The sequence below is a fragment of the Chitinophaga sp. CCNWYY40 genome (assembly GCF_037483205.1).
In the GTDB taxonomy this organism is placed as follows: domain Bacteria; phylum Bacteroidota; class Bacteroidia; order Chitinophagales; family Chitinophagaceae; genus Chitinophaga; species Chitinophaga ginsengisegetis.
The window spans coordinates 288,358-346,028 of record NZ_JBBHLF010000003.1; the positions used below are offsets into that span (position 1 = coordinate 288,358).

Sequence of the window (57,671 nt, forward strand, 5' to 3'; positions counted from 1 at the left end):
TATACTTTTGCCAGCAAAGATTTTACGGCGCCCAGGCTTACATGCCCGCTCTGATCCGTCCAGGAGAGGCCGGCATTTTCTGCTGCTGTAAGGTCTTTCACAATCTGTTCATACACGGCTTCTTTCGGCGAGCGGCGAATCTTCACGTCATTAATATCTTTTGTAGTGGTCAGCTTCAGGGGGATATCACCAAAAAGCCGTACTGCCTGGAAGTAATACCATGCCCGCAGGAAATGCGCTTCACCGAGATAGCGCTGCTTTGTTAATTCATCTACTACCAATGTTACGCTCACGTTTTCAATAACGCTGTTGCAGTTTTCCACCGGGTAATAGGTAGCGTTCCACCATGCCTGTAATTTTGAATTGGCATTATCGAGCCTGTCTAACCGCAGGAACTGGTCGTCCTCAAAACCTGAGGGCCGTGGCCGGCGGCTGTAGCCGGTGATATATTCCAGTGAATACACAGGGCTTACGGCTACGCCGATGTTTGCTACGAAAGGAGTAGCAAGACCGTCGTATGTACCGTTTACCGCGGCGCTCACCTGCTCCCGTGTTTTGTAGTAATGTGTGAGGCTGAGAGAACCCGAGGGTTCTTCTTCCAGGAATTTGTTGCAGGAAGTAATCAATATGATCATCCCCAACAGGACCAGTTGTTTCATATTTCAATTCCTTTATTCAGAATGTAACATTTAATGTGAACGCCAGTGTTTTCGCTTTCGGGTACTGATACATATCCACTCCCTGGTTAAAGTCGCCATCGAATGAGGAGGCTTCAGGATCATATCCTTTGTACTTTGTAAACAGAAAATAATTTTCTGCGCTGACACTGATGGCGGCGGACTTTATATGATACCTTGCGAGCCAGTCTTCCTTCAGCCGGTACGCCAGCGCGATATTGCGTATACGCAGGAACGTGCCTTTCTCTATGTAGTAACTGTCCATCTCATTATCCAGTCCGTCCTGTGGCAGCCGCAGCGCCGGGTTCATGCCTCCCTGCTGTTGCGGCCTCCAGGCGTTGAGGAGGTTGCGGTAGCTGTTGGTGGTGGGCGCTGCATTTTCCATGAGCATCCTGGTAAAATTTGCCAGGCTGTGTCCATAAATCGTTTGCACATCTACCAACAGCGAAAAATTTTTATAGGTAAATGTATTACTCAGGCTTGCTTCAAAACCGGGCATGCCGTTGCCCAGTACCGTACGGTCGTTGGCATCTTTCACTTTATTATTGTTTCCATCTTCATATTTCACATCGCCTGGCTTTTTACCATAGGCAGCCGCTTCGGACGCTTCAGCTGTTCCCCAGGTGCCCAGCCGGCGGTAGCCATAAAATTCGTTTAACGGGCGTCCTTCCATGATGCGGCCGCCCCAGGGATACATAATATCGCCATTCAGTTCCAGCACGCGGGAGCGGTTCATGGAATAGATCAGGGAGGTGTTCCACGAAAACTGTTTGCGCCGGATGTTGTTGGTGACCAGCGACAGTTCAACGCCTCTGTTGCGGATAGAACCGATATTGTCAAACACGCCCTCGTAGCCGGTAGTAGCAGGCATCAACCTGTAATACAACAGGTCTTTTGTTACGCGGTTATAAACGTCGCCGGTAAATTGTATCCTGTTATCCAGCAGTGAAACATCGACGCCGATATTCAGCTGATGGGCTTTTTCCCATTTAAGATTTTTGTTGCCCAATGCTTCCAGCATCACGGCCGGCGCAGCCTGACCATTGAATGCTACCTGGCCGCTCCTCAGCCGGTCCTGTGTTACATAATCGCCGATATCCGCATTGCCTACAATGCCGTAGCTGCCGCGTATCTTCAGGTCGTTGATGCTGCGCACATGCCGGAGGAAAGGCTCCGACGACAACCGCCACGCGCCTGAGAAACTGGGGAAATAGCCGTACACGTTATTGGCGCCGAAGCGCGAAGACCCATCTGCGCGGAAAGAAAACCCGAACAGGTAGCGGCTGTCGTAGTCATAATTAAACCGCATATAATAGGAGTTCATCGCTGTATTGCTTGTTCCCGACTGTGGCCGTTGCGGCACCAGCCCTGTTTGCAGGCTGTTGTAGGAAAAGAAATCATCGAAGAAGCCTTCGCTTCCTGCCTGGGTGCTCATGTTCCCGAAATAGTACCAGCTGGCGCCTGCCACGGCGGTGACTTTATGTTTGCCAAACTGGTTGTTCCAGGTCAGGTAATCTTCCGAAGTCCAGGAGCCGGAGTTTCCATTTGCCCTTGTGGCTACACCCTGTTGTGTATCAGAATATCCACGGATATCCCGGCCGGAATAATACAGGTTGTAGGTGGCGCCTGTTTGTCCGCTCAAACCTGCTGTGATATGCAGTTTGCTGTTCAGGCGGATGGTAGTGATCAGGTTGCCCATTGTGTACGTGCGGCCGGCCACCGACTTCACTTCCCGCATGAGTCTTACCGGGTTTTCAGAATCCTCTGCACCCGGGTAATCCCCTTTGCGCGAATACGTGCCATCGGCATAACGTACCGGCAGGAAAGGCAGAAACTCATAGATCTGGCGCACAGCATTCAGTCCGAATGTATTGATGTCGACATTATTTTGTTTAGCCGCGCCGCTGTTGATCACCGCCTGTACGTGCAGCCATTTTGTGACATCCCAGCCGAGATTGATAAAGCCGTTGATTTGCCGGGAGTAGCTGTTGATCAGGATTCCCTGCTGGTCGTTGTAAGAAAGATTGACGAGGGCAGAGAAGCCATCCTTTCCCGCAGACAGCGACAACGAATGTTCGTGGGACACTGCGAGGCGACTTGCTTCCTTTTGCCAGTCCGTATGATATTTAGGCGCACCATCCGCATTGAAAAGTTCTTCCTTCCGCGGAAACTGCCAGGAGGCATCGAGATGCGGTGCAGTGCGGCCGGGAAGATATTCATACTCCCGTTTAAACATCTCCAGTGCTTCTTCTGCATTCATCAGCTTTACTTTGCGGGCCAGTGAGCCAAAGCTGAGGGTGTTGCGGAATGAAATAGCCGGGCTGCTTTTGGTTCCTTTCCTGGTGGTGATCACGATCACGCCATTGGATCCCCTTGCGCCATAAATTGCCGAAGCAGCAGCATCTTTCAGCACATCTACCGAAGCCACAATATTCGGATCAAGGATCAGCGGATCGGCGCCCACAATCCCGTCTACCACATACAGCGGGCCGTTGTAGGCGTTGATGGAACCGGTGCCCCTGATTTTTACGATCGGGTTACCGCCGGGTTTTCCGGAGTTCATCATCACGCTTACGCCGGCTACTTTTCCGGCCAGTCCCTGCATGAGGTTCATGGTAGTAGCGCGTTCCTTTAATACATCGCCGCTTACGGTGCCCACGGCCGTGGTGAGCATTTCCTTGCTGGAAGTGCCGTAGCCGATCACCACTACTTCTTTGAGAGAAGCATATTTTGCCAGCAGGGACACGTACAGCATATTCACTCTTTCCACCGGCACTTCCTGTTCGCCAAAGCCCGGAAGACTGAAGCGCAGGGTATCGCCCGGATCGGCATGGATGCTGAAGGAGCCGTCCGGATCTGTTACGATACGGGGTGGCAACCCTTTCTTCATCACATACACACCCGGCAGTGGGTTACCGTTGGTATCCGTTACCTTTCCTGTTAATACCGAAGCCTGGTTCAAAGGCGGCGGTTCCTTCCGGGTGATGAGGAGGTTCCTGCCACGCAGTTCATATTGTAATACAGCTGGCAATAATTTCAGCACCTGTTCCACCGGAATATTCTTTTTATTGATCGTTACTTTTCCGCTTTTTGCTATTTCCGACGGGTTATATACAAACCGGAATGTGGTGGCTGCTTCCACCTGTTCAAACACTTTATCGAGTGTTTCATTCACAACGTATATATCTACCATAGTCCGTTTCAGTTCTGTTGTTCCCGATTGGGCCGTGATCCGCGGCGGGTACAGGCAACACAATGCCAGCACCAGGCAGGCAAGCCACCTGGGCGTCATGTGCACGCACTCCGCTGTTTTCACTTTCATAACTTGAAATTATCACGCCTCATGGCTGATCCTTCCGGATTATTTATTTGGTTGACTTTTTTTGTAAACCAGGTATTCGTTTTTGCCCGGCGTTTGCCGGTAGCTAAACCCATAGATATCACACAGCATACCCAGTACGTTTTTAAACGGTACGTTGGCATCGAACCGGGCGGTGAGCAATGAGCTGGCAATTTGTTCGCTGGCAAACAGGATACGTACATCGTACCTGCGTTCCAGTTTTTGTGCAATATCACGGAACAAAGCTTTCTTAAAGATCAGCTGGCCCTGTGTCCAGGCGCTGATATCGGCGGCAGCGATGTTGTTTGTTTCCAGCTGATCTTTTGCAGCGTGGTAAATGGCCTGCTGATTGGCCACCAATGTAGTGTGGCTACGTTGATCATTACCAATGGCTACTTTTCCGCTGGCTACCGTTACCGTTACTTTTGCCTCCGGCGTATAGGCGTCGATGTTAAAGCTGGTTCCGAGTACGTTAATATTGAGTGTACCGGCATGTACCAAAAAGGGAGCGCCTTGTTTGGGCGTTACTTCAAAGTAGGCTTCTCCATCCAGCCAGATCTCCCGGCCTTTAGTTTCTTCATACCGGATCTTACTGTCTATATTCAACCACACGATACTGCTATCCGGCAGGCTGATCTTTTTTATACCTTTTTTAGTTGTTTGTTCTGTTACGCTTGCTATCGTTTTTCCCGGTTGAACCGGTTGTTTACGGGTCAGGAAGAATGCGCCTGCGGTAATGAGCAAAGCCACTGCAGCAGCGGCAGCCCACCAACGAACAGACCGGTAGCTTACCCGTGGCTCCGCTGCGTCTACCTGGCGACTGATACGCAGGAAGATCAGCTGTTCCAACGCAGCGCGTTGCTCCGGGCTGAATTGCGCGGTGAAGGCCGGATCATTTTCGAAAGACCTGTACCAATTGTCCACCTCACTGATTTCAACTTCAGTGGCTGTACCGTCCAGGTATTTATCCAATAATTCTTTTAACCGGGTGTTGTTCATATCCATAGTCTCTCTAACATTAGACACCTGAAAAATGGCTTACCGCCATCACGATTCAAAATAGTTTGACATTTGCCCCCACAGCAGCAACAGGGATACCACGCACCAGAACACGATGTAGTGGTATTGTTTCAGGTGTGAGCGCAGTATTTTCAGGGCTTTCACCATATGTTTCTCTACGGTGTTCACCGAAATATTCAGTTGCCGCGCGATGTGCTGGTACGACAACTGCTCTCTCCTGCTCAAGTAAAATACTTCCCTACATTTTTCGGGCATGCTGGCGCAGGACTCCTCTATATGCCGCTGCAATTCCTTTAATTGCAGGGTGCTGGCGGCATCGGACGCATAGTGGCTGCTGTCGCTCAATACATGTTGCTGATAGGTGTTACGCACCAATTGTGAACGGATGGTATTCAGTACCCTGTTTTTCAGTGACGTGTGCAGGTAATTGCGGAGCGAGGTGTTCAGAGAAATGGTTTCCCTTTTCAGGTACAGGTCTACCAGCAGGCTTTGCACCAGCTCCATGGCGGATTCCTGCACTTTTACGCGCCGGTAAGCGGCATCCAGTAACTCCTGCCAGAAGCGCCTGTAGATATCCTCAAACGCATCCTTATGCCCCTGCTTTACAAACAGGAACAACTCTTCATCTGTATACGTGGAAAAATCTTTTCGCATCGACATGAATTCGAACTACGGGCTAATTTAATCGTTTCAGTACGAAATTCTTAATGTCGGTACGAAATTACCTGCAGCCGTGTTATTACCGGCTGCTTAACGAAAAAGGTTTATCCTCGTTTGTGATGCCCCGGCCGGTAGCAGGTTTGTTGCCCATTTCCAGCAGCAACACGCCGCCATTAACGATATCAGCATGCCGGAGCCAGTTATGCGGCCAGGGTTTGCCGTTGAGCACCGCCGACTGGATATATACATTTTCCGGGCTGTTGTTGCGGGCTTCCACAACAAACCGCTTCCCGTTTTCCAGTGTTACCGTCATTTTCGGAAACAGCGGGCTGCCGATCACGTATTGATCCGTGCCGGGGCACACACTGTAAAAACCCATAGCGCTCATCACGTACCAGGACGACATCTGCCCCTGGTCCTCATCACCGGGATATCCATTTTCACCCGCATTGTAAAGTCTGGTCATTACATTCCGTACGTGCGCCTGTGTTTTCCAGGGTTGACCGGCATAATTATAAAGATAGATCATGTGTTGCACGGGCTGGTTGCCGTGTGCATATTGTCCCATGTTGGCGTTTACCATTTCCGTCATTTCGTGGATCGTTTGTTTGTAAGCGCCGACATTTACTTTATTGGGGGCGCTGAAAACCGAATCCAGTTTTGTGATGAAGGGCGTATTTCCACCCATCAGGTTAATCAGTCCCTGTACATCGTGGAATACCGACCATTGCCAGTGCCAGGCATTTCCTTCTGTGTAGGGGCCGCCCCATTCATACGGATCAAAGTTTTCCAGCCAGGCGCCATCCAGCTTACGGCCACGCATAAACCCGGTGAGACTGTCGTACTGGTTTTTATAATTATACATGGTGCGACCAAAAACGTACTGATAGAAATCGTTGCCGGTGAGCTTTGCCAGTTGATAGCCACAAAAATCATCGTATGCGTATTCCAATGTTTGCGAGGTGCTGCCGTGCGATTCCGGGAAACTTACGTAGCCCAGCTGATAATATTCCTTCCAGCCTGCACGGCCATTGGCGCCGCCCCAGGGGCCTTTGTTCATGGCTTCGTGGAAATAGGCGTCCAGCGCCTGTTTGGGGTTGAAGGTGCGGATACCTTTCACCCAGGCATCGGCCAGCAGGGAAATGGCGTGATTGCCGAGCATACCGCCTGTTTCGCCGGGGAAGGACCAGGCAGGGAGCCAGCCGCATTGTTGCTGCGCATCCAGCAGCGCCTGCATATAGCGCCCTTCCATAGTGGGGTGCAGGATGGTGTTTAGCGGGAACTGTGCGCGAAAAGTGTCCCAGAAGCCGTTGTCGGTGTACATGTACCCGTTATGTATCTTTCCGTCGTATGGACTGAAGTAATAAGGTTCTCCTTTGCTGTTGTATTCAAAGAATGTATGTGAGAAAAGATTGGCGCGAAAAAGACAGGAATAAAAAGTGGCTTTATCTTTTTCTGTTCCACCTTCCACCAGCACCCTGCCAAAGAGGGTGTTCCAGATTCTGGCGGCAGCCGCCCTTGTTTGTTCCAGCCTGGCGAAGGGTTTGAGTTCCTGTTGCCAGGTAAGTTCCGCCTGTTGGGTACTGATATAGGAAGAAGCAACCCTGGCCTGTACCACAGCGCCGTTTTTAAAACGGACAAATGCGCCTACCCCTTTTCCTTCGGCGGATAGCGTATCTGCAAAGATCCGGTTGTTTGTATTTTCCCAGGCGCCGCTGGCTTCAAAGGGCTGGTCGAACACGATCACGAAATAGTTCCTGAAGCCTTTGGGAATAAAGCGGCCATTGGTGACGTAGCCGGTAATTTTTCTTTCTGACGGAAATATTTGTACGCCACTCAGGGCATCATAGCCGTCCAGCACGATGTAGGCTGGTTGCTTTGCCGGGAAAGAAAAACGCAGGTGTGCACCTCTTTCTGTAGGCGATAATTCGGTAGTGATTTTATTGGCGAAAGTTACCTTGTAGTAGTCCGGGCGGGCTATTTCATCCGCATGACTGAAAGCCGTAGCGCGCTCCTCTTCTCCAACGGTGAGCTTTCCCGTTACCGGCATCAGGCTGAATACGGCATAGTCGCCCACCCAGGGGCTGCACTGGTGCGTTTGCTGGAAGCCGCGGATGGTAGTGGCTTTATATTGATATTTCCAGCCGTCGCCGTTTTTGCCTGTTTGTGCAGACCAGGCATGCATGCCAAAAGGCAGTGCTGTAGAAGGATGCGTATTGCCATTGCTAAGTGAAAATTCGGAATTGGTGCCCTGTAATGTATTGGCATAGGCGACCAGTTCTTTTTGTTGCGCAGCTGTGGCGAGGGAGAAGCTGCAAAGTAAGCCGGTGAAAAACCGGCGGGCGTTTCTTATACGTGGTATCTGCATTGCGTGATGACGGCTTTTAGAGTAGACACCCTGCAAGATAGTTACCGCCATTTGCCGCTTGTTTTTTTTGATGACTGCTGCTTCAGATACGCCAATGCTGACATTCAGGAGCCATTTCCGGCGATTGGGCAATAAAGTGGACACTTTCAGCGGGTAAAATGCAACATTTGCCGGATTGAACAGGGACTCCTGCCGGCCGGAGATGAGCCGTCAGGAATTTATTCGATGTACCTTTACCGCGTTTAACTTTTGATAAAGGACCACATCTTTCTACAAAATTTAAAGAACATATGACTAAGAGGGAAACATTTTTAAGTAACAAAGGGAAGCGGATTTTATTCGTTTTTTTTGCTTTCATATTAATGTACCTCGTTTCCTATGTGATAGATCCTTATGCATCTTTCTGGAAGAGTTACTTCGACAGAAATATTTTCACGCTGTTGGCAGAGTGGCTGGTTTCTCTCATTTCCTGCCTGCTGATTTCTGAGTCAGGTATTGCTATTCATGCCAAACTCAATAAACTCCTGCCGTGGCCCGAACATCCCGGAAAGCGGCTGGCAATAGAAACCAGTCTTAATATGGTGAGTGTACTGTTGATCATCATGGCGAATTTACTCTGCTATAGCCTGGTAAACGGCGAGTCTGTTACAAGATATGTTGACTGGCCTATTGAAGAAATCAGGGGGCTTATTCAATGGGTTGTCACCAGCGTTATTATTTCATTTGTGATCATTGCCATCCATACGGGCGATTTCTTAATTTTAAACTGGAAAAATGCGGCGATGGAGGCGGCAGAATATAAATTCAGTGCTGCCACACATAAACAGGCGGCCACAGAGGCCGAACTCCAGGCGTTGAAGCTTCAAATTGATCCTCATTTTGTTTTTAACAACCTGAGTGTACTGTCTGAACTCATTCTCGAAAACCAGCAACTGGGTTATCAGTACGCGGAGAATTTCTCCAAAGTGTATCGCTATTTATTGGTAAATTCCAGGAAAGACGTTATTCTTCTTTCAGATGAACTAAAATTTTTAACTGCCTATATTTTCCTGATTGAGCACCGGGTAGGCAGCGGTGTACACTTTGAAATTAATGTGGATACCAACAACAATAATTTACATGTACCGCCCCTCACCCTGCAGTTGCTGGTTGAAAACGCCCTTAAACATAATAAGACCGTAAAAAATAATCCGCTCATCATCAAAGTATATCTTAATAATGAAAATTTAGTGGTGGAGAATACCCTGATCCCCATTGAGAAACAGGTAAGTTCTTCCGGTATCGGTATACATAATATCATCAGCAGGTACCAGCTGCTTTCCGACAGGATGCCGGAAATTGTGCATGATGCAGATTCATTTAAAGTAATTATTCCCTTGATAAAATTATGATCGAAAAAGTATTAATTATAGAAGATGAGAAGCCCAATGCCGACAGGCTAAAGCGGCTGATAGGCAACATCCGGCCGAAGGCCTCTGTTTTGGCGGTGCTGGAAAGTATTACCGACAGCATCAAGTGGTTTGAAGAAAACGATGCACCGGATCTGGTGATGATGGACGTAAGACTCTCTGACGGTTTAAGTTTTGACATTTTTGATGCCGTAAAAATAAATTGCGCCATCATCTTCACCACAGCCTATGATGAATATGCCGTGCGTGCTTTTAAATTTGACAGTGTTGATTACCTGTTAAAACCTGTGGAAGAAGAAGAGCTGGAAGCGGCTTTTTCAAAACTGGAGCGCTACACACAGGTAGATCTCAATAAATCAATAGCCGGAATTGCCAATTTCCTTCGCCCCAAAGATTACAGAAGCCGCTTTTTGTTACCGTACCGCGACGGCTATAAGACAGTGCTGGTAGAGGAGGTGGTATATTTCTATTCCGCACTAAAGATCACCAGGGCCAGGCTGAAAAATGGAATGGAAGAAATTCTTCCACAGAGTATGGAAGAACTGGAGCTGCAGCTGGACCCTAAATTATTCTTCCGGGCCAACCGGCAATTCATTCTTCATATCGATTCCATCCAGCATGTGCATAACTACTTCCACGGGAAATTAAAAATCATGATTAAGAAACATCCTGATGTGGAAGTGATTGTGAGCCGGGATAAAGCGCATTTAATAAAAGCCTGGTTAGATTCCTGATCAGGCGTATCAGTTTCCGTATTCTTCCTTCAGTTTCTTTTCAAATATAAAGGGTACAAACGGCAGCAGCGATCCCACGAAAAAGCCGGCCACCCTAACTATGCTCCACCTGTATTTAATCCAGCAGGAAAGCAGGAGCGCAATAAATGCGATAAATAATACACCATGCAGCCACCCAAAATACTTTACCGGTTCGGGAACAGAGAAGATGTATTTCATGGGCATCGCCACAAATAATAATATCAGATAAGATACTGCTTCGATCAATGCTGTTTTACGATATAGATTTATCATCTCAAAAGATCAATTTATCACTTGTTAGAATAATGAGGGCAAAGATAAGTGAAGATCAGCTCTTTCATCGATAAGGATGATACTGATTTGTAAAACCCTGCGCCTGAACCGTTAAAACAGGCGCCCAACCCACCTGTATCTCCCCCGGATCAGGTAATACCGTCATCGGTTCAGCTGTCAAAATTCACGGTTCAGTTGATTTCAACCATCATCCCCCCTTATTAACAGCTTCCTTTGCTCCGGAAATTAATTTTTTATGAAGATGACACATCAAATTATAAAGCCTTTCAATGCGGTGAAATTCAGGGCACTAACCGGTATAATAGCGCTCGGCCTACTTGCTTCCTGTGGCTCCGGCGGGCAACAATCAGGTGCCTGGCAGCAGGGTGTGCCTGAAGTTGCCTTTATCCAGACTTCTGCAACCGATGCTACTGTGGAGAAGAAATACCCGGGGCTCATAGAAGGAAGTGTGAATGTGGATATCAAAGCCCAGGTGTCTGGTTACCTGGAAGCCATCTATGTAAAAGAAGGGGATTTTGTAAACAAGGGGCAGTCGCTGTTCAGAATCAAAGGCGATGTATTTAATGAACAGGTGAACAGCAGCCAGGCTGCGCTGAAATCGGCGCTGGCCGCCCAGGCGAATGCCAGCCTGGAAATAGAAAAACTAAAACCACTGGTAGCCGGCAAAGTAGTATCCGAAATGCAGCTAAAAACTGCGCAGTCGGCCTACGATGCAGCCACTGCGCAGGTGGCACAAGCCGCGGCTACGTTAGGTTCTTCCCGGATCAATGCAGCATTTGCCATCATAAAGGCACCCGTGAGCGGTTACATTGGAAGAATCCCCAACCGTACCGGCAACCTGGTTACACCTGCGGATGCCGTGCCGCTGACATCCCTTTCTGAAATCGACCAGGTGTTTGTTTATTTCTCTATGAGTGAAGCGGAATACTTGTCCTATGTGAAAGAGCAGCAAACCGCTGCCCGCAACACCGTGGAACTGATCATGGCAGACGGCAGTGTTTACAACCACAAAGGCACACTGGAAACCGCCAGCGGGAACATCGACCGGTCTACCGGGAGCATTTCCCTTAAAGCCGTTTTCCCAAACCCGGATAAACTGCTCCGTTCCGGTGGTTCAGCAAGGATTGTAGTGAATAAAACCCTCTCCGCCGTGCTGAAGGTTCCAATGGCCAGCGTAAAGGATATCCAGGACAAATTTTTTGTTTTCGTGCTGGCAGACAGCAACAAGGTTACGATGCAGCCCATTGAAATATCCGGAAGAGTGGGTGAAAATTACCTGGTGCGCAATGGCATCAGGCCCGGTAGCAGGATTGCCGTAAACAATATAGAAACACTGGGCGACGGCATGCCGGTGGTGCCTAAAATTGTTGCGCCAGCCGTTGCCAAACAAACCTCTGCTCATTCTTCTCAAAACTAATCAGGATGTTAAAAAAGATAATAGACAGGCCCGTATTGGCCACCGTGATTTCCGTGGTACTGCTCATACTGGGTATCATCGGGATTACGCGGCTTTCCGTAACAAGGTTTCCCGATATTTCGCCACCTACCGTAATGGTAAGCGGCTCCTACCCCGGCGGTAATAGCCAGGCTGTGATCCGTTCCGTGGTTACACCACTGGAAGAACTGATCAACGGCGTGGAAGACATGCAGTATATCAAATCCACTGCAAGTAACGATGGCTCCTTTTCCATCAGCGTGGTATTTAAACAGGGCGTGAATGCCGACCAGGCAGCGGTGAACGTGCAGAACAGGGTGCAACAGGCCACGCCACGACTGCCGCAGGAAGTAGTACAAATGGGGCTTACTACTTCCAAGCAGCAGAACAGCATGATCATGATCTTTAATCTTTATACCGATGATAATACGCGGTATGACGAACTGTTTCTCCAGAACTATGCGAACATCAGCCTGATACCACAGATCAAACGGATCCCCGGTGTGGGACAGGCGCAGGTATTTGGCTCTAAGGATTATTCCATGCGCATTTGGCTGGACCCGAGAAAAATGGCCAATGCCGGGCTGGTGCCCGACGACATCAGGTTGGCCATAGCAGATCAGAGCCTGGAATCCGCCCCCGGCAAACTGGGAGAGGAATCCAATGCAGCACTGGAGTATGTAATGCGCTACCAGGGCAAAAAAGATCTTCCTGAACAATATGAAAATATAGTGGTAAAAAGAAATGGTGGTAACCTGTTACGTTTAAAAGATGTAGCCAGGGTAGAATTTGGGGCCATCACTTATAGCGGCGATAATAAATCGAACGGTAAAAATGCGGTTACGCTTGCCATCATCCAAACTACCGGCTCCAATGCCAATGAAATTGAAACCGGTGTGCGGAATGAACTTAAAAAACTGTCGAAAGCATTTCCGCCGGGCATAAAATACATCAGCCTGATGAGTACCAAAGAACGGTTGGATGAAGCCACCAACCAGGTAAAATCAACTTTAATAGAGGCATTTGTACTGGTGTTTATTGTGGTGTTCCTGTTCCTGCAGGATTTCCGTTCCACCATTATCCCGGCTATTGCCGTACCGGTTGCCATTGTAGGTACCTTTTTCTTTTTGCTGGTATTTGGATTCACCATTAATATCCTGACGCTGTTTGCATTGGTACTGGCCATCGGTATTGTGGTAGATGATGCTATTGTGGTGGTGGAGGCCGTACACAGTAAAATGGAAGGCACTCATCTTTCCGGGAGGGAAGCCACCCACAGCGCTATGAGCGAGATCACCGGGGCTGTTATTGCCATTACACTGGTAATGTCGGCAGTGTTTATCCCTATTGGGTTTATGACAGGTTCCTCCGGTATTTTCTATAAGCAGTTTGCCTACACATTGGCGATTGCGATTATTATATCTGCGTTGAACGCATTAACGCTCACGCCTGCACTATGCGCTTTGTTCCTCAAAAATAATCATGCCGGGGATACGAAAGCCAAAACAACTTTCCGTCAGCGTTTCTTTACCGGGTTTAATTCCGGCTTTACCAACCTGACCGGCAAATATGTAAATGGCGTTAGGTTTCTTGCCCGGAGAAAGGGGCTGGCAGTTGGTTTCGTGGTGCTGATCAGCGGGATAGCTATCTGGCTGATGATTTCCACGCCCAAAAGTTTTGTGCCGATGGAAGACGATAATTTTATTGTTTACAGTGTTTCCATGCCGGCAGGTACTGCGCTTGACCGCACTACAAAGGTGGTGCGGGAAATTGATACCCTGCTGAGTGATATCCCTGCGATTGAAAATAATACAACCATCACCGGTTTTAATATCCTGAGTAACAGTGCCAGTCCGGCTTACGCGATGGGATTCATTAAACTGAAAACTAAAAAAGAAAGGGGTGCTGTTAAAGATATTGACCAGGTAATGGGTATTATCAGTGGTAAACTGGCCGCTATCAAAGAGGGATCGGTGATGGCTTTAAGAATGCCACCGGTAGAAGGATTTGGTGTGAGCAGTGGTGCGGAGATCGTATTGCAGGACAAAGCCGGTCGTGACCTCGGCGCTTTAAAAGCAACCGCCGACAAACTGATTGGTGAAATCATGCAACAGCCCGGCGTTCAATACGCATACACGTTGTTCCGCGCGGATTATCCGCAACTGGAACTGGAAGTGGATGAAGACAAAGCAAAGCAAATGGGTGTGAGCGTGAGAAATCTGCTGAATACCGTGCAGACTTATTTCGCCGGCGACCAGTCGGCCAACTTCACGCGGTTTGGCAAATTCTACCGGGTAAATGTAAAGGCTGATGGCGTGTTCAGAATGGACGAAGATGCCTTTAGTGAAATATTTGTGAGAACCGACGACGGGCAGATGGTACCAGCCAAATCGCTCATCACCTTAAAGAAAGTGTATGGCCCTGAAACGGTAGACCGTTATAATCTTTACAATTCCGTGAGCATTACTGCTGTTGGTCTTCCTGGTTACAGCAACGGGCAGATCATGGAAAACATTGAAAAGGTATTAAGTAAACTACCCGCTGATTATGGTTATGAATGGACCGGGTTAAGCCTGGAAGAAAAGGCTGCCGGTAACCAAACCTTTATCATCTTCAGCCTGGTGCTGCTTTTTGTTTACTTCCTGCTGGCAGCGCAGTATGAAAGCTACCTGTTGCCGTTGTCGGTGATTCTATCTATTCCCACCGGTTTACTCGGCGCCTTTTTAGGCATTAAGCTCGCGGGGCTGGACAATAACATTTATGTGCAGGTGGGGCTGATCATGCTGGTGGGCTTACTCGCAAAGAATGCAATCCTGATTGTGGAGTTTGCGGTGCAGCGGCGTAAATCCGGGTGGAGTATCATCGACGCTGCGCTCGATGGTGCCAAAGCGAGGCTGCGGCCTATCATCATGACTTCCCTGGCCTTTATTGCAGGGATGATTCCTTTGATGATTGCGCAGGGCGGCACCGCTGCGGGCAATAAATCGATCAGCACCGGGGCGGCTTTCGGGATGCTATCGGGCGTAGTATTCGGAATATTTGTGATCCCGTTGTTGTTTATGCTTTTCCAATACTTACAGGAACGTATCTCTCCAAAAACCGGGAATGTTCATGCTATAAATCATGCGTAATGAAATTTAATATCAAAACCATAGCGATTAGCCTGGTAGTTGCGTCGCCGATCTTTTCATGTACGGTCAGTAAAAAATATACCCGGGCATCGCTCAACATGCCTGCTACCTTCCGCCAGGAAGTAGCAGTAACAGGCGATACCATCATACTGCCGTGGCGTACTTTCTTCAAAGATCCGCAACTGACCGGCCTGATAGAAAAAGCGCTGGACAAAAATAACGAGGTGGCTATTGCCATGATGAATATGGAGCAGTTAAACCTGGCCTATAAACAGGCTAAGCTGGGATTACTGCCTGTAGCCGATCTTAATGTTGGTGCAACCAGAAATTATCTCTCAAAAAATTCATTAAATGGTTCCCTTACCGACCAGATTTTAGGGACCAACTATATGGATGATTTCAGCGCAACACTCCGGCTCTCGTGGGAAGCGGACATCTGGGGAAAAGCAAAAATGCAAAAAAGCGCTGCCAGGGCTGATTTTTTTGCACAGAAAGAAAATCTGTCGGCTTTAAAAACCGGCATCATCGTGCAGGTTGCGCAGGCCTACTATAACCTCCTCACCCTTGATGAACAGTTAAGGATTGCGAAGAATAACATTCAGCTCAGCGACAGTACCTTGTCTATGATGCAGCTGCAATTCAATTCAGGACTGATCAGTTCTTTAGCGATAGAACAGGCGGAGGCGCAGAAAAAAACCGCCGAACTGTTGGTGCCGCTTGCCTTACAGCAAATTGCCGTTCAGGAAAATGCGCTGAGTATTTTATGCGGCAGTTATCCCGGCAGTATTGAGCGCACCGGAAATTTTGCGAACCTGGTTAGCGACGAGGCATTTTCTTCGGGTGTTCCCGCACAGCTGCTGAGTCGCCGGCCAGATGTAAAGGCCGCTGAATATGCGGTGATGTCAGCCAACTCAAAAACGGGCTTAGCCAAAGCAGCCATGTATCCCACATTTAGCTTAACTCCTTCCATAGGCGCTAATTCATTCAAGTTTAACACGTGGTTCAACTTGCCGGGTTCGTTGGTGAAGAACATCAGCGCCAACATTGCGCAGCCTGTTTTTCAGAAACGCGCATTAAGAACCTCGTATGAAGTAGCTGCTATTGAGCAGGAAAAGATGGTGGCACAATTTAAACAGCGGGTATTAACGGCTGTTGCCGAAGTATCCGATGCAATGGCGAAATCGAAATATGCGGACGAGCGGCTGGAACTGGTCAATCAGCAATCTGCTTCACTCCGCAAAGGAACAAGGGATGCCATACTATTGTACCAAAGCGGCAAGGCCACCTATCTTGAAGTAATTACGGCCCAGAACAACTCCCTTCAAAATGAGCTGGAAACGATTGCTATCAGGCGGGAAAAATTAAATGCAGTAACGGATCTCTATAGGGCGTTAGGTGGCGGAATAAACTAAAAACAGTAACTCATGATATTAATTACAGGAGCCACCGGCCATTTAGGCACAGCGGTGATGGAACATTTGTTGAAATCCGTTAATCCGGATGAAATAATTGCACTGGCCAGGGATGAAAGCAAAGCGGCAAAATGGAAAGAAAAAGGAATAAATGTGCAAATTGGTGATTACACCAATATAGATTCATTGATCAGCGCTTTCCGGGGTGTGGATAAATTACTGTTGATATCTACCAATAGCCATGATGGATTAAGAGAGCATAGTAATGTTGTAGAAGCAGCGAAAATCGCTGACGTGCCGCACATCTTCTATACAAGTGGGGCATTGAACCAACAGGTGAACCCCGTTAACCCTGGTCAGATGCAGGATTCTTACCGGTTAACGGATGATATCATCACCGGCAGCGGCTTAACTTACACTATATTCCAGAACTGCCTGTATGCGGAAACTATTCCATTTTTTATTGGGGAACAGGTACTTGACAACGGTATTTTTTTTCCTGCGGGAGAAGGAAAGTCTGCTTTTGCGAAACGGGCCGAAATGGGAGAAGCGATTGCCAATGTGCTCACATCAGCGGGTCATGAAGGCCAAACCTATCTTATTACAGGAAGCAAGTCCTACTCTTTCAGGGACATACTTGAACAGCTTTTGGGTCGGGCGCCTGTTTCGTTAAAGGATTATTTGAAAGAAGTGTATCTGAAGTAGATTACCTGGGCTTGTTATAAAAAGGCACCGGCTTGCGCTGGTGCCTTTTTTATAATGCGTTTATTCTATCTCCATCTCACTATCATGATCAAAATAACTTTCATCAATACTATAATATTCCAGATGTTTCTTCTTTATAATAAGATTATTAGCAATCAGCATATCAATTAGTTTCTCCCCGTTGATGAGCGTTATGGGTGCAGCTCCTTTCTCATAAGCCGCATCCCTGGCTCCTTTGGCAAAATCTGACAGCGTAATAATTGTTCCCTGGAAAGCATCAAACCGGTGGAGACTTCCTCTCAGGCTATCCAGCACCGGCCTTTGCACGTTGGCTTTAGTAAATCTTTTTACCTGGATAACTTCCTTCACCGTGGTGATGCCCTGCTGACTTACGGCGGTAACATCCACCCCTTTGTCGTTTGTTATAGCGGTGACTTTAATATCTTCATAACCCATTGCATTGAGCAAATCCCTTACCAGTCGCTCGAACTGCACAGGAGTGGTTTTCTCCAGGTAGGTACGAAACAGGTCACGCTGTTCTTTATTAAATTTTTCCACATCTCTGCTCAGTACCGTTAATCGTGATAATGTAGTGTCCTGGTTATTTTCATTGACAGCTTTAAGATATGCCAGTCCTTCGCCGGTGATCGCATAGCTATTACCTTCCCGGCTCAGGTAAGCCCTGCTTTTCAGGTTAATCAACCTTCTGCGCAGGTACTCCTTCACTACATTATCTTCTCTCACATTACTATTGGTATCGAGGTAACTCTTCCACTCCCCGAGGAAGTCGGCCCTTTTCCCTTTATCCAGTGCAGCTGCCTGTAGTAATAATTGAATCAGCCCTTCCTCCTTGTCAATTTCCCGGGCAATAGCATTATCTTTTTTGCTGATAAAAACCTTACCTCTGTCGGTGAGGCTATACAACCCCGACACTTCTTCAATAAGTTTATAACCATTAATGAGAAACTGATCGCCACGGATCCAGCGGGGGTTTACGGTTTTGTTACTACCTAACCAGATATTAAGCGCGGTTGCTTTATCGGTTCCGCTCAGGCGTTCCTCGATCCAGGCATCGGGATCAGTCCAGGTTACGGAGTTTTGAGGTGTGCCGGTCAATTCCCATATGGCGTTCCACATGGATTTAAATGAGGCAACGGTGGTTCCGTTCAGGAGTTTGAGCAATGCTGCTACGGTTGCGTATTCAGGGAAAAGAGGGATCTTCAACATGCCCTAAATTAATATATTTTAAAAACATTTGAGCCGTTTACGGTGTTAAAATTGTTTGTATGGAACCATAACAATATTTATCTTCGCGCCGTAACCTTGAATGCAGTCATTAAGTATTTAACCCTTTTCAACAATAAAAACCTTTATTATGTCTGTTTACGCACGATTCGGTTTCGTATGCGCTTTGACTATGTCATTTGCGTTAGCCTCAAATGCACAATTGAAATTAAACGCAAAAACACTGGGCGCCGGCGCCAAAGCAGTGAAAGCAGCCACCCTCACAGATGATGATGTGATCAGGTATACCAAAGAGTATATCCAGTGGATGGATGAGCACAACCCCGTTGCACCGGCTGATGATCCGATGGCACAGCGGCTGAAAAAGCTCACTGACCATGTAACCAGCTATGAGGGCATGAACCTTAACTTTAAAGTGTACCTGGTAAGGGATATCAACGCTTTTGCCTGTGCAGATGGCAGCGTGCGTGTATGCGCCGGGTTATTACAAACCATGACAGATGATGAAGTGATGGGTGTAATAGGACATGAAATCGGACATGTAAAAAACAAGGATTCCAAAGATGCGTTCAAAACAGCGCTGATGACCTCTGCACTGAAAGATGGTGTTTCTTCACAGGGCGGTACTGCCGGTACCCTGAGCGATTCACAGCTCGGCGAATTGGGAGAAGCAGTTGCTAACTCCGCGTATTCCCGCAACCAGGAAAGCCAGGCCGACAACTACGGTTATGAATTTCTGAAAGCAGCAAAGCTCAATCCGTGGGGCATGTCTATGGCTTTTGAAAAATTGTGGAAGGCATCACAGGAAAGCAGTGGTGATAAAAAGAAAGGTTCCCAGTTATTCTCTTCTCACCCTGATACAGAAAAAAGAATGAATACAATGGCGGAGAAAGCGAAGAAAGATGGGTATGAGAAACCTGTTGTAGCAGCGAAATAATTATTTTTTCAGGAAGATGTAAGCCAGAAAGGATGAATGTAATCCTTTCTGGCTATACTAAAACGCCTGCCAGGTTAAGCCCCCGGACGTTTTAACTCCTGTTGCATGGCTCTTTTGGTTGCCCTATCGATCAGCTTTTCAGGCAGCAGGGATATCAAAAAAGTTTGTATGGCATGAGGCCAATAGGGCATAATACTCTTTCTGCCACAACCCACAATGGCCAGCACATGTTTTGCATAGGTGGCCGCGGCCGGCCTCATAAAGGTGACAGGCTTTTTATTTGTCCCGGTGTTTACACTACCGGTTATTATTGAAATCACTTCCACATTTTCTAATTCACGGGCCAGCGAAATGGAAAAGGCATTGTTATATGCCTTTGAGCCTGCATAAACCGCTAAATAGGGAGGTGGGAACAGGCCCGCATACGACGAAATATTTAATATAAGCGCCTGTTTTCCCAGTTGTGGCAGCAAACTACGGGTAAGCTGTGATGGGAAGGCCATGTTAAGCGTAATTGTTTCATCAATTTCGTCAGCAGAAAAATCAGCGAGTGCATTCATCGGCCCTATCCCTACGTTATTAACCAGTACCGTCACAGGTAAATGCTCAATTTCTTCCACATTCACCCGGCTTTTCCTGCTTCCATCATGTAACAGGAGAACTACCCTACACTGCGGGTTATCCGTTTCAATTTCCAGTTTCACCGCCTGTAATTTCTCTTCGTTCCGGCCATGTAAAACGATATTAAAGCCTTTCTTTGCCAGTGCCATAGCGATAGCCTTCCCGATTCCGTCGGTTGCGCCGGTGACAACAGCAAAGGCTCCCGGCGTCAGGTACTTTTTAAGATCCGTGCGACGGATATAAGGATAAACAAACTTTATCCCCCTGAATAAAAGCCATAGCAGGCATACTACTCCTACCGTAAGAATGATGTGGGTTCCCATTTGTTATTTTCCTGCAAAGTTATCAGCAGCTATTCACCCGTAAAATGGATGGATAAGGGGAACTATTGGATTATTTGCGGCAATTGTGTCGGAATTGCAATGGCGGCTGGCCTTCGGCATTAGAAAAATAGCGGGTAAAGTAAGCATGGTCAGTAAAACCCAACTGCCAGGCTATTTCCTTAACGGATGCATTTGTTGCATACAATAGTCTTTTTGCTTCTGTAATGATAGTTTGTTGTATCCAGAAACTTACTGTGAATCCCGTTGTCTGTTTTACGGCATCGTTCAGGTATGCAGGGGTTATATTTAACAGGGTAGCGTAAGCAGAAGTAGTTTTATGTGTTTTAAACTGTTGCAAAAGTAACCGTTTAAATTGCTGTGTTAAAAGATGCGTGCGTGATAAAGATGCATCCCTATTTTCCTGTCGGCGATAAGCAGAAGCGAACATTCCAATACCGGTGCTGATTAATGAATACATTACCTGAGGCATAAAATTCAATTGCCGGCGGTTTTGCGCTATGGACGCCATCAATTCAATACAATCATTCAGGGAAGCACTTTCTAAGCCGGATAAGGCTAATGGTGTGTTTTGAAAATAGTAATCATCAAAAATTCTCCTGTAATCTTCCTCCACAAAATTAGTATCAAGTGTGATCAGCCATGCTTCAGTATTATTATCTGCTGTAACGCCATAATGAATTTGTCCGGGTAACACGCACAAGACCATACTTTCAATTAATTCCACTTCTTTAAAATCAATAACGATCGTACTTTTGCCTTTTTTTTGAAAGATAAACAGGTAATGGTCATCCCTGCGATGTGCTGCTTTTTTGTAAAAATCTTCTTTATTCTGCGTTCCAATAAATTTGTTGATACTTATCTCCTGGTCCGTAATGTCTTTTAACGATTGTGTAAGAATATTATCCGTCATCAGCAGCTTTTTAAACGATTAAAGCTATGATAAAAAGCTCAACCGGTATGCTAAAAATAATGATGAAAGAAGACAAGCCCTGCCCTGTTGCCGCAGCAGGTAAATACCCACTTCAGGGAAAAAATACTGCAATCTGATCACCCTCCTCCACAGCGCTGGCGCTCCTGCTTTCGGCCGGCACCGGCGAAAAAGCTGATCATCAAAATACAGGTATCATTTATGCAGTGACCTCAAAAACGCCACGAAGTATGTTTATAAAAGCAGCATTAAATGGTTCCAGGTCCAAAGCCGATCATCCGGATATTCCGGTTACCACAGCTGAGCTGGTGGCAGCCGCCACAAGCGCTGTTCTTGCCGGGGCGGGCGCTATCCATTTTCATGTACGTGACCACAACGGTAAAGAAACCCTGGAACCACAGTTTGTGAATGAACAGGTAAAAGCCGTAAAGGCAGCTGTGCCGGAAATCCCGGTAGGCATCAGCACCGGCGCCTGGATAGTACCCGATATCAGCCAGCGGCTTGCATATATCCGCGAGTGGGAAGTACTGCCCAACTTTGTGTCTGTAAACGGGCATGAAGCTGGTTTTGAACACATCATACAGGCAATACTCGATAAGAAGATAGGTGTGGAAGCGGGCCTCAACTCCGCACAGGCAGCCACTAATTTCAGTAGCAGCGGGTTACTGAAGGAATGTTTCCGCTTGCTAATTGAACCGGAAGAGCAGGAGCTGACGGCAGCACTGGCAACGGTGAAAGCCATTGAAGATAAGCTTACTGATAAGCAGCCGCATCAAACCGTGGTATTGCATGGTTTTGACAGTACCTGCTGGGAAATACTGAAAGTGGCTAAATATAAGGGCTACGACCTGAGGATAGGATTTGAAGACACCTTGCTGGACCCATCCGGCGCCATTGCAGAAAGCAACGAAGCGCTGGTGAAAGCAGCCTTTCACTGGAGTTGATTATTTCTTTTCCAGGCCGAGCCTATTACTTTCATAATAATAGGCACTGCATTTAATATGCCATCTGTACTCCTTCGGAGGTCATGATAACCCGTTTCATGGTATCGTCGGGATTATAATGCAGATAGTCGATACACACCGAGCGCCTGTGACTTCCTCCATTTTTCAGTCCGCCGTTGTGATAAATAAAATAAGATCTGCCTTTGAAATCCAGTATTGCCGGCCTGTTTGTTTCGCAATTTCCGGCCAGTTCATTTAAGATTCCCTTAAACTCCCACGGACCTTCCATACTCCGGCTCATGGCATAAGCCACCCTTTCCGGCATCTGGTAGCCATAGGAAAGATAGTACCAGCCGTTGCGTTTATGCAGGTGTGTGCCTTCTTCAAACCCCGGCAGGTCCAGTGTGTTTATCGGCCCGTCCAGTTCAGTGAGATTGGGTTTCAGCTTCGCATAAAAGCACTGTCCGTTCCCCCAGAAAATATATGCCTGCCCGTTGTCGTCGATCATCGCGGTTGGATCCAGGTTAGCTTTTTCATGAACGCCTGATGGCAGCATATCAAGGGTGATCAATGCCGATCCACGGGCATCTTTAAACGGACCAGCCGGATTGGTGGCCTCTGCCACACCAATGGCCGAACCTTTAATGGTAGCATGTGCTACGGCCACATACCAATAAAACTTATCGTTGTGTGCGATTACTTTTGATGCGTAAGCATTACCGCTGGCCCATGAAAAGTCTGTTGCTTTTAATGGAACAGGATGTTCCGTCCATTCCGTGAGGTTGGTGGATGAGAAGCACAACCACTCGTTCATTACGTAGGCTTCCGCTCCTACGGGTGCTTCGTCGTGGCCGGTGTATAGGTATATGGTATTATTGTGGACTATTGCGGTGGGATCGGCAGTGAATTTATGCCGGATTATTGGGTTTTGATGAGATAGCATGATCTGTGGGTTTGGTTTTCAGCAGGTAGGTTATCGAGAATTGTGCCATGTGACGCAAATTAGTCTATTACACCTTTTTCCTTTGCCTGCCTAAGCCAAATGCCAGCAATTCTTTCATTTCTAGGTATCCCTATTCCATAGTAGTAACATCTCCCAACCTCATATATTGCCTGATTATTCCCAAGTAATGCAGCATTTAAATAACAATCAAATGCCTTCTTATAGTTTTTCTTAACTCCTGTTCCGCTTTCATAACAAATGCCTAAATCAAAATATGCATTACTGTGATTCCCTTCTACAGAACTCATAAAATATTCAACAGCTAAAGAAGGATTCTTTTTCACAAATGTTCCATATAAGTACCAAGTGCCTATAGCGTAAAGTGCCTCTGCATTTCCCTTATTTGCAGATTGTTCCAAAAGATTAAATGCAACCCCTAAATCGGGGGATTCTTTTTGCATTTCAACAAAAGCTTTTCGAAGTAAAACATTTCCTTTTGCCATTTATTTAATTTTTATCTAATATAACACATATCACTCAGTCGTTGATGGCTTCGGTGGTGTTTCCGCCGGAGGTGTTGGTGCCGGTGTTGGTGCAGGAGGCTTTACTAGCTTCACTGGCTTTGCGGGCTTTGATGTAAATGTTAATATGATCTCTGATAAGAATAAGGTGAGTACCAATACCTACTGGTCCGGTTGACGGAAAGATGTTCTGGGAATAGGTAAAAGGACTTGCAAGAAAAGCACAGAAAAATAAAAAACAATACTTCATAGTCAAGGCTATTACGGTACAGGGTCGATAAATAAAAATGATAATCAAGACTAATGCTGCAGTCCATCGATTACATCATTATCTGTTGATCAGGGCTAACGTTTATAAAAAAACGATTTAAAATTGGCTAACTATTCTCTTTCACATAAAAATCTGGGTAACACTTTCAATTCATTCACTAAATTATGATAAAAAATTAAACCTCAAAATCTTTTTAAACATTCCATATCTACAAGCCGTATTCTAAATATTACTAACATGTTTTTACCGGGCATAGTGTATAGGGAGTGTATGGGAAGTGTATCATGAGTGTATGGGGAGTGTATGGGAACAGTATGGGGAGAGTATAGGGACTGTATAGGAACTGTATAGGAACTGTATAGGGAATACGACACATATACGACTCCTAAGTATCCAAGAAGTAACTGAGAAGTATCCAAGAAGTAACCCACACATCCGCCTGCTCTTCCTTAACAAACCGGAAAATTTAATCCCGGTCTCCATTTCTGCCGAAATTACCCCAAATTGCAGCCTTATCCAGCAATCATAAACATTGAACGCAACAAACGAAAAAACTGAAGAAAAAAGCCTTAAAAGAGGATTACAGAACAGGCATATCCAGCTGATTGCCCTGGGCGGCGCCATAGGCACCGGCTTATTCCTGGGCATAGGCCCGGCAGCCGTACTGGCAGGACCCTCTGTTATTTTGGGCTATGCATTGGCCGGCATCATTGCTTTCTTTATTATGCGCCAGCTGGGCGAAATGGTGGTGGAAGAACCGGTATCGGGCAGTTTTAGTCATTTTGCCTATAAATACTGGGGCTCATTTGCAGGTTTTTCTTCGGGATGGAATTACTGGATTCTTTATATCCTGGTGAGCATGTCGGAACTGACTGCCATCGGCGTATATGTGCATTTCTGGTGGCCGGAGATCCCGTTATGGTCTTCCAGTCTTTTTTTCTTTATTGCTATTAATGCGTTAAACCTGAGTTCTGTTAAAGTATATGGAGAGGCAGAGTTTTGGTTTTCCATCATAAAGGTAGTGGCGATCATCGCCATGATCGTTTTTGGCATTTATTTACTGATAAGCGGAAGCGGCGGCGCCCAGGCCAGTATTCAGAATCTCTGGAACGACGGCGGATTTTTCCCGCGGGGATTATTGCATGCCGACGGTAAAGGCGGTTTCCAGGGATTGTTTGCAGCCATTGCGCTGATCATGTTTTCATTTGGCGGGTTGGAACTGATTGGTATCACCGCCGCAGAAGCGGACCAACCGGAAAAAACAATCCCAAAGGCCACCAACCAGGTGATTTACCGTATCCTGATCTTTTATGTAGGCGCGCTTGTTATCCTGTTTTCTTTATCGCCGTGGAAAAGTATTACTACCGACAGCAGTCCTTTTGTAATGGTATTTGAGAGCCTGAAGGGATTCCAGTTTTCTCTTTTGGGCAAAACCATCTATTTCACCAGCCTGATTGCAAATGTGCTGAACCTGATCGTTTTAACCGCGGCCCTTTCCGTTTACAACAGCTGCGTATACAGTAACAGCAGGATGTTGTACGGTTTGTCGAAGCAAGGCAATGCACCCGCATTTCTATCTCAACTAAATAAAAATCATGTTCCTGTAAAAGCGATTCTCGTGTCGGGGTTGTTTGCTGCGATCTGTATTGTGGTAAATAAAGTGATCCCTGAAAAAGCGCTGGAGGTGCTGATGTCGCTGGTGGTGTCTTCACTGATCATCAACTGGCTGATGATTACCGTGGTACACCTGAAATTTAAAAAGAGCAAACGGGACGCGCAGATCCAAACAAAATTCCCTTCCTTTATTTACCCGGTGTCCAATTACATCTGCCTGGTGTTCCTGGTGGGTATCCTGATCCTGATGTGGATAACGGGGATGAAGCTGCCGGTAGAACTGATCCCGGCATGGGTGGTGTTTTTGTATGTTTGTTTTTTGCTGGTGAAGAGGAATAAGGTCAGGAAGGTGATACCATCCTGACTCATCACTACTTCATCACCTGGTTAAATCCGTACCGCAAATTGATACTCGCTATAAAAGCGCTGAAAGGGTCTTTCTCTTTCAGGTAATTATCAATGCCTGCTTCCGCCACAATCCAGATGCTTTTCGCAACCCTGAATTCAGTGCCGAAATTGAACAGCAGCGACTTTTCCAGGTTATCATAGTTTTGATACTTAAACTGCGTTTCCGCAAATCCCCTGAAGCCGGAGGTGCCCAGGTAGTAGCGGACATTCACCGTTGCATTGATGAAAGTACTGTCTTTAAACTCCGACCGGGGCAGGCTAAAACTACCACCCAGCAACAGCTGACTGCTTTTCCCGATGCCCAATGCCCAGGTGAGCCAGGTGTTGAAGGAGGCGAAGCCGGCATTTTTCACCAATGAGTCGCGGGATTGCCCTATCCATGCAATGGCGCCATCCAGGCGGGTAGCGTTCCAATGTTCGCTTTTAAACTTTTCTATCAGGTCATCTACTGCTGCGTAATATTTCTTTTTATCGGTGTCGTATCCTTTTTTAAAAGCATCGTAGCTGGCCTGTAAAGCGGAATCGGGATTTTCTTTGAGATATGCTTCCGCTTTATTTTCTGCGAAATCCCAGAACTCTTTATCGTGCTCTACTCCATACTGTGCGCGCTCTGCAGGTGGCACTTCCTTATGTACAATAATGATCCAGTTATTTTTAAATTCCCGGAGCGCTAACTGTGCCTGTTGTTGTGCAACAAAAACAGCTCTTCTTTTTGCAGCATTCAGTAACAGGTCGTCTTTCTTCCTGACAATAGAAAACCGGTAGCCTACGGCCAGTTTAGAGGATACATTCCCGGAGTCGACAATCGCACCGATACTAAAGGAAGAGTTGTACCAGAACTTCCTTTTGCCATAATCTTCCAGTGTCCAGTTTTTGCTGGCCAGTTTACCGGGGGAAAATTCCACCGCGAAATTTCGTGGGATCACGCCCGGGCTGTTTGAATAAAACGGGGATAAACTGAGCGCAAATTTTTGAATATCCGATGGGCGCAACAGGTTAGAAGGATCTGCTCCCAACGCTTTAAATGCCGGCATGTCCGGCACAGAAAAGTTTAGCAGGTAATGCTCGGTGCTGTCTGTTTTAAACTGCGCAGATGCCTGAAAAGAAATCAGGGATAACAGCATACATATTTTTCTCAGTGCTGACATACATGTGTTTTAAATCAATCCTGTTTAGCGATTAACTGCAGTAAAATATCTTCCTGTTTGCCGGTAACGTCTGCACCTAATGTAGCGGTGGCGCCATAGCCAACCTGATCGCTGCCTATTACTTTGGCGGTATTGAAATCGTCGCCCTGCAACACACTTACCCTTAATTTATAACCGTTGTCGTCCTCATACTTCCTTACCCTGAAGGAAATATCCAGTACTCTTTTATCAAAATTTATTAGTGGTTCACCGGGTTTGTAGTCGTTTTGAACGAGGTAATAATCCGGTTGCGGCAGTTCGTTGCTGTTTTGCCGGAGGGGCTTTGTTAATATGGGCAGTTCATCGGCGGTGGCCGCCCACATCTGGTAGATGTAAGTAATAAAGTAGATGCCGGTCATTTCTATCCTTATCCAGATTTTTCCGCCATCAGGTTCATAGGCTACCTTTTTCATGATATACAGATTAGAACCTAAAAATAGATATTCTGGCGAGACAATGGTATAATTCTTACTACTTCTTAAAAAAAAGTGCTTAACAAAGGATTAACCAATTACACTACTCACTCCGTTGTAATGCCTATAAATACTGGATCTCCGGGAAAACACCGGCTCCATCCCCTTCCCCCAATAACAACGCCGGCTACTATTTTACCGGCAGGAAAAAAATACTTCCAAAATGTATTACCCAAAACGATAATTGATTTGTCTTATTAATAACGATACACTTTTCCGGAAGAGAGGTCTCGAATTAAAAACGCTAAATAATAAAAAAATGGAAAGTACAGTGCGTCAGCAAGTTTCTATTATTGAACATTATCTTAAAAATTATAAAAAAATCAACAAAATGATTTTAAGAGTTCTGACTTTTCTATTGTATATTTTTTTTATCTCCAACGATGCTTCGCGTCTATCAATTAAAAACCCAGCTGATTTTACCGTTGTTAATGATGATCATGAGGAGGTTTCTTTCTATTTAGACAATATGTCCGGTATAAATTCCACTATTACATTCAGTCCTGCAGCAGCAACGGAATTTAGTACAACTACATCATTCAATATAAACAATGAAATAGAAATTGAGTGTATCAAGGGGAACAGTTGGAATTCAAAGCGGGTATACCTGATAAAGTTTAAGCGAGTCGTCAATAAACAGATGCGTTTACAGGTAATAAAAGATAATAGTGAGTTATATAGAGACAATAGTGGGCTATACAAAGATAATTGCGAGTTATGTAGGGATAATAGTGGGTTATGCAAAGATAATAGTGAGTTATTTAGAGATAATAGTGGGCTATGTAAAGATAATAGTGAGTTATGTAGAGATAATAGTGGGCTATATAAATATAATAGTGAGCTATGGAAATACAATAGTGAGTTGTGCAAAAACAAAATCGGGTTATATAAGGCTAATATTGGATTATGTAAAAATAATAGTTGGCTATATAAAGAATCATCTTGCAAAAAGATACTCAAACAATATAAAACAAGGGACAACAAATCATTCAATCTGATCACACATAGATTTCTCACCGTTTAGTCAGCATTAAATAATGCTAAAAAACAATTGATTAATTATTCACTTTAATTAAACAGGGAATCATATGTCTGACCACAACAACAACTTCAACGAAAGTTATGGAGAAATAAAGCTGCGGATTGAAAAACGTTTTCCCAGTTTCGACCCGGAAGATGTAAGGGATGCGATAGGAACCGCTATACTGGGCATTTTCCTGAGAAGAAATGACGAGGTTATTAACAATTTGGAAAGCTATCTTATGAATGCAACAAGATTCAGATTAATAGGTGAAGCTAAACGTAAAAAAGAGAATAAGGCAAAAGAGCGCTCAGTAACCCAGGCGATATATGATTCGGAAAACCCAAAGGTAGAAATAGATCCCTGGGACCGTGCGTATTATACAGAATTTATACGGGAAAATATTCACAGGCTAACAGACCGGCAGCAGGAAGTGATCCTGCTTACATTGGAAAATAAGAGTATAAAAGAGATTGCCGCAAAGCTAAAGGTCAGCAGAAATACAGTTAAAAAACATAAAGACAATGCAAAGAAAATCCTTTATTCCATTTTCAAATCGAAAGAAGCCGATTTCTTCACTCAATAATATAATCCTCCATTTATGCTGAAAATTTCAGATCTCGCAAGCTTGCTGTTAAAGTTTCATCAGAACAAATTAACAGATTACGAAAGGCAACTCCTTGATGGCTGGAAGAGCGAATCTGCTTTTAATCAACAGAAGTATAACGAAATCACTAATCCGGAACTAGCTGAAAAGAAAATGCAACTATTACTTGACACAATGGGGAACCCACGCCCTTACCCGCCTGGGAAAAGAAAACGCAGTTATAAAACAAAGAAGAGTAAAAAATGGGGCTTCCATATGTCCTGATCACTCAAAATCTTTGTGCGTTCTTTTTGTGGAACCAGCCCTGCTAAAAGTAAGAACTGTATTAAAGGCAACAGTACGCCTTTAATACAGTTCTTTTGTTTTATGTTTAAAATGCCCTGTCCGCCCCGTTTCCCTCCAAAATGATTACCTTTTTATAAAAAAGCCCAGATTTCTTTTTCTGCTGCTGACATAAGGTTGTCATACCCGCCTGCTACTTTTACATCAGACAATAAAAATTTCATCCTAAAACAATCCATATGAGCAACACAAACATTTTAAGAGGATTTGCCACACTGACCTTTTACGCAGCAGACCACGAAGCCGCAAAAAAATGGTACACTGAGTTAACCGGTATTCCTCCTTACTTTGAAAAGCCCGGCTATGCAGAGTTTCGCCTGGGCGACTATCAGAACGAACTGGGTATTATCGACAGCAAATATGCGCCAAAATCAGCCGGCAACGGACCCGGCGGCGCTGTTATTTACTGGCATGTAGATGATATCCACGCGGGGTTGGAAAAATTACTGCAACTGGGAGCTACCGCCTTTGAACCTGTTACAGAGCGGGGACATGGATTTGTTACAGCCTCCGTGGTGGATCCTTTTGGCAATATACTGGGCATTATGTACAATCCTCATTATGTGGAGGTATTGAAAGCCAACGAAAAATAACACCACCGCCGGTTAGGGCCTTTTTCCCAACCGGCTTTTTTTATTTATAATTATTTTCCGGGAGATAGACCAGCAGCAGTTATTGCTGTAATGCAATCACAGCACTATCTTTTGTAAAGCGGGTGTCCTTTACGGCGCCGGTGCCATTGAACCGGTACTGCACACCAACAATGCCGGAAGGCGGATTGGCGATCGTGAGTGCAGCGGCGGCGCTGTCGTTTACAAAAAACTGCATATGCCTGTCTTTTGCCACCACACGGAGTTTGACCCATTTTGTCAGGTCGGCGCCAAATTTTGAGAGGTCGGTATTCCTGCTGTTGATGGCAGTGCCGGCGGCAAACAGGGAGAGATCCCCCACGCATCCGGGAGCGCACAGCGGGATGGAGATCAGGTCATTTTTGCACAGGATCAGCACTTCTACCCGCTGACAGGCAGCTGTACCCTGCTGAAAATCGCTTTTCAGGGTTGTTTCAAAAGTAAAGTGATCCGTTTTTATGTCGCCGAGGAGTTGTACATTATAGAAGCGCAACGCGGGAGGAACGGGTTGCAGCAGAACGTGATACGCCGACAACAATGCTTCGCTCACTTCTATTCCGTTTCCTTTTGCTACTTCGCTTTTCCGGAAATACAGCGGCGTACCCGGCTCCTGTTCTATCATGGCGAGCCAGCCACCGGAGCCGATCATCAGGTCGTGTTCCTTTATGATCTGCTTATCCACCATTAATTTTGCCTTGAAATAACCCGGCTCGTAGTAAATAGCCGTGTATGTTTCTTCTTTTGCAGATACGGGTATTTTCCTCCTGATATCCCAGGTTTGTGCAATGAAAACAGAATCATTCCCTGCTGCTGCGGCGTTATAATTGAAAATAACAGAATTGGGTACGCCATCCGCTACCACTTTATTGGAGCTAAAGGAAAAAGCGGTTGTATCAAGCGGTTTCCCCGGTTTGGTATTGGATAACAGTAAGGCATATACGAGGATTCCCAGCGGTATCAGGCCCAGCAACCAATAAGTCCATTTACTACGTTTCCGCGGCGTTGCGGCGGAGGCATCGCCAGGCGCCGTATTTACAGACGTGATATCATCACCTGGTAAAAGCCCGGTGGTTTCATCACCGCTTGCCGCAATAGTATCAGGTCCCGGCAACAAGGTAACAAGGCGTTTAAACTCCCGCCAGTCCGCATACCCGGCAAACTGCGCCAGGGTGTTCAGCGTGGTGGTGGCAGGCATATTGGTGTACTTCAGTTTTCCCCACAGCCGTTTCAGGGTGGTAACACTCAATATTACCCCGGTGGCTTCTTCTATAGCTACACTTAGTTTTTCAAAATCATAGCTGGTCCATTCGCTGGCGTCGCCCCGGTTTAACCGGGCTTCTGCCAGCTCCAGACATTTTCGTATGTAATTAATCTCAAAACTATTATTCATTCCCTGGTAGTCTGTTACAAGCTTGCACGGATTTGCACACACTTGATGCGCCAATGATTCGTCCTGAAATTAGTTATTATTCAGATTTGCTGCAGCATTTAAAATTAAAAATACTGGTCATGACAAAAATCCGCATCGCGTGCTTATTCCTATTGCTTCCATTATGCGTAGCAGCACAAAAAAAGAAACCTGGCCAACAGGAGGTTATCAAGGTACCGCTGGAAGCCGGGCACTGGGCATTCCAGCCCGGCACCGTGGAATTTATCACCTATAAATCGGTGCCGGCCATGAAGCTGTTGCACTCCAACGACACTGCAGTGCTGAAAGATCTCGACTTTACCAACGGTACCATTGAATACGACGTACAAGCTACCTCCCCTTTCACGTCGTTCTATTTCAGGCGTATGAGCCGGAAAGAGAATGAGTGTTTCTATTTCCGTATGCCCTCTTCCGGTAAAGGCGATGCCGTACAGTATGCACCGCATATCGATGGTATTAACCTGTGGGATATGCTGGATCAGTACCAGTCGGTAGCCTGGTTTTCCAACGACGACTGGAACCATGTGAAGCTGGTTATTTCCGGCAAACAAATGCGGGTATATGTAAACGATACCTCCCGGCCGGTGCTGGAGGTACCGCGACTGGAAGGCAACACCTGGCATGGCGGCCTCGCATTCGACGGACAGGCAATCATTGCCAACCTGGTGGTAAAACCGGATCAAACGGAAGGATTGCCCCCCGGTGAAGGCATTGATATCACCAACAATGATGCTTCCTATCTCCGCACCTGGCAAATTTCCCAGCCAATGAATACCCCCGAAAAGATTGATTTCAGTATGGCATGGAAGCCCGGCACGGATGCACCCTGGGAAACCATCCGGGCCGAAAGAAGAGGACTGGTCAACGTAACCCGCAAATTTGGCAGCGCTGAAAACCGCGCCCGGCGCATTGTGTGGCTGAAAACAAATATCCGCTCCGCCGTAGCGCAAACCCGGCAGCTACACCTGGGCTTCAGCGACGAGGTATGGGTTTTCATAAACGGAAAGTACCTGTATGTAGATAAAAACCGGTACGGTTCCCCGCTGCTGAAGCAACCGGATGGCCGTTGCACCGTGGATAACGCGTCCTTTCCCCTCCCATTGGTAGCCGGCGACAATGAAGTACTGATTGCCCTGGCCAACGATTTTTATGGCTGGGGAATAATGGCCAAACTGGATAAGTTTGAAGATATGACCTTCGACAAATAACCACTCCTTCCGCCAGGCAGCCCCCGTGAGGGTTGCCTGGCTTTACGGGGATTACCGCATTCCCCGTCTCTCCCGGAAAAAAATACCCGGAAAACACCGCTCCAAAAATATCATGCAGAAATAAGTACTTAAATAGTGGAAGTTTATTTTGTTTCCAATAACTTTAGGTACCATGAAACAGACATTGGCAGATACTGAGCTGACCGGGCCGGTACAGCAAATGAAATATGCTACCACAGACCCCGATGGCAAATATTACGGGTACGAACTCTCCTTTTTTGATGAAAAAGGATTATTGCTCAAATGGGAAGATTATACCGCCGGCCACGAATTGGATAAAACCCTCGTTTATACTTTTGACGACCAGGGAAACCTGCTGGAAAAAGCGCTGACCTCCGCAGCGAAAGGGCCTATCTACAAAAACAGCTATTTTGAAAACGGCACCCTGAAAGAATGCATCGAATATTATGGGGAAGATACCTTCTACACCCGGTATGATGAAGCAGGTAATGTGCTGGAGCAACTGGAAAACAACGATCCCCTGCCCGTAGAGGAAGATCCCTACAATGAACAATGGGAAACCAATACCAGCACAGATGACGATGGCTGCCGGACAGAAATTACCCGCTACTATTCTTTTGATGCGCTGATGGAAATCACTAAAAGTAAGTATAACAGCCGGCAGCAATTACTGGAAGAATACAAATTCCAGGACGCCGACAGTTTGGCCGGTAACCAGGCAGTAGAAACCATCACTTGCCAGTACAATGAACACGGACATCTGATTGCGAAAATATCCGACAAGGTTACCGCCACCGGTACCGTGGAAAGAACGGTGCACCGGTACGAGTTTACCTACGACCTTCATCATAACTGGATAGAAAAAGTGGAAATCATGAACAACAGGATAACGGATTATAAAGACAAGGTCCGTTTTATCCGCCGGAGAGAGATTTTATACGCTCCATAAAATTTGCGCACATGCTATCTAACCGTCACCAGATCTTTATGGAAGTGGCCCATCAGAAAAGCTTTTCAAAGGCCAGCCAGGCGTTGTTTATTTCACAACCGGCGGTAAGCACACATATCAAAGGGTTGGAAGAACAATATAAAACCAAATTATTTGAAAGAAAAGGTTTGCAGATAGAACTGACAGACGCCGGTCAGCTGCTGTACAACCGCCTGCTTACCGTACGCCATATACAACAGGAAACCGAGTTCGACATTTCCGTGATCCACGACCAGCAGCAGGCCACCGGCATGCTCAACCTGGGCGCCAGCACCACCGCAGCACTGTATATATTACCCAAAGTAATGTCGGCCTTTCACCGCGAGTACCCGCTGGTGGATATTTCCCTGCTCAACCGGAACAGTGAAATTGTATTGCAGGCACTGCTCGACAAAGAAATTAATATAGGCGTTACCGAAGAAAAAGGACAACTGAGCAATATTACCTACCAGCCTTTCCTGAAAGACCAGATAGTAGCCGTATGCAGCCACGACAATCCCCTGGCCCGCAAAAAGAACTACCCGCTGAAAGAAATCCTGCAGATGCCGGTAGCCATCCGGGAGCGCGGCAGCGGCACCCTGGAAGCGCTCAAAAAAGGACTGCAGAAAAGCAAGATCCGGCTCAACGACCTGAAAATAAAAGTCAGGCTGGGAGGCACCGAAGCCCTGAAAAACTTCCTGCTGGAATCCGGCTGTGTAGGATTCCTGTCTACCCGCTCCATCGCTAAAGAGCTGCAACACGGCGAGTTAACCATCCTCTCCTTTGAAGGGCTGCGGATAGAACGTAGTTTTTATTTCATTCAACGCAAAGGCGAAACCAGCGACCTCAACAAACGCTTTATCAAAATGGCCAGATCCATTTATAATTATTAATTATAGGTCATAATATTTTCATATAGCCAGGATTATAAGCTATGGGCTACATTTGAACCATACAAAATAACCTGTTGACATGAACATGCTTTTTTATTACGACGAACTGTACAAAGCGGCTGTAGAAAGAATTAACAAGCTGGTAGATATCTCTGTTACCCAGAAGAATGCGTTAATCCAGCGGCTGAAAAGCCAGGCCCCATTTCTCGCCACCACTACCGAAGATATAGACCTGGTTGCCCAAAGAATGATGAATTCCCTGGGAATGGTATTATGTCCGGATGCTGCGGCAGATTTTGCAGGAGGCAGCAAGCTCCTCGAAATGGAGATGCTGAATAATGGTGAATAACCTCCTGCGTCCCGAACGGAATATTACTGTACCGGCGGAAAAGGCTCCGCCATTCCCCGCTCAAAAGGTGTGAACGGTTCCCCTGCGGCCACACGTGCCGGCCAGTTTGGATTGGCAAGTGCCGCTTTTCCGAGCGAAATAAGATCCGCATGTCCTTCCGTTAACGCCCTTCCGGCCACGGCCAGTTCTTCCATGCCGCCGTTGGCAATTACCGGCCGTTGAACAATACGTTTAGCCATGCCCGTAAGTGTTTCCCCATGTGCATAGGCGCCCAGTTTTTCCCAGGTGCTGCCTTCCCCTGAAATATGAATATAATCCGGTGATACCTTTCTTACTTCTTCAAGTAGTGCTGCTGCCGTAACAGCGCCATCCGGCCAGCGATACGTGAAGTTATTCACTTTGCCTTCCGAGAGACGCAGCCCGATAATAAAATGCGGAGGCACTGCCTGCCTGATCGCAGTGATGATTTCCGCGATAATACGGAAACGATTCACTACAGATCCGCCGTATTCATCCTCCCGCAGATTGGTGTATTCCGTTAAAAACTGGTCCGGCAGATAGCCATTGGCGGCATGCACTTCTATGCCATCAAATCCGGCGGCCACGGCGTTGACAGCCGCCGCGGCGTATCCTGCCACTGCGGTGGCGATGTCTCCGGGTGTCATGGCGGCAGGAATCGGGAAAGGACCATCGCCACCACCGTAGGAGCGCAGCTTACGCCCCAGCGGCGTTACCACAGAGGGCGCCAGCGTATGCGATAAATGCTGCGATAACGCGCCGGCATGCATCAGCTGCGCAATGAATAAGCTGCCGTGTGTTTTCACTTTCGCTGCCAGCTCCTGCCAGCCGGCCACCTGTTGTGGCGTTACCAGCCCCGGCTGATGCGGATACGCCTGGCTGGCCACCGCATCGGTATATAATCCTTCGGTGATGATGATCCCAAAACCACCGAGGGCAAAACGTTCGTAGTAAGCGTGCATAGCGGCAGTAGGAATGCCCTGCAATGTAGCGCTGGCGCGACTCATAGGCGCCAGCACCACCCTGTTCTTTACAGATTGCTGCGCCAGCATAACAGGCGCCAATACCGGGTGTGTTGTCATATCTAAAACTTTAGTGCAAAGTTGTGCACGCAGCCCCTTCAAAACAATAACAAATGGTAAGAAATCTATAACGGCTCCTTTGCTATTTTACGACGTAAACGGCTTAATGACTCAGGGGTAATACCCAGGTACGCCGCTACCTGGTGCTGGGGCAGGCGTGTTTCAAGAAAAGGGTACCGGCTTACAAACCCGCGGTACCGCTCTATGGCAGGCTTCTGCAGCGACAGGATACGGCGCTGCAACGCGATGTAACCCCGCTGGGAAATAATGCGGTAATACCGTTCCACTGCCGGGATATCGTTAAACAGCTGCTCCAGTTGCTGCCGGGTGATACGTAACACCTCCCCTCCTTCCAGCACGTCAATATTAAAGAGGGATGGCTGACCGGACAGCATACTGTCCAGATCCGTGATCCACCAGCCTTCCACGCTGAACTGCAGCACATTTTCTTTCCCCGTGGCATCTTTTTCATACTGACGGCAACAACCTTTCAGCACAAAAAATTCGTAACGGCAAACATCGCCCTCCCGCAACAGGAACTGGCGGCGGCGTGTGCGCACGGATTCAAAATAGCCCGGAATACGTTTAATATCAGCGTCGCGCAGCGGTACATGTTGGAGAATACTATCTGTCAGCAATTTCATGCTCCTTGGTTATTCTTCAAAGATAGCCCTGTGCAGGAACGTCTCAAAGAATAATCTTTTGCGGTCCCATCTTCCCGAAAAAATACTGGAAACTGATCATTACATAACGCTGTAAAGCATTTACCTGTTTTGTTTCTGCATAGGTAGCCGTAGTGATATTGGAGATATTGGTGTTATTATTAAAAAGATCATTCACCCGGCATTTCAACTTCATCTGTTCTTTCCTGCCAAAACTATAGGCCACCGCGCTGTTACAAACAAAGTAACGGCGTTGGTCCGGCGCCGTTACCTGCGAATTATAATGATACACCATATCGCCGGACAGCTCCAGCCGTTTAACGGGGATCAGCTCCCACTGCATGTTAAGGCGTTGCGTGTTATAATTAACGTTATCAATACCAGGCAGCGAATAAACGGTGCTATTCACATCTATATTTACAGCAGGCGATATGGTCAGCCATTCTTTATAAGCAACGGAAAAATAAACACCGGCGCCGGCGGCCCACCCATTGGAAATATTTTTTTCACTGGCCACCAGGCCAACACCCCGGTTCCTGTTTATGTTAACATTAATACCATTATTGAACGTCCAGTTGTTCTTTTTCTTTTGGAGATTGATATTTCCATATACCATCATTCTCCACGTACCATTCACATTCTGAAAGGTACTGATTTGTCGTCCCAGGGAATCATAACGCTGATCCGCCACAATTTCATTACGGGCAAGGGACCCATTGCCGCTAAGATTGAAACTAAACCCTGTTACCGGCTGATAAACGAAAAACATCAGCGACAGATTTTGGGTAAAAGTGCCTTTCAGCAAAGGGTTGCCGACCTTCATGAACAAGGGGTTGGTGTTATCCACTACGGGCGACAACTGCTCTGCCGAAGGGGCGGAAGAAGAAATGGAATAGTTGGTAAACAACCGTCCGTATTTACTGACGGAATAATTTAATTGCAGGTTGGGCGCAAATTGTTGCTGATGGATCTTAATCACGGAGTCCAGCCACAGCAGCCGGTTTTCCTGTTGCAAAATCCGCATACCGGTATTCAGCGCTATGCTGAGGCGGTCGCTTTTCCAGGCCAGTTGCACAGAAGGCGTATGGGTAAAACTCGAGTTTTTATTACTGCTGGATAACGCACTATCCCGCATACCATATTTACCGGACGCGGGATCTTCTTCAAATACTTCCCGGAGTTGTTTGTTGTAAGTGGTACCCAGCGTGTAATCTAATGCCAGCACAAAGCCATGCCCAATGGCCGCCGACAGGTTAAATGTAAAATTATTATTAAAGCTGTTTTCCCTGGAGCTGATATATTGATTTAAAGAATCCCGCTGACTGATGCTATTGTTGGTATAAAAATTATTGACCGTATTGTTATATTCAGTTTGTTTTTTACTGCCGGCATCAAACCGCCAGGTGGTGTTGAGGTTCAGCTTGCGGTTACGGCTGGTTTTGTTGAAATTGATTTCACTGCCGCCGTTGCGCGTATGTGCTTCCCCGTTATTCCGAGAAAAGAGCGTATTCAGCAGGTCGCCAGTGGGGGTTTCCGATAAGGAATGCGATTGCAGGGTGTTGCTGTTTTTCCCGATAGCCGCGTTGGTCCTGAATGTCCAGGTGGTTAGTGAATCCTTTTCATAAACAAGACTGGTATACAGCTGATGCTGGCCATTCCTGGTTACTTCATTATTGGTACTTTGATTACGGAAACTGTTATCCGGCAACAAATTGAGCCGGTCGGTGGCGGCTGTTTTTGTGTTTTTAGTGTTATTATAGCTGTAATTACCGTCCAATGTGAGCTTTTTACCGGCTTTTGTGTTGATGTTGATGCTGCCGTTTTTGTATTCCGGCAAGCCTCCTTCTCCGCCGCCGCCCATGCCAGTGGTGGATATCGCTGTTATGCCGCCCGGCTGATCAGCAGCATTCTTTGCAGCCGCCATCACGCTGATACGTGTAGGATTACGCATAGAGCTGATCATACCATCTGCAAGGTAACGGTCACGACTACCCGCACCGGCAGTTATGTTTCCTACGATGCCGGTATTTTTATCTTTTTTAAGCACGAGGTTAACGGTCACATCTTCCGCCGGGGCTTTCACTGCAAGGGAACGCTGGGAGGCGAGGTCTTTGGTGGCGGTTACTTCTACCTTATCAATAATTTCCGCGGAAAGGTATTTGGTGGCCGCTTCTTTATTATCTCCAAAAAATTCCCTGCCATCTACTTTTATTCTTGTTACTGATTTTCCGTTCACGGTAATGCTGCCGTCACTGCCTATCACCACGCCGGGAAGTTTTTTCAGCAGCTGCAATACGCTGGCATTTGCAGCCAGTTTTATGGACGAAGCATCAAATTCCAGGGTGTCGTTACGAAGTGTAAAAGGTGGTTTGGCAACGGTTACCTCTACGGCTTTGAGTCCAATAATTTTGGGGTGCGTGGTATCGGAAGCTGTTACCGGCAGGCTGTCCGCAGCCCGCCCCTGTGCAATTGCGCAAGGGGCGGTTACGAAACATCCGGCAAGGAAAAATGCAATCCCGGCGGCGTATAGTGTTTTCACGTTTGTTTAGTTACTTTCCGGTACCAGTACGGCGCGGATATAGTTAGCATTGTTAAAATATTTCACAGCGGTTTGCTGTAAAGTTTCCGGTGTGATTTGTTGTAGCCGGTCCTTTATATCCGGCTGTTGCAAAGGTTCCTGGTTCAGGAGCGTGGAAGCGATATAATTCAGCCAGAATCCGTTTTCTTTAAACGCCCGTTCCACGCTGCTTTTATAGCCGGCTTTATATTTTACCACATCATCTTCTGCCACGCCTGTTGTTTTCAACTTCATAATTTCACTGTTAACGCTAAGGATCAAGGTTTCCACGTTGCGCGGGTCGCAGATAAAATTAATGCCAAACATATATTCACCGGAAGGTACTTTGCGGGTATTGGCATTTACATTAACGCTGTATACGCCTGCTTCCTGTTCGCGGAGCCGTTCTGTAAGACGGATATTAAGTACCCCTGCCAGTGCTTTCATCTGATCGCTGGTGGTGATATCATACGGAAAGGAACCGCTGAAAGCGAGGGTAACAATTGCCTGCGGCTCTTTACCAGCTACTACTTTTTTCACTACCCTGCCCTGCGGATAATTCAGCTGAAGATCCTTTACATCTTCCTGTTTATGTAAAGCCGGCAATGATCCAAGGTACTTAACCAGCAATGGTTTGATGCTATCGGTGTTAAAGTTCCCAACAAAAGTGAAAGTGAAGCCGGCAGCATCTGCAAACCGGTTTTTATAAATGGCCAGCGCCTGATCTGCATCGAGCAGGTTCAGTTGTTGCTCCGGCAGCTGCATCTTACGGAAGTGATAATTAGCCATTACAGCGTTGAGGGTGTCGCTGTATAGTTGCCGCGGCGCTTTGTTGGCATTGGCGTACGACAGCCTCGCCTGTTCAATCATATTGCTGAACATCACCGGGTCTTTACGCGGACTGGTAAAATACAGGTATACCAGTTGCAGCGCGGTTTCCAGGTCCTCATCGGCAGCACCGCCGGAGATGCCTTCTGATGTTTCGCTGATGAATGGTGATACCGACACATTTTTCCCGGTGAGTAGTTTGCGTAATTCCGTCTGGGTCATATCTGATACGCCGCTGGCGCTAACGAGTGAAGCAGCGATGCTGGCGTTATAAAAATCAGCGTCACTTACCTGTGATAAACCTCCGCGGCTGAAACCATTAAACAAGATTTCATCTTTTTTAAAGCTGGTTGGTTTCAGCAGCACTTTCAGTCCGTTGCTGAGTTCCAGGGAAGTGATGCCCAGGTCTTTGATCACTTTCTCACTGATGATAGTACCCGGTTGCGGGGCACTGTCGAGCAGCGTGGTACGCAGTACTTTTTTATCTTCATAGGCAGCGATGGACGCGGTGGCAGCTTCGTTCATCCATTGCAGCACGGTGGCTTCCGAAGGAAGGGAGTCTTTCTGTTTGTCGTTGGCCACCAGGATAAGATCACGGTCGGTGTCCTTAAAGTAGGATTGTATAACAGCATTAAAACCCTTCAACGTGAGCGTGTCGGTAATGGCTTTGTACAAGGCGGTTTCATATGCGCTGCCCGGACTTGCTTCACCTTCCAGGAAGTGTTTTACATATTCCCTTACATACGATTCCGAAGGGGTTTTATCCCGCTCCTTGTAGCTCAGGGAAACGTTGCTGAGGAAGGAGGTTTTTGCCCGTTGCAATTCTCCTTCGGTGAAGCCGTATTTCTTTATCCGTTGCAGTTCTGTCCACCAGGCTTTGATGCCTTTTTCTGTTTCACCGGGCTTGAGTACTACCCTGCCGCTAAGGCCGCTGAGATTGGCCATCATTTTACCAAAGCCTGCACCACCACTGAGGAAGGGGGCATTTTTTTGCCGTGCCACTTCATTCATGCGATCGCTGACCATGCTGTTAAACAGGGATTGGATGAGGATATTGCTGAAATCCGTTTTTGTTTTAATGGTGGCTCCCGGCTGTTTGATGGTGAGTTCCAGGCGGGTGGTGGCCACTTCCGGATCTGTTACCGCCAGGAACTGGTTTTTGCCGGTGAGCGGGATAGTGGTGTATTTACGTTCTTTCGGCTGTGCGGGTGAGCGCAGATCGGCGAACATAGCGCGGATGGATTTTTCTATCTGCGCCACATTTACATCGCCCACTACGATCAATGCCTGCAGGTCGGGCCGGTACCAGTCTTTATAAAAAGCGCGGATCTGTTCATGCTTAAAGTTTTTCAGTACTTCTTCCGTGCCTATCGGCAAACGGGAGGCGTACAGCGACTGGTTCACTGACAACGGCATTACTTTATCCTGTATGCGTTGTGCGGAACCCAGGCGTTGTCTTTTTTCTTCGAGGATCACGCCTCTTTCATTATCTATTTCCTCATCGCTGAGGGTGAGCTCCTGTGCCCAGTCGCGCATGATCTGCATGGCATTACGGAAAACGGTTTTATCTTCCACGGATACCGGCAGCTGGTATACGGTTTCATCAAACCCCGTGTAGGCGTTAAGGTCTGCGCCAAAACGCACGCCTGATTTCTGGAGATAATTTACCAGTTCATTTTTGGGATAATGAGTAGTGCCATTAAAGGCCATATGCTCCAGGAAGTGCGCCAGGCCGCGCTGTTCGTCTGTTTCCAGGATAGACCCGGCTTTGTTCACCAGGTACATTACCGCTCTTTTTTCCGGCGTGGTATTTTTCCGGATATAATAGGTAAACCCGTTGGGGAGTTTACCTATCGTTACTTCCGGATCCATCGGCACTGTTTCACCGGTTTGTTGTGCATGGGCTATGCTGCCGGTAACGACAGACAATAGCATCCCCCATGCTGCAATGCTGCAACAAAATTTTATCATGATAACCGTTATTTTTTTTAGAAGATGATTATGGCATCCACCAGATTTTGCTGGTGAAGATGTCGATAGGACCCTGTGCCAGCAGGTTTTCCTTGTTCTGTACCATTTCTGATACCGGGTAAGGACACCGGATAGGCATGATATTGCCCACCCTGGCGGGGTCGTAAGACAATGGGATTTCCGGGAACCTTCCGTTGCGGCGGTAGTCCACCCATGCTTCAAAAGGTTCAATACCGTTAAAGGCCATGTATTTCTGGAACATCAGCAGTTTGTATTTATCCGGTGCGGCGGCCCAGCTCACCTTTGGATTGACGGCAGCTGTTTCCGCATTGTACCAGGTATTGAAAGCATCATCCGACAGGGAAGGCACCGTGGTGTTGCCGCCTACATTGAGCCAGCGGAACGATTCTTTCACGGCGTTCTTATAAGCCGTTTCGGGATCACCGGGCAACCATCCGCGCTGAATGGCTTCTGCCTGAAGGAACATGCTTTCGATGCTGGTGATGATCCAGCAGGGCATGTCATAGCCTTTTATGATACCGGTCGATAAAGGCGATACAGGCGTACGGAAAGTGCGTACGCCGCCAACCTGTGACACATATTCCGTACGGTTGTAAGGGTACTGTTGTTCATCTACCGGCAAACCGAATTTATTGCCCCTGTATTCCTGCGGACCAGGTTGTGTAAATGGTTCCACTGCATTGGCAGGCAACGGCACACGGGCGGGTGAGTAAAAGAAACCGAGACGGGGGTCGTGATTTTCTTTCAGCATATTCATGGCCGTTACATTGGCAGAAGCCATCTGCCAGTTCGGTACCATTTTGTCACCGGCAGCGGTATAAAAGCGGTTATATACATCATACTGTGAATATTTTGCATAATACCTGGATGGCTTCTGATCGGTAAAACCGGGATTTATATCCGCATTTTCTCCACTGCTTAAAAAGCCGGAACCTTGTGCTACAATCTTCGCTATTTCTCCTTTGATGTAATCGGCTCTGCCGGGTTTGTTGGCCTGGTGTACCAGCAACCGTAGTTTGAGGGTATTGATAAACTTAAACCACTTTTGTTTGTCGCCATGAAACATAATATCCGCAATGGATATACGGAGCGCCTTATCCTGCGGAGCGTCCCTGATCAGGATAATAGAGCTGTCCAGTTGTGTCATCAGGTCTTCATAAATAAACTCTCCGCTGTCGTACTTTGGCTTGCGGATGCTGGTATTATTGGCCTCGCTGTAAGGCATATTGTTACTGTTATCCACCGCGCGGCTCCATTGCAATGCCCTGATCACTTTAGCGATACCGATGTAATAGGGTTGGTTATGCAACCTGGCATTGGCTTCCCATAGCAGGATAGCCGGGTCGGGGGAGCTGGTGCCAAAAAAACTATCGCCCAGCCGGTAATAGGTAAGCACAGTGGCTCCGGAAGAATATTCTGCAAATGTCCAGTAGCCCATCCATTGCGCTTCCGTTTCGCTGTTCACACCGGATATGCTGTTGAACAACATATCCGGCAGCATAAGATCCGGTGTGGCATTGTTTTCTGTGAGCTGCATCGGATTGTAGTTAATGTCGATCCAGCCCTTCTTACATCCGGTGATGAGTGTGGCGGCAGTTAGTAAAGCTCCCGCTAAAATGTGATATCGTTTGCGCATCAGTTTAATTTTTTTGTTGTTAGAAACTCACAGTAGTAATCACCCCATATTGTGCAATGCCCGGAACGGTAGAAACGCCGGAAGCCGATCCCGAAAGGTTGTCGGGGATAGTCCGGTAGCCTCTGTCGCCAGGACCTTTGATCAGCTGCGGATCACCTGATTTATTTGCTTTTGCATAGAAGTTGAACACGTTTCGGCCATATACACTTAAGTTGAGTTTCTTGATAGTTTTTGTTTTAAAGAAGCGTTCGTAACCTATCACCACTTCCCTTATTTTGAAGAAATCTGCTTTGGTCAGGTAATTGGTAGAAGCATTGGTAAAGTGGCTGTATAATTCCTGGTTGGCACTTTTCGTATATACACTGGTGTTAGACACGTATTTACCGGTGCCATCATCATATGATGAGTTTGGATAAATAAAAGGCTTCCTGTCGTTATATGTAGTAAGTACGCTGAATCCGTACAGCACATCATATTCCATCACTTCAGAGTAGTGCATGGCGCCGGTATTGAATTCTCCCATTACCGCTAAGGTGAATCCCTTAAAGCCGAAGTTCAAACTCATTCCACCGGAATACTTCGGTAAGGTACGACCACCATAAATGGGTTTGTTCACATCCACATCCGGCATACCGGTTTCTTTATCTACGACCACCCTGCCTTCTGCATCTCTTTTTAAATCATACACCTGATATTCAAAGGCGCGTTGGCCGGTGCGGGCTACTACACCGTACATGTTGCCGTAGTAGGGTATTTTCAGCGGAAACAATCCATCATAGGCATCGCTGATAGAGATGACCTTATTATCGTTCATGGCTATACGTATATCAGCACTGAGGGTAAAGCCGCTTCTGGTTTTAATAATGGGATCAAATTTCAGGTCTGTTTCCCAGCCGTAGTTGCGCATCACGCCCAGGTTATCTATGGTACTGCCACCACTTAACCAGGGGATCTTTACTTTCATGATCACCCCGTTATTACGTTGTGTGTACCAGGTAAAGTCTGCTGATACGCGGTTTTTCCATAAGCTTACACCAACGCCATATTCCTGGCTAAGGATCTTTTCCGGTTTCAGGTATGGGTTAGGATTACCTTCCATGTATTTATAGGCAATGATGCCTTCATCTGAAGTGCCCGGATAAGGAAAACTATTAGCATAAGCCATCTCTAATGTCCTTTCAGACTGATAAGGCTCAATGTTCATATTGGCCGTGGTATTGACCGCTGCGCGTACCTGCAAACGGGATAGCCAGGTATAATTTTTCAGGGAGGAAATTACTTCATTCAGGATCACCGAAGTATTACCGCCTATATACAGATCTTTACCCCTACCTACTTTTGCACGTTTGGAATCCCAGTCATTACGCGCCATCAGCTCCACAAATACTTTGTCTTTATAACCAATACCAGAAGTACCAAAGAAGGAGTAATTGCGGGTGAGCAACGATTCTTCGCTCCCGGAAGGCAGGTCACGGGAAAAGGCCAGGTTAAACACCGGTATGATGGGATTACCGGTACCCATTAATTTCTTGTAATAATTTTCTTTTACAGAACTTCCTAAGGTGGTGCGGAAGTTAAAATCGCCGGCACGGTTTAAGGCTGTTATCAGCAGGTCGTTGTTAAGGGTAGTAACAATGCGGGATTCCTCGCTCATTTGTGTAAGCCGGTCGCGGAAACGGTTATAGCCACCATTTATTTTTGCAAAGTCAGAAAAGTTCTGCGGCTTTATGACGGCTCTTTCATAAAATCCGTCATATACAATACTCGGTTTATCCGTTACCGTTAGCCAGGGCAATACTTTTCCTGTCAGGACCAAACCCGCTATCACCGCATTATCTGTCCCTTTTTTCCTGCGGTTTGCTGCAGCCTGGTAGGGGCTCATCACATCATTGTCATTCCAATAATGGTTAAGATCTGCCCACTTATTATTTTCATAATCTTTATAACTAAGGATAGGGATAAAAGTGGGTGTACTCAGCATATCAGTGAACTCAGGTCCTTTATCGGTATTGGTGCGGGAGTAGTTCAAATTCAACTGTACATTCAGTTTGCCCAGTTTACGGCCGGCGCTGAAGAAGAGGTTGACGGCATCCTGTTTATCGCCGGGTACCATACCCGTTTGATTCACGGCACTCAGGCCGAGATAGAAATCGGAGATGGCATCTGATTGCGAAACAGACAGGTTATTTTGTACGGTACGGCCTACATGGAAGAAGCGTCTTGCGTCCTTTTTATCAGAGTAGGTCACCATCTGGTAGTCGCCGTTTTCATCGGCTCTTCCAATCGGTACCAGCCGGCCATCGTAGGCGGGGCCCCAGCCGTTTTTATCCAGGCTGCTGTAAATACCGTTTCCTTTGTCATCTACCAGCCCGCTGCCGGTGCCGAAGCGTCGTTGTTTATTCTTATCGTTCCGGAAATCGAGGCGGGAAAAGTTTACGCTGTTGCGGAAGTTGATAGCGGGTTTACCTTTTTGTCCTTTTTTGGTGGTGATAATGATCACACCATTTACTCCTTCCGGTCCGTACAAGGCCGTACCATTCGCGCCTTTCAGCACGGTTACGTTTTCAATATCCGCAGGGTTGATGTTATTGATAAAGTCCATGATCATGGCGGCGGAGCCATTATCCGATCCAAAAGACAATGGCGTACCATTCAGGATAAACAGCGGCTGGTTATTACTGGTGGTGCTAAAAGAGCGGATGCCGCGGATCAGTACCCGCATCTGCGGGTTCATGTCGGCACTCTGTACAGCAATATTTAACCCGGATACTTTACCGGCCAACCCCTGAAGCAGGTTGCCGGAATTGGCGCGGTTGATATCTGCCCCGCTCACTTTGGCTACGCTGTAACCCACTTCTTTAGAACTCTTTTCTATACCAAAAGCCGTTACTACGGTTTCATCCAGTTTGGATACCGCGGGATTCATCAGCACCGTGAGTGCAGGCTGATTAGGGATGATCTTTATTTCCTGTGTTTCATATTGCAAAGAAGTAATGACCAACACATTGCCGGGTTCTGCATTCAGCACAAAGTTGCCCTGTGCATCGGTAATAGCGCCCCTGTTCTTTCCTTTTATTTTTACAGATGCCGATGCAATGGGCTCTTTATTCACCGCATTCAGCACGGTTCCTCTCACTTCTATAAAAGCACTTACCACAAAAGGCAGTTTTCCTTCCAGTGGCGGTGGCTTTACTGCAAGTGTAATCACTTTATCGGTGATGGTGTACTTCAGCGGCTGGTCTTTAAAAGCCGTTTCCAGGAAAGCCGCCAATGGCATCTCTTCCGCCGCTACCGTTACCGGTTTCGCTGTTTTCAGCAATTCGCTGTTGTAAAAAACTACATAGCCTGTTTGCTGCTCGATAGCAGTAAAAATTTTCTTCAGGGAAAGATCCTTTCCTGAAAGTGTGACACTTTGCGAAAAAGTTGATGCATGCACACTGAGAAAAGTAATGGTCAGCAGTAAAAAGGTCAGCCTCATTACGAACAAGATTTTGGTAATGTAACGATGCCTCCACCATAACAGGTGGCCACAATAAGCATTTTTTTGCATAAATTGCATTTGGTTTGGTTGATAATAGATTCTCTTACGGAAAATTTAAAACGACTGAACTACTAACCGGAAGTGGGTCCAAGCACTTCCGGTTTTCGTTTTTTATGATTGGTTTATTTAGGTTGTATGATGAGCTTTCCTCCCGGTTCCAGCCTGAAGTGAATGCCGGCATCGGTCAATATTTTGAGCAATTGCGTCAGGCTTACATTCCGCACTATTTTTCCGCCAAACACCACATCCGGCACTTCCTGGTCGTACACTACCTCGATGTTGTACCACCTGGCCAGTTGCCGCATTACCTCCCGCAGGTGTTGTCCTTCAAAATTAAACAGCCCGCTGCGCCACGCCATTACCGCGCTGGTATCTACCCCGTTCACCACCTGCGGCGTTTGCGTACCTGCCGCTAAAACAGCCTGCTGTCCTGGCTGCAATACCACCGCCTGCGCTGCGCTGAAGCGGATACGCCCTTCCAGCAAGGTAGAGCGGATGGCTGCTTCATCGGGGTAAGCGTTTATGTTGAAGTGAGTGCCCAGTACATCAATATAGCTTTCCTGTTTGCTGATCTTTACCCGGAAGGGTTTGTGTGCGTCCTTCGCTACTTCAAAATAGGCTTCCCCACTCACTTCCACCAGTCGTTCCCGGCCGGTAAAAGCGGTAGGATAGCTGAGTGAAGAGGCGGCGTTCAGCCATACTTTGGTGCCGTCGGGTAATACTACCTGGAACTGGCCGCCGCGGGGCGTTGTGAGTACATTGATACCGGCAGCTTCCCCATTGGAGGAAGGTGCGTAATTCAACTGGCCGTTTACCTGTTGGGCGGTGGCATTGCCCAACTGTATCTGCCGTTTGGCAACGCTGTCGAGTGTGATTACGGAGCCGTCGGCCAGTTTCAATACGGCTTTGCTGCTGCCGGGCGCCACGTCGTATTTTGCTGCCAGCTGCTGTTTGCCGGCTTGCTGCTGCCAGCGGAAAATACCGGTGCCAATGAGTAGCAGCAGGGATGCCGCTGCTGCCCACCAAATCAGGCGGCGCGGTGGTTTATCTGTTGCTTTTGATGGGATGGCTTGTATAATATGCGCGTACATTTCCGGCAGGGGCGCCTCCTGTCCGAATGCCGAGTGGTCGGTATCGGCAAGCGCCGCCAGCAAGCTTTCCAGCCTGGCAGTGTTGCGCTCATCCAGGAGCATCACCCGCCATTGCCGGAACTCTTCCGGTGTCATGGTATCGTCCGTATACTTGCGGAACAGTTCATCAAATTCCTTGTCGGCAGGTTGCATGCATTTAAATAATAATGGTTGATGTTGTTACTACCCTTCGCTACTATAGACGTAAATACATCCGGGGGGTAATGCATACTTTCTTAAAAAAAAGCAGAAAATAATGGCGTCAGGTACAAAAGAGCCACCAGTGCAATTTCCGGGAAGTTTTCTTCCAGGTATTTACGGATAATAGCCAATGCCCGTACTAAATGACTTCTGGAGGTAATGGGTGAAATATTCATGCGTTGAGCTATTTCCGTATGGGTTAATCCCTGGAAACGACTCAGCATAAAAGCGGTTTTTAATTGAGGGGAAAGTTGGTCTACCGCCTGTAAAATGGCCCCTTCCAGTTGTTTCAGCGCCAGTTGTTCTTCTACGGAAGGCGCTGTATCGGTAAAAAAGCTGGTCAGGTATTCTTCATTTTCCGGAGCCGCTACTTTTTTCCGCAGGTAATCCATCGCCATATTGCGGGTAATGGTGTTGAGCCAGGGTCTGAATTGCTGTACAGTAAGCAGGTGGGCTCTTTTCACCCATATTCTTACAAAAACTTCCTGGGTAAGGTCCTGTGCTATCTCCGGCGATTTCATCAGGCGCAGGGCAAGGCCGTACACATGCCTGGCATAATGTTCATAAAGTACACTGAATGCCTCCTGATCGGCGTTGGCTACCCGCTGGAGCAATTCCTTCTCATCTTCTAACTGGTGCATTCCATAAAAATCTAGGCGCGGAGAGATCGGTGTTTTGATTGATATCGTAAAAATAGAAAAAAAGCCGTCATTCGTTCTTCTTTTTATTTACAGATATCTTTTCTCAGCACTTCCCCGTCTTTCATGCCGCGTGTATTGAACTCAATAATTTCCACGCGTGTGCCACCAGGATAATGGAGGCGGATTTCATAGTCGGTATCTTTTTCCAGTGTCAGGGTAATTTCCCTGCCGGCTTCCCCGATAAAGCACCAGCCGATTTGCCGTTGTTTGTTATAGATGTAAATACATGTGGCTGCTAATGACGGGCACACCGTACCGGTGAATGGGATTACGAGTCCCGGTGTTAATTGGGTAAGTGTGTAGGCGGAGGGTGTGGTGATGGAATAAATATCATCGCTTCCTTTGCCGCCGGTGCGGTTGGAGGCGAAGTAGGTATCTCCGTTGGCGGCGGCTACAAAATAAAAATCGTCGCCCGCGGAATTGGTGGGATAGCGAAGGTTTTCCGGTGTACTCCACTGGGTTTTACTACCGCTGCTGTGGAAAATATCGAAGCCACCCATGCCGGTCCATCCTTTACTGGAAAAGTACAGGCTGCCATCGGGGGCTATGGTTGGAAACTCCTCTTCTTCCAAAGTATTAATACCCGGGCCGCAGTTTACCGGTGCGCTCCATTTGCCATCACCTTGTTTTTCGCTGTACCAGATATCTGTGGCTCCCTGTCCGCCGGGCATGTTGGCCGCAAAATAAAGGGTGTTGCCATCATTGCTGAGAGCCGCGTGGCCCAGGGAATATTCATCGGGTTTATTGTAGGGGAATGCCGTTAGTTCGCCCCATTTGCCATTTGCATCTTTTTGGGCGGAGAATAACTCCAGGCGGCGATAGCCGTACTTCACTTTATCTTCTTTTACGGCAGGAATGCGACGATCGGCGTTTGTCATGGTTACATAGGCCGTGCGGTAATCTTTGTCAAAAACGGCGGGGCCTACATGGTATTTCGACCAGTTAAATGCCGGGGAAAAATCTTTGATGTATACATTGCCATAGTTGGCGGTATCTCCAATATAAAGGCCCTGAAAATCAGTGCGGGTGCGGCCATATACATTCCTGTTAAAATGGCTGCCGTTTTCCAGCTGGTTGCGGTATAGCGAGTCGGACACGAATACGATGCCGCCGGGATAGTAAGTAGCGCCCCAGTCGGAGCCAATGGTGTTAAGCCGTTCCACATTGCGGATGGCAACAGGCGTGGGTGTTTGTATCCATTCCTGTGCAGCGTCGCAGCCGGCGATCCTGTTCTTTACCCGTTCCTGGTTACCGGTTTGTGCATATTGTGTGTAAGCTGCTTTTGCTTCGGCGTATTTACCTAAACTTTTGAGCATATCGCCGTAGTATAAACGGGCATCAGCAGGGGCATCGGGGCGGGCCAGCATTTTAGCATACCAATCGGCGGCCGCTGCATATTCATTGATATGCCGGTAGGATTCTGCCAGGCGTTCCAGCACAAGGGTTTTTGTTTTGTCCTTTCTCTTTGCGGCAATCCTTTCATACAGGGAAGCCGCTTTTGCGTAGTCGTATTTGTTGTAGTAAACAGCAGCCTGTTGGTCCAGCGACAATTGTTCCTGTGCCTGTAAAAACTGTACCGATAAGATGAGTAGAATTATACCAGCATATTTTTTCATAGTGTGTATTTAAATGAATACCCTGCATTAGAAATATCTCGGACTGATCACCCTGGCTTTTTTGCCGGGGAATAAAAACCCGATGGATATTTCATGTGATCCGCTCTGGAAAGAAGACATTTTGCTAACGGTAAGATCGTACGCATATCCCAACCTGAACTGATTGGTGATATTAAACTGTACCAGTGCACTGGCGGCATCCAGTTGTTCCAGGTTTTTATCCAGCGCGGGTTTACTCCAGATCTTCACCCCGGTGCGGTAAGAGCCGCCAACCCAAAGGCGGTCGGCTATAAAGAATAAAGCGGTGAGGTCTACATTGGTGGGTCCCTTAAAGTCTTCTTTTACCAGGATAGATGGCTTGAACTTTACCGTTTCTGACAAGTCGAACATCATACCGGCGTTTACATACAGGTGTTGTGTTTTACGGATGGTTTTATACTGGTATCCTTTCCAGTAATAACGGGAGGCATCTGTATAAAGGGAAAAGAGATCCATTACAGAGGCGCCTACGTAGAATTTCGAGGTAAAGTAATAGATCCCGAACCGTGCATCGGGTACCCAGGTAGATGCCCTGCCCATAGGAATGGTAGGATCATTATCATCGTTGTACACAAGCGCGTTGCCGTCGATGGCATATTGCGTAACCCCGGCTCCTACTCCCAGGCATAAACGCTTATCGCCGTCTTCATTCAGCGGAATACGATAGGAGTACATTCCATAAATGGAGGTAGCGTCCTGGGGGCCCAGTTTATCGTACATTACCTGCAGCCCCAATCCTACGCGGTTATCGCGGGAGGCGTTCAGGGCGCCGTCTACAGATACGCCGCCGGTTTGAGGCCCACCGGGGAAATTAACCCATTGCTTTCTGTAAATGGCATTGGCAAACAGCTCTTCTTTGTAACCTGCGTAAGCCGGGTTCACGCTCAACATGTTAAAAACATATTGGCTGAACTGTAGATTTTGCTGCGCCTGTATTGCTACCGGCTTATACAGCAGCCCGGAAAACGCTAACAACAGCATTAACTTTGATTTCATGTTTATGCTCATACGAGATCCTTTAAGATGTCAATAAGTAATGATTACCGAAGTAATTTGACTTCCCCGTTAAATCCCTGTCAGTTTGTGCTGTACATCATTTCAGTATGTAGAAGTAAATACTTTTATTGAGGTGTTATCACGAAACAATCGTTTTACCATTTCCGTCCGGGGTACAATAAACTCCATGATCTTATTCACATTGCGTGGTGGTAGCAGGATACAGTGCCGCATAAAGGATATGTCAATGTTATAACCGGACAGACAAAAGGGGGTTGCACGTGCGACGGGCACGTTTTTTCCCATAGAATATGAGCTACAAATCAGTTTTTGAAGACGGTCGTGAAGGATACCCTTCCTTATCTACATACATCAATAGCAACCAGAAGGGTATCTCCCAGCCTTTATCAACAATAAAAATGGTAAAAGGTTTACTAAATTTTATCATTTGCAGCAGAATAACATATGTGACAACATAGGAATCCTATCTACATGGGGTTACAGCAGGTACAACAGCATCGCTGTAATAGCGCCAAACAAGGTATTGCCGAAATTCACCGTATCATTACCGATGATGTGTTTGCGTTCCAGTGTGGCGCCCAGCAGGGAGTCTGCCAGGTTACCGGCAATACCGGCAATGGCCACAAACCATACGGTTTCGTCCATACCAAAACAGATACCGTAAAGTAAAGCGAGGATGCCGGCTCCCGCAGCGCCCAGCAGGGTGCCTTCCAGGCTGACTACCCCATCCTGTCCCCTGGCCTCTTTTTTAAAGGTGAGGATATTATAAAAGTTGCGGCCGTATACCATGCCCAGTTCGGACGACAGCGTATCGGCAGTAGCCGCAGCCAGGCTGGCGGCCAGCATCATCTGGTACATATCGTCGATGTCAGGGCTTATGAGCGCCAGCAACGCCATGATAGCGGCCACTCCGCCATTGGCAAATACCTGACCAGCCGTGCGCTGTTCGGGATGGTTTTCTCCCGGAAAAATTTTCAGGTGCTTCTTATGCGAAGTGGCGGTTATGCCCATGATAAAAAATGCGCCGAGCAATAACAGTCCGCCGTAGCCGGTTCCGGCGGCTACCAGCAGGGCTACTGCCGCTGCCATCACGCCACCGCCCGGGGTGAGCTTACGTTTTTTTACACACAGTACCGCAATGGCAATAATTGCCACCAGTATAATAATCAGTTCGAAGAAAGAAGATAGTTGCATAACAAGCCGCAAAACTATACAAATATCCCGTTCCTGATTTTTTAAATGTAAAGGGCGGTCTTTTCTTTTATAAAGGCATGATGTGCGCTCCAGCTATCCCATACTGCCTGTGCCCATTTTTTCATAGCGGCATATAGTTCCTCTTCCGTGGTGGCTTTGAGTACATCCTGTACGGTGAGTGCGCCGGTGGTGGCGGGCGGTTCCAGCTTCTCCCAGGATTGTTTGGGGATAATGCTGTGCACATGCTGTACCTGCCGCCCGGTATAATTCTTTTCCAGTGCAAGATACAAGCCTATCAGTGCGTAGGCGGTGATGATGTTCCGGCTCACGCCACCGGCATGTTGGGCGCCGTAGGCATCTACCGACAGCTGATGATGGAAATCCGGATGTTTAAAAGCAAAGGTACGGTCGGCGAGCTGATTGAAGAGGTCCAGGCATTCACCGGATGCATTATATCTTTCGGAGGGGGCTAATTGCTGGTATGCAAGATGTAGTTTACAGCCCGGGCAAATGATGTTGTTTTCTGTCATGTGCTGCTGAAATTAAATGCTGGTGTAAATACTAAAAATAAGGATTTTACACCAGCATTCTTTCAGCGGTTGTTATTTCGCATACCAATCGCGCAGTCTTACTTCAATTCCTTTATTACCTGCGTCTACCAGGCTTTTGAACTTATTCACATCGGCGAGTCCGCCTTTACCGCGGTAATGATAAGGGTATACTATTTTTGGAGCAAAGGCCAGTACGGCATCTGCTGCTTCCGTTACATCCATTGTATATGGCAGGTTCATGCAAACAAAGGCTACATCAATATTTTTCAGCGCCCTCATTTCCGGAATGCCCTGGGTATCACCGGAGATATAGACAGACTTACCCCCTACCTTCAGCACATATCCATTACCCCTGCCTTTGGTATGCATAGCGGTGGCGCTTTCCGGCAGGTTGTACATGGGAATGGCGTTGATGGAAATTCCTTCCACGGTTTTGGATTCGCCGTTTTTCAGGGTGATGACCTGGCTGGCAGGTATGCCTTCCAGTTTCGCTGTTACCACTGCCGGGGCAACAATAATTGTATGGGCCCTTTTAACAGCATTGATAGTAGCCGGGTCAAAGTGATCGCCATGAATATCGGTTACCAGGATGATATCCGGCGCTGCCAGTCCTTTATGTGGCTCCGCTCCACCGGCAGGGTCCACGTAAATGGTTTTGCCTGCCACCGACAACAGGAGGTCGGCGTGGTTAATGGGCTGGATAGTAAGATTGCCTTTGGAGGTGGAGATCACATCCGGTGTCACTCTCTGCGCAATGGCATTGCCTGTGGCCAAAAGTACCAGGAGGGCAAGGAAACAGTTTCTCATAATTGCTGATTAATGTGATCGTAAAGTTAAACAATTCCGGCGCTGCTTCTTCTTAAAAATACTACTTTCGTGCTCTTTGCAAAGCACTTAAACAGATGGGATTCCGGCTTATATTTCTTTTACTGGTTATTTTCTCGCCCCGCTTACAGGCACAATCGGACAGCAGCCTGCCCGTTGTAACAGACAGCAGCCGTCCGGCTATTAAAGCCAGCGACACCTTAATACGGTACCGCATAAACGGCGTTTACCTGGGCAGTATCTGGCGGGACCTGAAATATACGGTGGCCCGGCCTGCCCACTGGGAGAAAAGAGATTACATCCGGCTGGGTGTGATAACCGGGGTAACCGGTATCCTGCTGGGAGGGGATTATGGCGTGAAACAGTTTTTTGTGCGTCACCAGTCGAATTTTGTTACCAGCGTAACAGACCAGATAGAACCCTTTGGCAATGCCTATTCCCCGTATCTTGTAGCCGGCATGTATGTGGTGGGCGTGATTGCAAAAGACCGCAACCTGGAACACGGCGGACTGATGGCTGCTAAATCGCTCATCATTTCCACCGCCATTTACGCTACCATTAAGAGTATTGTGAGACGCGGACGCCCTACCTATTACGATTCCCCGTTTAGCTTTAATGCTCCCTTCAGCAAAGATAAACAGCATACTTCTTTCCCATCAGGACATAGCCTCACCGTGATGACAGTAGCCACCGCTTTCGCGGAGCTGTATGGAAAAGATCATCCGTGGGTGCCGTGGGTATCCTATGGTATTGCCGGCCTCACCGGCGCCACCCGCCTGTATGAAAACCGGCACTGGAGCAGTGATGTGTGGGTAGGTCTGGCTCTGGGACATTTTGTAACCAAAAGCGTTTTCCGGCATCACCGGGAACTGGAGCATAAAAAAGCTATGCAACTCATGATGGCCCCCTGATCTGAAACCTGCAGGAATTAGAAATAAATAGCTAATTTAGCAGCGCCTATAACGCTATGTCATATATGAGTATTCCCTGCTTCCGGCTCGCTGCGCGGATTTGTATTGTTTGCATTGCCTGTTTTATTTATTTCACCCCTACTGTGAGCGCACAGTTAAACGTATTCAGCCCCGCCAGCCCGGACGAACGCCTGCTAACCAGCCTGGAACAACAGTTTGAAGCCGGTTACAAAGCCAGGCTGGCTGCTTTCCCATCCAAATACAAAAAAGAATTCCAGGCTATTTACGATCAGCGCTGGGAAAATATCAAGTCCAAATTCGACAAAAAAGAAATCTATACGGCCACCGGTGCCAAACAATATCTTGATAAGTTATTACAGGAAATTGTACAGGCAAACCCGTTACTACAACATCAAAAAATATACTGCTACTTCTCAAGATCGGCCGTTCCCAATGCCAGCTATATCGGCGAAGGCATTATCCTGTTCAACATGGGCTTGTTTAAGCAACTGGAAAATGAGAGCCAGGCAGCTTTTGTATTGTGTCATGAACTGGCGCATTACTACCTGCAGCATAGTGAAAATGGCATTGCCCGTTATGTAAATACCATGAACGGGAAAGATATGCAGCAGGAGCTGCGTAAGATCAAAGCCACGGAATACGGCAAGCGGGAGCAACTGGAAAAACTGATCAGGGGCGTTACATTTAACAGCCGCCGGCACAGCCGGGACCATGAATCGCAGGCTGATTCTATGGGGCTGGTATTCCTGCAACGCACCCGCTTCAGCGTGAATGGCGCGTTAACTGTAATGGCCCTGCTGGATACGGTAGACGTAGATACGATGAATACCGCCGCCAGGTTACAACAACTATTCAACGCCAAAGCATATCCCTTCCGCAAAAGATGGACAGCCAAACGCGAAGGGCTACTCGGCGGACATGCACAGCTGGAAAAAGACCAGGAGATGGAAGATTCTCTCAAAACACATCCTGATTGCAAACAACGCATCAAGCTGCTGGAAGCAATGACAGGCGCCGGTCAAAGGAACAATACCGCGCTGAATATTATTGACAAAGCCACCTTTGATTCCCTGCGGCATGCTTTTAAATATGAAGTGATCAGTTATGCATTTGAAAACGACCAGTATTCGAGGAGCTTATATTATGCGATTTCCCTGTTACAGGAATATCCCGATGATCCTTTCCTGGTAACACATATCGGGAAAGTATTGAACAGTTGTTATGATGCACAGAAAGCGCATACGCTGGGGAAGCTCACCGACCTGCCAGCACCGGTTTACACCGATAATTACAATGTGCTGCTGCAGATGATCCAAAACCTGCACCTGGATGAATTCCCGGCCGTCAGCTTTTATTACCTGGAAGCATATCAGCCGAAACTGAATACCTATACCGCTTTTATGCGGGAGTTTAATAAATCGCGTCAGTTAATCCAATAATAAAAATTAACGCCCTAATACCTAAACATCATGTACAAAAAAATGTTCGCAGTAGTACTGCTCTTTCTCTCTGGCTGGTCTGCATTGCAGGCGCAGGGTAAGTTATCTATCGACAATGTGTATTCCGCTTATTTGCGTAACAGCGGTACCATTATGGAGAAGCAACAGATCAAAGGATACTTCTTCTTTTATCTGAGTGATAAAGTAGATAGAAAAACCAATGAGTATACTTTACAGATCCTGGACGAGAATCTCAATAAAGTAAAGGATATCAAGTTCGAGGATAACAAAAACGTGAATCTCCTGGAAGCCGCATACAATGGTAACAGTCTCTCTTTTCTTTTCCAGGATGAAAAGGAAAGAAAACTCACAATGAAGATATATTCTATGGAAGGTAAGCTGCTCCGTACCTATATCAATGAATACAGCCGTAAAACGGAGGAGTTCATGAAGATGTACAACAAAGACCGTGCAGACAATGAAGCTACCAACCAGCACGTATTTGATGTGGGAGAAAAAGGGTTTGTATCTGTAATGCCGGTGAAAGACGGAAAAGATTATACCTATGAAATGGATTTTTACGGATCCCAGAAAAAAGCTTA

Annotated in this window: 48 protein-coding genes (2 of these 48 only partly in view); 20 read left to right on the plus strand and 28 right to left on the minus strand. The window is 47.1% G+C overall.

Features of this window, described 5'->3' with window-relative positions; translation table 11 throughout:
- The 5 genes from V7S65_RS11760 to V7S65_RS11780 form a co-directional block, all read right to left on the minus strand.
- A protein-coding gene (locus V7S65_RS11760) for a RagB/SusD family nutrient uptake outer membrane protein (RefSeq protein WP_336387008.1) crosses the window boundary here: on the minus strand, positions 1-659 show its 5' portion. It extends 826 nt beyond the left edge of the window; 659 of the gene's 1,485 nt are visible here — the first part of the coding sequence; its start codon is at positions 657-659; its stop codon lies off the left edge, out of view.
- 16 nt (positions 660-675) lie between these two features.
- A complete protein-coding gene (locus tag V7S65_RS11765) occupies positions 676-3,999 on the minus strand; it encodes a TonB-dependent receptor (RefSeq protein ID WP_336387007.1) in 3,324 nt (1,107 codons plus the stop codon).
- 39 nt (positions 4,000-4,038) lie between these two features.
- On the minus strand, positions 4,039-5,022 hold the full coding sequence (locus V7S65_RS11770; RefSeq protein ID WP_336387006.1) for a FecR family protein: 984 nt from the start codon (positions 5,020-5,022) through the stop codon (positions 4,039-4,041).
- A 42-nt stretch (positions 5,023-5,064) separates the two neighbouring features.
- Positions 5,065-5,691, minus strand: a complete 627-nt coding sequence (locus V7S65_RS11775; protein ID WP_336387005.1) for an RNA polymerase sigma-70 factor — start codon at positions 5,689-5,691, stop codon at positions 5,065-5,067.
- Between the two features lie 85 nt (positions 5,692-5,776).
- Positions 5,777-8,116, minus strand: coding sequence for a GH92 family glycosyl hydrolase (locus V7S65_RS11780; RefSeq protein WP_336387004.1), 2,340 nt, complete (start codon positions 8,114-8,116; stop codon positions 5,777-5,779).
- 239 nt (positions 8,117-8,355) lie between these two features.
- Between V7S65_RS11780 and V7S65_RS11785 the strand changes: the two genes are divergently transcribed.
- On the plus strand, positions 8,356-9,456 hold the full coding sequence (locus tag V7S65_RS11785) for a sensor histidine kinase (protein ID WP_111580667.1): 1,101 nt from the start codon (positions 8,356-8,358) through the stop codon (positions 9,454-9,456).
- Positions 9,453-10,208, plus strand: a complete 756-nt coding sequence (locus V7S65_RS11790) for a LytR/AlgR family response regulator transcription factor (RefSeq protein ID WP_079473144.1) — start codon at positions 9,453-9,455, stop codon at positions 10,206-10,208. The genes V7S65_RS11785 and V7S65_RS11790 overlap by 4 nt, the downstream gene beginning before the upstream one ends.
- Positions 10,209-10,217: 9 nt before the next feature.
- On the opposite strand, the gene V7S65_RS11795 is transcribed toward V7S65_RS11790, so the two are convergent.
- Positions 10,218-10,502 (minus strand): DUF3817 domain-containing protein, encoded by a 285-nt coding sequence (locus V7S65_RS11795; RefSeq protein WP_079473143.1) that lies wholly within the window; start codon positions 10,500-10,502, stop codon positions 10,218-10,220.
- 262 nt (positions 10,503-10,764) lie between these two features.
- On the opposite strand from V7S65_RS11795, the gene V7S65_RS11800 reads away from it, so the two are divergent.
- Genes V7S65_RS11800 through V7S65_RS11815 form a run of 4 tightly spaced genes read left to right on the plus strand, consistent with a single transcriptional unit; the run spans position 10,765 to position 17,206 of the window.
- Positions 10,765-11,940, plus strand: a complete 1,176-nt coding sequence (locus V7S65_RS11800; protein ID WP_339545752.1) for an efflux RND transporter periplasmic adaptor subunit — start codon at positions 10,765-10,767, stop codon at positions 11,938-11,940.
- A gap of 5 nt (positions 11,941-11,945) precedes the next feature.
- Positions 11,946-15,089, plus strand: a complete 3,144-nt coding sequence (locus V7S65_RS11805; RefSeq protein ID WP_336387002.1) for an efflux RND transporter permease subunit — start codon at positions 11,946-11,948, stop codon at positions 15,087-15,089.
- On the plus strand, positions 15,089-16,501 hold the full coding sequence (locus V7S65_RS11810; RefSeq protein WP_336387001.1) for a TolC family protein: 1,413 nt from the start codon (positions 15,089-15,091) through the stop codon (positions 16,499-16,501). Before V7S65_RS11805 ends, V7S65_RS11810 begins: the two co-directional genes overlap by 1 nt.
- 12 nt (positions 16,502-16,513) lie before the next feature.
- Entirely contained in the window at positions 16,514-17,206 is a 693-nt protein-coding gene (locus tag V7S65_RS11815) for an NAD(P)H-binding protein (RefSeq protein WP_336387000.1), read from the plus strand.
- A 60-nt stretch (positions 17,207-17,266) separates the two neighbouring features.
- Here V7S65_RS11815 and V7S65_RS11820 read toward each other — a convergent pair whose 3' ends face one another.
- Positions 17,267-18,433: a restriction endonuclease gene (locus V7S65_RS11820; protein ID WP_336386999.1), complete on the minus strand. Its 1,167-nt coding sequence runs from the start codon at positions 18,431-18,433 to the stop codon at positions 17,267-17,269.
- 190 nt (positions 18,434-18,623) lie between these two features.
- Between V7S65_RS11820 and V7S65_RS11825 the strand changes: the two genes are divergently transcribed.
- Positions 18,624-19,388, plus strand: coding sequence for a M48 family metallopeptidase (locus V7S65_RS11825; RefSeq protein WP_079473498.1), 765 nt, complete (start codon positions 18,624-18,626; stop codon positions 19,386-19,388).
- A 74-nt stretch (positions 19,389-19,462) separates the two neighbouring features.
- On the opposite strand, the gene V7S65_RS11830 is transcribed toward V7S65_RS11825, so the two are convergent.
- Positions 19,463-20,332 (minus strand): SDR family oxidoreductase, encoded by an 870-nt coding sequence (locus V7S65_RS11830; protein WP_336386998.1) that lies wholly within the window; start codon positions 20,330-20,332, stop codon positions 19,463-19,465.
- Positions 20,333-20,402: 70 nt separating this feature from the next.
- A complete protein-coding gene (locus V7S65_RS11835) occupies positions 20,403-21,263 on the minus strand; it encodes a helix-turn-helix domain-containing protein (RefSeq protein WP_336386997.1) in 861 nt (286 codons plus the stop codon).
- A gap of 248 nt (positions 21,264-21,511) precedes the next feature.
- Between V7S65_RS11835 and V7S65_RS11840 the strand changes: the two genes are divergently transcribed.
- Positions 21,512-22,225: a 3-keto-5-aminohexanoate cleavage protein gene (locus tag V7S65_RS11840; RefSeq protein WP_336386996.1), complete on the plus strand. Its 714-nt coding sequence runs from the start codon at positions 21,512-21,514 to the stop codon at positions 22,223-22,225.
- Positions 22,226-22,277: 52 nt separating this feature from the next.
- Here V7S65_RS11840 and V7S65_RS11845 read toward each other — a convergent pair whose 3' ends face one another.
- From V7S65_RS11845 to V7S65_RS11855, 3 genes are read right to left on the minus strand one after another with little or no spacing between them, the layout of a single operon-like run.
- The gene (locus V7S65_RS11845) at positions 22,278-23,168 is read right to left on the minus strand and encodes a glycoside hydrolase family 43 protein (protein WP_336386995.1); all 891 of its coding nucleotides are present in this window, start codon (positions 23,166-23,168) and stop codon (positions 22,278-22,280) included.
- A 59-nt stretch (positions 23,169-23,227) separates the two neighbouring features.
- Positions 23,228-23,671 carry a tetratricopeptide repeat protein gene (locus V7S65_RS11850; RefSeq protein WP_336386994.1) on the minus strand — a complete coding sequence of 148 codons (444 nt, stop codon included), beginning with the start codon at positions 23,669-23,671 and terminating at the stop codon, positions 23,228-23,230.
- Between the two features lie 34 nt (positions 23,672-23,705).
- Positions 23,706-23,939: a hypothetical protein gene (locus V7S65_RS11855; protein WP_336386993.1), complete on the minus strand. Its 234-nt coding sequence runs from the start codon at positions 23,937-23,939 to the stop codon at positions 23,706-23,708.
- Positions 23,940-24,492: 553 nt separating this feature from the next.
- Here V7S65_RS11855 and V7S65_RS11860 point away from each other — a divergent pair.
- Entirely contained in the window at positions 24,493-25,938 is a 1,446-nt protein-coding gene (locus V7S65_RS11860) for an amino acid permease (RefSeq protein ID WP_336386992.1), read from the plus strand.
- A 7-nt stretch (positions 25,939-25,945) separates the two neighbouring features.
- On the opposite strand, the gene V7S65_RS11865 is transcribed toward V7S65_RS11860, so the two are convergent.
- Both V7S65_RS11865 and V7S65_RS11870 read right to left on the minus strand, forming a co-directional pair.
- On the minus strand, positions 25,946-27,130 hold the full coding sequence (locus V7S65_RS11865; RefSeq protein ID WP_336386991.1) for a hypothetical protein: 1,185 nt from the start codon (positions 27,128-27,130) through the stop codon (positions 25,946-25,948).
- A 14-nt stretch (positions 27,131-27,144) separates the two neighbouring features.
- Positions 27,145-27,582: a hypothetical protein gene (locus V7S65_RS11870; protein WP_336386990.1), complete on the minus strand. Its 438-nt coding sequence runs from the start codon at positions 27,580-27,582 to the stop codon at positions 27,145-27,147.
- A gap of 319 nt (positions 27,583-27,901) precedes the next feature.
- Here V7S65_RS11870 and V7S65_RS11875 point away from each other — a divergent pair, with 319 nt between their 5' ends.
- From V7S65_RS11875 to V7S65_RS11890, 4 genes are all read left to right on the plus strand, one after another.
- Positions 27,902-28,666, plus strand: coding sequence for a hypothetical protein (locus V7S65_RS11875; RefSeq protein ID WP_336386989.1), 765 nt, complete (start codon positions 27,902-27,904; stop codon positions 28,664-28,666).
- A gap of 64 nt (positions 28,667-28,730) precedes the next feature.
- Complete coding sequence (locus tag V7S65_RS11880) at positions 28,731-29,249, plus strand: sigma-70 family RNA polymerase sigma factor (protein ID WP_336386988.1); 519 nt, start codon at positions 28,731-28,733, stop codon at positions 29,247-29,249.
- A gap of 15 nt (positions 29,250-29,264) precedes the next feature.
- Positions 29,265-29,534, plus strand: coding sequence for a hypothetical protein (locus V7S65_RS11885; RefSeq protein ID WP_111577460.1), 270 nt, complete (start codon positions 29,265-29,267; stop codon positions 29,532-29,534).
- A 257-nt stretch (positions 29,535-29,791) separates the two neighbouring features.
- A complete protein-coding gene (locus tag V7S65_RS11890) occupies positions 29,792-30,205 on the plus strand; it encodes a VOC family protein (RefSeq protein WP_111577461.1) in 414 nt (137 codons plus the stop codon).
- 79 nt (positions 30,206-30,284) lie between these two features.
- On the opposite strand, the gene V7S65_RS11895 is transcribed toward V7S65_RS11890, so the two are convergent.
- Positions 30,285-31,631 (minus strand): hypothetical protein, encoded by a 1,347-nt coding sequence (locus V7S65_RS11895; protein WP_336386987.1) that lies wholly within the window; start codon positions 31,629-31,631, stop codon positions 30,285-30,287.
- A gap of 119 nt (positions 31,632-31,750) precedes the next feature.
- On the opposite strand from V7S65_RS11895, the gene V7S65_RS11900 reads away from it, so the two are divergent.
- The 4 genes from V7S65_RS11900 to V7S65_RS11915 all read left to right on the plus strand — a co-directional run bounded on the left by V7S65_RS11900 (position 31,751) and on the right by V7S65_RS11915 (position 35,108).
- Positions 31,751-32,878 (plus strand): hypothetical protein, encoded by a 1,128-nt coding sequence (locus V7S65_RS11900; protein WP_336386986.1) that lies wholly within the window; start codon positions 31,751-31,753, stop codon positions 32,876-32,878.
- A gap of 172 nt (positions 32,879-33,050) precedes the next feature.
- Entirely contained in the window at positions 33,051-33,848 is a 798-nt protein-coding gene (locus V7S65_RS11905; RefSeq protein ID WP_336386985.1) for a hypothetical protein, read from the plus strand.
- Positions 33,849-33,859: 11 nt separating this feature from the next.
- A complete protein-coding gene (locus V7S65_RS11910) occupies positions 33,860-34,759 on the plus strand; it encodes a LysR family transcriptional regulator (protein ID WP_079470097.1) in 900 nt (299 codons plus the stop codon).
- A gap of 79 nt (positions 34,760-34,838) precedes the next feature.
- Positions 34,839-35,108: a hypothetical protein gene (locus V7S65_RS11915; protein WP_079470098.1), complete on the plus strand. Its 270-nt coding sequence runs from the start codon at positions 34,839-34,841 to the stop codon at positions 35,106-35,108.
- Between the two features lie 23 nt (positions 35,109-35,131).
- On the opposite strand, the gene V7S65_RS11920 is transcribed toward V7S65_RS11915, so the two are convergent.
- From V7S65_RS11920 to V7S65_RS11980, 13 genes are all read right to left on the minus strand, one after another.
- On the minus strand, positions 35,132-36,208 hold the full coding sequence (locus V7S65_RS11920; protein WP_336386984.1) for an NADH:flavin oxidoreductase: 1,077 nt from the start codon (positions 36,206-36,208) through the stop codon (positions 35,132-35,134).
- Positions 36,209-36,273: 65 nt separating this feature from the next.
- Complete coding sequence (locus V7S65_RS11925) at positions 36,274-36,852, minus strand: Crp/Fnr family transcriptional regulator (RefSeq protein ID WP_079470100.1); 579 nt, start codon at positions 36,850-36,852, stop codon at positions 36,274-36,276.
- Positions 36,853-36,895: 43 nt separating this feature from the next.
- Positions 36,896-39,409, minus strand: coding sequence for an outer membrane beta-barrel protein (locus tag V7S65_RS11930; protein WP_336386983.1), 2,514 nt, complete (start codon positions 39,407-39,409; stop codon positions 36,896-36,898).
- Positions 39,410-39,415: 6 nt separating this feature from the next.
- Entirely contained in the window at positions 39,416-42,226 is a 2,811-nt protein-coding gene (locus V7S65_RS11935; protein ID WP_336386982.1) for a M16 family metallopeptidase, read from the minus strand.
- Between the two features lie 28 nt (positions 42,227-42,254).
- Positions 42,255-43,883, minus strand: coding sequence for a SusD/RagB family nutrient-binding outer membrane lipoprotein (locus V7S65_RS11940; RefSeq protein ID WP_336386981.1), 1,629 nt, complete (start codon positions 43,881-43,883; stop codon positions 42,255-42,257).
- 19 nt (positions 43,884-43,902) lie between these two features.
- On the minus strand, positions 43,903-47,361 hold the full coding sequence (locus V7S65_RS11945; RefSeq protein WP_336386980.1) for a SusC/RagA family TonB-linked outer membrane protein: 3,459 nt from the start codon (positions 47,359-47,361) through the stop codon (positions 43,903-43,905).
- Positions 47,362-47,546: 185 nt separating this feature from the next.
- Positions 47,547-48,707, minus strand: a complete 1,161-nt coding sequence (locus tag V7S65_RS11950) for a FecR family protein (protein ID WP_336386979.1) — start codon at positions 48,705-48,707, stop codon at positions 47,547-47,549.
- An 83-nt stretch (positions 48,708-48,790) separates the two neighbouring features.
- Complete coding sequence (locus tag V7S65_RS11955) at positions 48,791-49,396, minus strand: RNA polymerase sigma factor (RefSeq protein WP_336386978.1); 606 nt, start codon at positions 49,394-49,396, stop codon at positions 48,791-48,793.
- Between the two features lie 83 nt (positions 49,397-49,479).
- Positions 49,480-51,072 carry a hypothetical protein gene (locus V7S65_RS11960; RefSeq protein ID WP_336386977.1) on the minus strand — a complete coding sequence of 531 codons (1,593 nt, stop codon included), beginning with the start codon at positions 51,070-51,072 and terminating at the stop codon, positions 49,480-49,482.
- A gap of 27 nt (positions 51,073-51,099) precedes the next feature.
- Positions 51,100-52,107, minus strand: a complete 1,008-nt coding sequence (locus V7S65_RS11965; RefSeq protein ID WP_168771294.1) for a PorP/SprF family type IX secretion system membrane protein — start codon at positions 52,105-52,107, stop codon at positions 51,100-51,102.
- Between the two features lie 498 nt (positions 52,108-52,605).
- Positions 52,606-53,322 (minus strand): DUF92 domain-containing protein, encoded by a 717-nt coding sequence (locus tag V7S65_RS11970; protein ID WP_336386976.1) that lies wholly within the window; start codon positions 53,320-53,322, stop codon positions 52,606-52,608.
- Between the two features lie 41 nt (positions 53,323-53,363).
- A complete protein-coding gene (locus V7S65_RS11975) occupies positions 53,364-53,852 on the minus strand; it encodes a DUF5946 family protein (RefSeq protein ID WP_079470109.1) in 489 nt (162 codons plus the stop codon).
- A 72-nt stretch (positions 53,853-53,924) separates the two neighbouring features.
- Positions 53,925-54,680, minus strand: coding sequence for an MBL fold metallo-hydrolase (locus tag V7S65_RS11980; protein ID WP_336386975.1), 756 nt, complete (start codon positions 54,678-54,680; stop codon positions 53,925-53,927).
- Between the two features lie 95 nt (positions 54,681-54,775).
- Here V7S65_RS11980 and V7S65_RS11985 point away from each other — a divergent pair, with 95 nt between their 5' ends.
- The 3 genes from V7S65_RS11985 to V7S65_RS11995 form a co-directional block, all read left to right on the plus strand.
- Positions 54,776-55,609 (plus strand): phosphatase PAP2 family protein, encoded by an 834-nt coding sequence (locus V7S65_RS11985; protein WP_079470111.1) that lies wholly within the window; start codon positions 54,776-54,778, stop codon positions 55,607-55,609.
- 65 nt (positions 55,610-55,674) lie between these two features.
- Positions 55,675-57,069, plus strand: a complete 1,395-nt coding sequence (locus V7S65_RS11990) for a M48 family metallopeptidase (RefSeq protein ID WP_336386974.1) — start codon at positions 55,675-55,677, stop codon at positions 57,067-57,069.
- Positions 57,070-57,099: 30 nt separating this feature from the next.
- Positions 57,100-57,671, plus strand: the start of a protein-coding gene (locus tag V7S65_RS11995; protein ID WP_339545767.1) for a DUF6770 family protein. It continues 997 nt past the right edge of the window; the window shows 572 of its 1,569 coding nt (coding positions 1-572); the start codon lies at positions 57,100-57,102; its stop codon lies off the right edge, out of view.

Excerpts from the sequence above, each read along its gene's own strand:
- V7S65_RS11765 (WP_336387007.1), bottom strand. The coding sequence starts at position 3,999 with ATGAAAGTGAAAACAGCGGAGTGCGTGCACATGACGCCCAGGTGGCTT.
- V7S65_RS11770 (WP_336387006.1), bottom strand. The coding sequence starts at position 5,022 with ATGGATATGAACAACACCCGGTTAAAAGAATTATTGGATAAATACCTG.
- V7S65_RS11775 (WP_336387005.1), bottom strand. The coding sequence starts at position 5,691 with ATGCGAAAAGATTTTTCCACGTATACAGATGAAGAGTTGTTCCTGTTT.
- V7S65_RS11780 (WP_336387004.1), bottom strand. The coding sequence starts at position 8,116 with ATGGCGGTAACTATCTTGCAGGGTGTCTACTCTAAAAGCCGTCATCAC.
- V7S65_RS11785 (WP_111580667.1), top strand. The coding sequence starts at position 8,356 with ATGACTAAGAGGGAAACATTTTTAAGTAACAAAGGGAAGCGGATTTTA.
- V7S65_RS11790 (WP_079473144.1), top strand. The coding sequence starts at position 9,453 with ATGATCGAAAAAGTATTAATTATAGAAGATGAGAAGCCCAATGCCGAC.
- V7S65_RS11795 (WP_079473143.1), bottom strand. The coding sequence starts at position 10,502 with ATGATAAATCTATATCGTAAAACAGCATTGATCGAAGCAGTATCTTAT.
- V7S65_RS11800 (WP_339545752.1), top strand. The coding sequence starts at position 10,765 with ATGACACATCAAATTATAAAGCCTTTCAATGCGGTGAAATTCAGGGCA.
- V7S65_RS11805 (WP_336387002.1), top strand. The coding sequence starts at position 11,946 with ATGTTAAAAAAGATAATAGACAGGCCCGTATTGGCCACCGTGATTTCC.
- V7S65_RS11810 (WP_336387001.1), top strand. The coding sequence starts at position 15,089 with ATGAAATTTAATATCAAAACCATAGCGATTAGCCTGGTAGTTGCGTCG.
- V7S65_RS11815 (WP_336387000.1), top strand. The coding sequence starts at position 16,514 with ATGATATTAATTACAGGAGCCACCGGCCATTTAGGCACAGCGGTGATG.
- V7S65_RS11820 (WP_336386999.1), bottom strand. The coding sequence starts at position 18,433 with ATGTTGAAGATCCCTCTTTTCCCTGAATACGCAACCGTAGCAGCATTG.
- V7S65_RS11825 (WP_079473498.1), top strand. The coding sequence starts at position 18,624 with ATGTCATTTGCGTTAGCCTCAAATGCACAATTGAAATTAAACGCAAAA.
- V7S65_RS11830 (WP_336386998.1), bottom strand. The coding sequence starts at position 20,332 with ATGGGAACCCACATCATTCTTACGGTAGGAGTAGTATGCCTGCTATGG.
- V7S65_RS11835 (WP_336386997.1), bottom strand. The coding sequence starts at position 21,263 with ATGACGGATAATATTCTTACACAATCGTTAAAAGACATTACGGACCAG.
- V7S65_RS11840 (WP_336386996.1), top strand. The coding sequence starts at position 21,512 with ATGTTTATAAAAGCAGCATTAAATGGTTCCAGGTCCAAAGCCGATCAT.
- V7S65_RS11845 (WP_336386995.1), bottom strand. The coding sequence starts at position 23,168 with ATGCTATCTCATCAAAACCCAATAATCCGGCATAAATTCACTGCCGAT.
- V7S65_RS11850 (WP_336386994.1), bottom strand. The coding sequence starts at position 23,671 with ATGGCAAAAGGAAATGTTTTACTTCGAAAAGCTTTTGTTGAAATGCAA.
- V7S65_RS11855 (WP_336386993.1), bottom strand. The coding sequence starts at position 23,939 with ATGAAGTATTGTTTTTTATTTTTCTGTGCTTTTCTTGCAAGTCCTTTT.
- V7S65_RS11865 (WP_336386991.1), bottom strand. The coding sequence starts at position 27,130 with ATGTCAGCACTGAGAAAAATATGTATGCTGTTATCCCTGATTTCTTTT.
- V7S65_RS11870 (WP_336386990.1), bottom strand. The coding sequence starts at position 27,582 with ATGAAAAAGGTAGCCTATGAACCTGATGGCGGAAAAATCTGGATAAGG.
- V7S65_RS11875 (WP_336386989.1), top strand. The coding sequence starts at position 27,902 with ATGGAAAGTACAGTGCGTCAGCAAGTTTCTATTATTGAACATTATCTT.
- V7S65_RS11880 (WP_336386988.1), top strand. The coding sequence starts at position 28,731 with ATGTCTGACCACAACAACAACTTCAACGAAAGTTATGGAGAAATAAAG.
- V7S65_RS11885 (WP_111577460.1), top strand. The coding sequence starts at position 29,265 with ATGCTGAAAATTTCAGATCTCGCAAGCTTGCTGTTAAAGTTTCATCAG.
- V7S65_RS11890 (WP_111577461.1), top strand. The coding sequence starts at position 29,792 with ATGAGCAACACAAACATTTTAAGAGGATTTGCCACACTGACCTTTTAC.
- V7S65_RS11895 (WP_336386987.1), bottom strand. The coding sequence starts at position 31,631 with ATGAATAATAGTTTTGAGATTAATTACATACGAAAATGTCTGGAGCTG.
- V7S65_RS11900 (WP_336386986.1), top strand. The coding sequence starts at position 31,751 with ATGACAAAAATCCGCATCGCGTGCTTATTCCTATTGCTTCCATTATGC.
- V7S65_RS11905 (WP_336386985.1), top strand. The coding sequence starts at position 33,051 with ATGAAACAGACATTGGCAGATACTGAGCTGACCGGGCCGGTACAGCAA.
- V7S65_RS11910 (WP_079470097.1), top strand. The coding sequence starts at position 33,860 with ATGCTATCTAACCGTCACCAGATCTTTATGGAAGTGGCCCATCAGAAA.
- V7S65_RS11915 (WP_079470098.1), top strand. The coding sequence starts at position 34,839 with ATGAACATGCTTTTTTATTACGACGAACTGTACAAAGCGGCTGTAGAA.
- V7S65_RS11920 (WP_336386984.1), bottom strand. The coding sequence starts at position 36,208 with ATGACAACACACCCGGTATTGGCGCCTGTTATGCTGGCGCAGCAATCT.
- V7S65_RS11925 (WP_079470100.1), bottom strand. The coding sequence starts at position 36,852 with ATGAAATTGCTGACAGATAGTATTCTCCAACATGTACCGCTGCGCGAC.
- V7S65_RS11935 (WP_336386982.1), bottom strand. The coding sequence starts at position 42,226 with ATGATAAAATTTTGTTGCAGCATTGCAGCATGGGGGATGCTATTGTCT.
- V7S65_RS11940 (WP_336386981.1), bottom strand. The coding sequence starts at position 43,883 with ATGCGCAAACGATATCACATTTTAGCGGGAGCTTTACTAACTGCCGCC.
- V7S65_RS11945 (WP_336386980.1), bottom strand. The coding sequence starts at position 47,361 with ATGAGGCTGACCTTTTTACTGCTGACCATTACTTTTCTCAGTGTGCAT.
- V7S65_RS11950 (WP_336386979.1), bottom strand. The coding sequence starts at position 48,707 with ATGCAACCTGCCGACAAGGAATTTGATGAACTGTTCCGCAAGTATACG.
- V7S65_RS11955 (WP_336386978.1), bottom strand. The coding sequence starts at position 49,396 with ATGCACCAGTTAGAAGATGAGAAGGAATTGCTCCAGCGGGTAGCCAAC.
- V7S65_RS11960 (WP_336386977.1), bottom strand. The coding sequence starts at position 51,072 with ATGAAAAAATATGCTGGTATAATTCTACTCATCTTATCGGTACAGTTT.
- V7S65_RS11965 (WP_168771294.1), bottom strand. The coding sequence starts at position 52,107 with ATGAAATCAAAGTTAATGCTGTTGTTAGCGTTTTCCGGGCTGCTGTAT.
- V7S65_RS11970 (WP_336386976.1), bottom strand. The coding sequence starts at position 53,322 with ATGCAACTATCTTCTTTCTTCGAACTGATTATTATACTGGTGGCAATT.
- V7S65_RS11975 (WP_079470109.1), bottom strand. The coding sequence starts at position 53,852 with ATGACAGAAAACAACATCATTTGCCCGGGCTGTAAACTACATCTTGCA.
- V7S65_RS11980 (WP_336386975.1), bottom strand. The coding sequence starts at position 54,680 with ATGAGAAACTGTTTCCTTGCCCTCCTGGTACTTTTGGCCACAGGCAAT.
- V7S65_RS11985 (WP_079470111.1), top strand. The coding sequence starts at position 54,776 with ATGGGATTCCGGCTTATATTTCTTTTACTGGTTATTTTCTCGCCCCGC.
- V7S65_RS11990 (WP_336386974.1), top strand. The coding sequence starts at position 55,675 with ATGAGTATTCCCTGCTTCCGGCTCGCTGCGCGGATTTGTATTGTTTGC.